The 56,775-nt window shown below is 71.0% G+C and carries 53 protein-coding genes (1 of these 53 only partly in view); 34 read left to right on the top strand and 19 right to left on the bottom strand.

The window, feature by feature from the left end; translation table 11 throughout:
* Nucleotides 1-309: the final stretch of a PLP-dependent cysteine synthase family protein gene (locus HHX30_RS28960; RefSeq protein WP_169985554.1), read on the top strand. 717 nt of this gene lie to the left of the window's left edge; the window shows 309 of its 1,026 coding nt (coding positions 718-1,026); its start codon lies beyond the left edge, outside the window; the stop codon is at nt 307-309.
* A gap of 99 nt (nt 310-408) precedes the next feature.
* Here HHX30_RS28960 and HHX30_RS28955 read toward each other — a convergent pair whose 3' ends face one another.
* The 3 genes from HHX30_RS28955 to xylA all read right to left on the bottom strand — a co-directional run bounded on the left by HHX30_RS28955 (nt 409) and on the right by xylA (nt 3,727).
* Nucleotides 409-1,056, bottom strand: coding sequence for a DUF998 domain-containing protein (locus HHX30_RS28955; RefSeq protein ID WP_249350561.1), 648 nt, complete (start codon nt 1,054-1,056; stop codon nt 409-411).
* A gap of 126 nt (nt 1,057-1,182) precedes the next feature.
* Complete coding sequence (xylB, locus tag HHX30_RS28950; RefSeq protein ID WP_169985552.1) at nt 1,183-2,553, bottom strand: xylulokinase; 1,371 nt, start codon at nt 2,551-2,553, stop codon at nt 1,183-1,185.
* Between the two features lie 28 nt (nt 2,554-2,581).
* Nucleotides 2,582-3,727 carry a xylose isomerase gene (xylA, locus tag HHX30_RS28945; RefSeq protein WP_169985550.1) on the bottom strand — a complete coding sequence of 382 codons (1,146 nt, stop codon included), beginning with the start codon at nt 3,725-3,727 and terminating at the stop codon, nt 2,582-2,584.
* A 202-nt stretch (nt 3,728-3,929) separates the two neighbouring features.
* On the opposite strand from xylA, the gene HHX30_RS28940 reads away from it, so the two are divergent.
* A complete protein-coding gene (locus tag HHX30_RS28940) occupies nt 3,930-5,507 on the top strand; it encodes an ROK family protein (protein ID WP_169985548.1) in 1,578 nt (525 codons plus the stop codon).
* Between the two features lie 180 nt (nt 5,508-5,687).
* Here the strand turns inward: HHX30_RS28940 and HHX30_RS28935 are convergent, their stop codons facing one another.
* Complete coding sequence (locus HHX30_RS28935; protein WP_169985546.1) at nt 5,688-5,900, bottom strand: hypothetical protein; 213 nt, start codon at nt 5,898-5,900, stop codon at nt 5,688-5,690.
* Between the two features lie 197 nt (nt 5,901-6,097).
* Here HHX30_RS28935 and HHX30_RS28930 point away from each other — a divergent pair, with 197 nt between their 5' ends.
* From HHX30_RS28930 to HHX30_RS28915, 4 genes are all read left to right on the top strand, one after another.
* Nucleotides 6,098-6,601, top strand: a complete 504-nt coding sequence (locus tag HHX30_RS28930) for a VOC family protein (protein WP_169985544.1) — start codon at nt 6,098-6,100, stop codon at nt 6,599-6,601.
* Between the two features lie 269 nt (nt 6,602-6,870).
* Nucleotides 6,871-7,728, top strand: coding sequence for an SAM-dependent methyltransferase (locus HHX30_RS28925; RefSeq protein WP_169985542.1), 858 nt, complete (start codon nt 6,871-6,873; stop codon nt 7,726-7,728).
* A gap of 200 nt (nt 7,729-7,928) precedes the next feature.
* Nucleotides 7,929-8,279 (top strand): STAS domain-containing protein, encoded by a 351-nt coding sequence (locus HHX30_RS28920; protein WP_169985540.1) that lies wholly within the window; start codon nt 7,929-7,931, stop codon nt 8,277-8,279.
* A gap of 231 nt (nt 8,280-8,510) precedes the next feature.
* A complete protein-coding gene (locus tag HHX30_RS28915) occupies nt 8,511-12,908 on the top strand; it encodes an HAD-IC family P-type ATPase (RefSeq protein ID WP_169985538.1) in 4,398 nt (1,465 codons plus the stop codon).
* 44 nt (nt 12,909-12,952) lie between these two features.
* Here the strand turns inward: HHX30_RS28915 and HHX30_RS28910 are convergent, their stop codons facing one another.
* On the bottom strand, nt 12,953-15,058 hold the full coding sequence (locus HHX30_RS28910) for an MMPL family transporter (protein ID WP_169985537.1): 2,106 nt from the start codon (nt 15,056-15,058) through the stop codon (nt 12,953-12,955).
* Between the two features lie 86 nt (nt 15,059-15,144).
* Between HHX30_RS28910 and HHX30_RS28905 the strand changes: the two genes are divergently transcribed.
* Nucleotides 15,145-15,621, top strand: coding sequence for a MarR family transcriptional regulator (locus HHX30_RS28905; RefSeq protein ID WP_211592709.1), 477 nt, complete (start codon nt 15,145-15,147; stop codon nt 15,619-15,621).
* A gap of 209 nt (nt 15,622-15,830) precedes the next feature.
* Entirely contained in the window at nt 15,831-16,505 is a 675-nt protein-coding gene (locus HHX30_RS28900; protein ID WP_169985535.1) for a carboxymuconolactone decarboxylase family protein, read from the top strand.
* 61 nt (nt 16,506-16,566) lie between these two features.
* Here HHX30_RS28900 and HHX30_RS28895 read toward each other — a convergent pair whose 3' ends face one another.
* Entirely contained in the window at nt 16,567-16,962 is a 396-nt protein-coding gene (locus tag HHX30_RS28895; RefSeq protein ID WP_169985533.1) for a nuclear transport factor 2 family protein, read from the bottom strand.
* A 332-nt stretch (nt 16,963-17,294) separates the two neighbouring features.
* Between HHX30_RS28895 and HHX30_RS28890 the strand changes: the two genes are divergently transcribed.
* Nucleotides 17,295-17,849: a carboxymuconolactone decarboxylase family protein gene (locus tag HHX30_RS28890; protein ID WP_169985531.1), complete on the top strand. Its 555-nt coding sequence runs from the start codon at nt 17,295-17,297 to the stop codon at nt 17,847-17,849.
* A complete protein-coding gene (locus tag HHX30_RS28885) occupies nt 17,849-19,402 on the top strand; it encodes an NAD(P)-binding domain-containing protein (RefSeq protein ID WP_169985529.1) in 1,554 nt (517 codons plus the stop codon). The genes HHX30_RS28890 and HHX30_RS28885 overlap by 1 nt, the downstream gene beginning before the upstream one ends.
* A gap of 9 nt (nt 19,403-19,411) precedes the next feature.
* Here HHX30_RS28885 and HHX30_RS28880 read toward each other — a convergent pair whose 3' ends face one another.
* The 5 genes from HHX30_RS28880 to HHX30_RS28860 all read right to left on the bottom strand — a co-directional run bounded on the left by HHX30_RS28880 (nt 19,412) and on the right by HHX30_RS28860 (nt 24,213).
* Nucleotides 19,412-20,551, bottom strand: a complete 1,140-nt coding sequence (locus HHX30_RS28880) for a glutamate--cysteine ligase (RefSeq protein ID WP_169985527.1) — start codon at nt 20,549-20,551, stop codon at nt 19,412-19,414.
* 105 nt (nt 20,552-20,656) lie between these two features.
* Nucleotides 20,657-21,223, bottom strand: coding sequence for a hypothetical protein (locus HHX30_RS28875; protein ID WP_169985525.1), 567 nt, complete (start codon nt 21,221-21,223; stop codon nt 20,657-20,659).
* A 152-nt stretch (nt 21,224-21,375) separates the two neighbouring features.
* A complete protein-coding gene (locus tag HHX30_RS28870) occupies nt 21,376-22,806 on the bottom strand; it encodes an aldehyde dehydrogenase (RefSeq protein ID WP_211592708.1) in 1,431 nt (476 codons plus the stop codon).
* Nucleotides 22,807-22,905: 99 nt separating this feature from the next.
* The gene (locus tag HHX30_RS28865) at nt 22,906-23,514 is read right to left on the bottom strand and encodes a cupin domain-containing protein (RefSeq protein WP_169985728.1); all 609 of its coding nucleotides are present in this window, start codon (nt 23,512-23,514) and stop codon (nt 22,906-22,908) included.
* A gap of 84 nt (nt 23,515-23,598) precedes the next feature.
* The gene (locus HHX30_RS28860; protein WP_169985523.1) at nt 23,599-24,213 is read right to left on the bottom strand and encodes a pentapeptide repeat-containing protein; all 615 of its coding nucleotides are present in this window, start codon (nt 24,211-24,213) and stop codon (nt 23,599-23,601) included.
* Between the two features lie 147 nt (nt 24,214-24,360).
* On the opposite strand from HHX30_RS28860, the gene HHX30_RS28855 reads away from it, so the two are divergent.
* Nucleotides 24,361-25,461: a L,D-transpeptidase gene (locus tag HHX30_RS28855; protein ID WP_169985521.1), complete on the top strand. Its 1,101-nt coding sequence runs from the start codon at nt 24,361-24,363 to the stop codon at nt 25,459-25,461.
* Nucleotides 25,462-25,527: 66 nt separating this feature from the next.
* Here HHX30_RS28855 and HHX30_RS28850 read toward each other — a convergent pair whose 3' ends face one another.
* Nucleotides 25,528-26,013 (bottom strand): DUF5946 family protein, encoded by a 486-nt coding sequence (locus HHX30_RS28850; RefSeq protein ID WP_169985519.1) that lies wholly within the window; start codon nt 26,011-26,013, stop codon nt 25,528-25,530.
* Nucleotides 26,014-26,198: 185 nt separating this feature from the next.
* Here HHX30_RS28850 and HHX30_RS28845 point away from each other — a divergent pair, with 185 nt between their 5' ends.
* From HHX30_RS28845 to HHX30_RS28835, 3 genes are all read left to right on the top strand, one after another.
* Nucleotides 26,199-26,684, top strand: coding sequence for an SRPBCC domain-containing protein (locus tag HHX30_RS28845; protein ID WP_169985517.1), 486 nt, complete (start codon nt 26,199-26,201; stop codon nt 26,682-26,684).
* Nucleotides 26,685-27,085: 401 nt separating this feature from the next.
* Nucleotides 27,086-27,925 carry a CDP-alcohol phosphatidyltransferase family protein gene (locus HHX30_RS28840; RefSeq protein ID WP_311922900.1) on the top strand — a complete coding sequence of 280 codons (840 nt, stop codon included), beginning with the start codon at nt 27,086-27,088 and terminating at the stop codon, nt 27,923-27,925.
* Between the two features lie 59 nt (nt 27,926-27,984).
* Nucleotides 27,985-28,431 (top strand): hypothetical protein, encoded by a 447-nt coding sequence (locus HHX30_RS28835; RefSeq protein ID WP_169985513.1) that lies wholly within the window; start codon nt 27,985-27,987, stop codon nt 28,429-28,431.
* Between the two features lie 69 nt (nt 28,432-28,500).
* Here the strand turns inward: HHX30_RS28835 and HHX30_RS28830 are convergent, their stop codons facing one another.
* Nucleotides 28,501-28,896 (bottom strand): helix-turn-helix domain-containing protein, encoded by a 396-nt coding sequence (locus tag HHX30_RS28830; RefSeq protein ID WP_169985511.1) that lies wholly within the window; start codon nt 28,894-28,896, stop codon nt 28,501-28,503.
* 97 nt (nt 28,897-28,993) lie between these two features.
* On the opposite strand from HHX30_RS28830, the gene HHX30_RS28825 reads away from it, so the two are divergent.
* The 7 genes from HHX30_RS28825 (at nt 28,994) to HHX30_RS28795 (ending at nt 35,649) form a co-directional block, all read left to right on the top strand.
* On the top strand, nt 28,994-29,866 hold the full coding sequence (locus HHX30_RS28825) for an NAD(P)-dependent oxidoreductase (protein WP_169985509.1): 873 nt from the start codon (nt 28,994-28,996) through the stop codon (nt 29,864-29,866).
* 132 nt (nt 29,867-29,998) lie between these two features.
* Nucleotides 29,999-30,481, top strand: coding sequence for a DUF1992 domain-containing protein (locus HHX30_RS28820; protein ID WP_169985507.1), 483 nt, complete (start codon nt 29,999-30,001; stop codon nt 30,479-30,481).
* A gap of 127 nt (nt 30,482-30,608) precedes the next feature.
* Nucleotides 30,609-32,117 (top strand): serine hydrolase, encoded by a 1,509-nt coding sequence (locus HHX30_RS28815; RefSeq protein WP_249350569.1) that lies wholly within the window; start codon nt 30,609-30,611, stop codon nt 32,115-32,117.
* Nucleotides 32,114-32,809, top strand: coding sequence for a response regulator transcription factor (locus HHX30_RS28810; protein WP_169985505.1), 696 nt, complete (start codon nt 32,114-32,116; stop codon nt 32,807-32,809). Before HHX30_RS28815 ends, HHX30_RS28810 begins: the two co-directional genes overlap by 4 nt.
* A gap of 4 nt (nt 32,810-32,813) precedes the next feature.
* A complete protein-coding gene (locus HHX30_RS42010; protein ID WP_169985504.1) occupies nt 32,814-34,406 on the top strand; it encodes a histidine kinase in 1,593 nt (530 codons plus the stop codon).
* 162 nt (nt 34,407-34,568) lie between these two features.
* On the top strand, nt 34,569-35,219 hold the full coding sequence (locus HHX30_RS28800) for a DUF6461 domain-containing protein (RefSeq protein ID WP_169985502.1): 651 nt from the start codon (nt 34,569-34,571) through the stop codon (nt 35,217-35,219).
* Between the two features lie 34 nt (nt 35,220-35,253).
* Nucleotides 35,254-35,649, top strand: a complete 396-nt coding sequence (locus HHX30_RS28795; RefSeq protein ID WP_169985501.1) for an ACT domain-containing protein — start codon at nt 35,254-35,256, stop codon at nt 35,647-35,649.
* Nucleotides 35,650-35,668: 19 nt separating this feature from the next.
* Here the strand turns inward: HHX30_RS28795 and HHX30_RS28790 are convergent, their stop codons facing one another.
* Nucleotides 35,669-36,154 carry a DUF2000 domain-containing protein gene (locus tag HHX30_RS28790; protein ID WP_169985499.1) on the bottom strand — a complete coding sequence of 162 codons (486 nt, stop codon included), beginning with the start codon at nt 36,152-36,154 and terminating at the stop codon, nt 35,669-35,671.
* 110 nt (nt 36,155-36,264) lie between these two features.
* Between HHX30_RS28790 and HHX30_RS28785 the strand changes: the two genes are divergently transcribed.
* The 3 genes from HHX30_RS28785 to HHX30_RS28775 all read left to right on the top strand — a co-directional run bounded on the left by HHX30_RS28785 (nt 36,265) and on the right by HHX30_RS28775 (nt 38,112).
* Nucleotides 36,265-36,723 (top strand): Lrp/AsnC family transcriptional regulator, encoded by a 459-nt coding sequence (locus HHX30_RS28785; protein WP_169985498.1) that lies wholly within the window; start codon nt 36,265-36,267, stop codon nt 36,721-36,723.
* A 166-nt stretch (nt 36,724-36,889) separates the two neighbouring features.
* The gene (locus HHX30_RS28780) at nt 36,890-37,405 is read left to right on the top strand and encodes a hypothetical protein (RefSeq protein WP_211592704.1); all 516 of its coding nucleotides are present in this window, start codon (nt 36,890-36,892) and stop codon (nt 37,403-37,405) included.
* A 5-nt stretch (nt 37,406-37,410) separates the two neighbouring features.
* Nucleotides 37,411-38,112, top strand: a complete 702-nt coding sequence (locus HHX30_RS28775; RefSeq protein ID WP_169985722.1) for a helix-turn-helix domain-containing protein — start codon at nt 37,411-37,413, stop codon at nt 38,110-38,112.
* Nucleotides 38,113-38,143: 31 nt separating this feature from the next.
* On the opposite strand, the gene HHX30_RS28770 is transcribed toward HHX30_RS28775, so the two are convergent.
* A complete protein-coding gene (locus tag HHX30_RS28770; protein ID WP_169985496.1) occupies nt 38,144-38,602 on the bottom strand; it encodes a nuclear transport factor 2 family protein in 459 nt (152 codons plus the stop codon).
* 366 nt (nt 38,603-38,968) lie between these two features.
* Here HHX30_RS28770 and HHX30_RS28765 point away from each other — a divergent pair, with 366 nt between their 5' ends.
* The 4 genes from HHX30_RS28765 (at nt 38,969) to HHX30_RS28750 (ending at nt 42,848) form a co-directional block, all read left to right on the top strand.
* Complete coding sequence (locus tag HHX30_RS28765) at nt 38,969-39,526, top strand: CDP-alcohol phosphatidyltransferase family protein (protein ID WP_211592701.1); 558 nt, start codon at nt 38,969-38,971, stop codon at nt 39,524-39,526.
* Nucleotides 39,519-40,127, top strand: coding sequence for a 1-acyl-sn-glycerol-3-phosphate acyltransferase (locus tag HHX30_RS28760; RefSeq protein ID WP_169985493.1), 609 nt, complete (start codon nt 39,519-39,521; stop codon nt 40,125-40,127). Before HHX30_RS28765 ends, HHX30_RS28760 begins: the two co-directional genes overlap by 8 nt.
* A gap of 1 nt (nt 40,128) precedes the next feature.
* Nucleotides 40,129-41,061 (top strand): phosphatidate cytidylyltransferase, encoded by a 933-nt coding sequence (locus HHX30_RS28755; RefSeq protein WP_169985491.1) that lies wholly within the window; start codon nt 40,129-40,131, stop codon nt 41,059-41,061.
* Between the two features lie 251 nt (nt 41,062-41,312).
* Nucleotides 41,313-42,848, top strand: coding sequence for a S8 family serine peptidase (locus tag HHX30_RS28750; RefSeq protein WP_169985490.1), 1,536 nt, complete (start codon nt 41,313-41,315; stop codon nt 42,846-42,848).
* A 49-nt stretch (nt 42,849-42,897) separates the two neighbouring features.
* On the opposite strand, the gene HHX30_RS28745 is transcribed toward HHX30_RS28750, so the two are convergent.
* Nucleotides 42,898-44,127, bottom strand: a complete 1,230-nt coding sequence (locus tag HHX30_RS28745) for a serine hydrolase (protein ID WP_249350559.1) — start codon at nt 44,125-44,127, stop codon at nt 42,898-42,900.
* 307 nt (nt 44,128-44,434) lie between these two features.
* Here HHX30_RS28745 and HHX30_RS28740 point away from each other — a divergent pair, with 307 nt between their 5' ends.
* From HHX30_RS28740 to HHX30_RS28720, 5 genes are all read left to right on the top strand, one after another.
* Complete coding sequence (locus tag HHX30_RS28740; protein ID WP_169985488.1) at nt 44,435-44,662, top strand: cinnamycin family lantibiotic; 228 nt, start codon at nt 44,435-44,437, stop codon at nt 44,660-44,662.
* 273 nt (nt 44,663-44,935) lie between these two features.
* Nucleotides 44,936-48,148 (top strand): type 2 lanthipeptide synthetase LanM family protein, encoded by a 3,213-nt coding sequence (locus HHX30_RS28735; protein ID WP_169985486.1) that lies wholly within the window; start codon nt 44,936-44,938, stop codon nt 48,146-48,148.
* Between the two features lie 60 nt (nt 48,149-48,208).
* Nucleotides 48,209-49,204, top strand: coding sequence for an ATP-binding cassette domain-containing protein (locus HHX30_RS28730; RefSeq protein WP_169985485.1), 996 nt, complete (start codon nt 48,209-48,211; stop codon nt 49,202-49,204).
* Nucleotides 49,204-50,058: an ABC transporter permease gene (locus HHX30_RS28725; protein ID WP_169985483.1), complete on the top strand. Its 855-nt coding sequence runs from the start codon at nt 49,204-49,206 to the stop codon at nt 50,056-50,058. The genes HHX30_RS28730 and HHX30_RS28725 overlap by 1 nt, the downstream gene beginning before the upstream one ends.
* Nucleotides 50,059-50,101: 43 nt before the next feature.
* Nucleotides 50,102-51,298, top strand: a complete 1,197-nt coding sequence (locus HHX30_RS28720) for a serine hydrolase (protein WP_169985482.1) — start codon at nt 50,102-50,104, stop codon at nt 51,296-51,298.
* A 114-nt stretch (nt 51,299-51,412) separates the two neighbouring features.
* Here HHX30_RS28720 and HHX30_RS28715 read toward each other — a convergent pair whose 3' ends face one another.
* The 3 genes from HHX30_RS28715 to HHX30_RS28705 form a co-directional block, all read right to left on the bottom strand.
* Nucleotides 51,413-52,858 carry a multicopper oxidase family protein gene (locus HHX30_RS28715; RefSeq protein ID WP_169985480.1) on the bottom strand — a complete coding sequence of 482 codons (1,446 nt, stop codon included), beginning with the start codon at nt 52,856-52,858 and terminating at the stop codon, nt 51,413-51,415.
* Nucleotides 52,859-52,936: 78 nt separating this feature from the next.
* Nucleotides 52,937-54,736 carry a sensor histidine kinase gene (locus HHX30_RS28710; RefSeq protein ID WP_169985478.1) on the bottom strand — a complete coding sequence of 600 codons (1,800 nt, stop codon included), beginning with the start codon at nt 54,734-54,736 and terminating at the stop codon, nt 52,937-52,939.
* A complete protein-coding gene (locus HHX30_RS28705) occupies nt 54,727-55,332 on the bottom strand; it encodes a response regulator transcription factor (protein WP_169985476.1) in 606 nt (201 codons plus the stop codon). Before HHX30_RS28705 ends, HHX30_RS28710 begins: the two co-directional genes overlap by 10 nt.
* An 871-nt stretch (nt 55,333-56,203) precedes the next feature.
* Between HHX30_RS28705 and HHX30_RS28700 the strand changes: the two genes are divergently transcribed.
* The gene (locus HHX30_RS28700) at nt 56,204-56,638 is read left to right on the top strand and encodes a VOC family protein (RefSeq protein ID WP_169985475.1); all 435 of its coding nucleotides are present in this window, start codon (nt 56,204-56,206) and stop codon (nt 56,636-56,638) included.
* Nucleotides 56,639-56,775 lie beyond the last annotated feature (137 nt).

The raw sequence follows: 56,775 nt of genomic DNA, 5'->3' as shown, positions 1-56,775 counted from the left end.
GCCTTCGACCCCGCGCTCGTCGACCTGGTCGTCCCCGTGCCCGACGCGGCGAGCGTGGCCGCCGCCCGCTACGTCCGGCAGGTGACCGGGCTCGCGGTCGGCCCCGCCACGGGGACGAACCTGTGGGCGGCCCTCGAACTGATCACCCGGATGCGCGACCGGGGCGAGCGCGGCGAGGTGGTCAGCGTGATCGGCGACGCGGGCGAGCGTCATCTCGCGACCTGCCACGACGACGCCTGGGCGGCGGGCAAGGGCCTCGGCTGGCGGCCGTACGCCGAGCGCCTGCGCGACCTGCTCGGCGAGCCCTGACCGCCCTGCTTCCACAACCCCGAGCCGCACCAGGCAGCACAACACCGGGCCGCGCGGCGCCCCCGCGCCCGCGCGGCCCGGTGTGTCCCTCCCCATCCGTCAGCGGTGGACGAGGAAGCCGGCGCGCCGACCGGCGGCACGCTCTCTCAGCCACGGTCCCCAGGCGAGCTGCGCGAGCCGTACGGCGAGCACTCCGAGGACGGCCACCTCGGCGGTCAGGAGCAGGCGCTCCACCAGGCCGATCATGACGCCGTGGCCGGGCAGCGCGACGTACGTGATGACCGCCAGGCCGAGGCCGGAGGCGAGCGCCAGCCACTCCAGCGGCCGGGCGGCGGCCTTCCACCGCTCGTCCTGTCCCAGGCGGCCCACCAACTGGATCGCGGCGGCGGGCACACTCACGAAGGCCACCGCCGACAGGACGCCGTGGACGTCCCCCTGCCAGGCCGTGCCCGACGGGACCACGGCGGCGCCGATGAGCGAGACGCTCCACAGGCCGATCAGGCGGGCGGGCCAGCCGTCCACCGGCGCGTCGAGCGCGCGCATCCCGGCCAGCAGTGCGAGCGAGGCCAGCCCGAGGACGGCCATGGCCGTCTCGATGGCGCCGCCCTCGTCACGGGCGGCGTACTGGCTGATCGTCATGGAGACGGGGTTCAGGGAGGCATCCCCGCCCACCTGCGCCGTCACCACGGTGACGACCGCGAGCAGGATGCCGCCGCCGGCGAGCAGGGGGTAAAGCCTCTTGACCATAAGGAGAGAATCCCGCGTACGGCCCGTTCCTAACATCCGGGACAACGCGTAGATCCCCCCGAGAAGGGGTCAGGGTCGTCTCAGGGTGGGGTCCCCGGGGTCTCCCCGGGGACCCCACCCAGGACGTCACTCCTGCGCGGCCTCGTGGTATCGCTCACGCAGGCCGGAGGTGGGGTCGGCCTCGTACCGCTCGGTGGCGCCGGTGTCCCACACCGGCGGTTCCGGTTCCCCGGACAGCAGCCAGGCGGCCTGCTTGGCCGCGCCGTCCGCGACGTACTCGCCGGGGGTGGGCACGAGCACCGGACGCCCGAAGACGGTCGGCGCGATGCGGCGCACGGCCTCCGAGCGGGCGCCGCCGCCGATGAGCAGCACGCGCCGCGGCTCGAGGCCGAGGGCGTCCAGCGCGTCGGCGAGCCCGCAGAGCATGCCCTCCACCGCGGCCCGGGCCAGGTGCTCCGGGGTGGAGTTGCCCAGGCGCAGGCCGTGCAGCGAACCGGTGGCGTCGGGCCGGTTCGGGGTGCGCTCCCCTTCCAGGTACGGCACGAGGACCAGCCCGTCCGCACCGGCAGGGGCCCGCAGAGCCAGGTCGCTCAGCTCCTGGGGCGTGACCCGGAGCATCCGGGCCGCCGCGTCCAGCACCCGCGCCGCGTTCAGCGTGCAGACCAGCGGAAGGTAGTGCCCGGTGGCGTCCGCGAACCCGGCGACCGCCCCGGAGGGGTCGGCGGACGGCGCCTCGGCGACGGCGAACGCCGTGCCCGAGGTGCCGATGGACACGACCACGTCACCGGGCCGCATGCCGACGCCGAGCGCCGCCGCCATGTTGTCGCCCGTGCCGGGCGCGAGCAGCGCGCCGCCCTGCTCGGCCGTCCCCGCCTGTTCGGCGGGACCGAGCACGCGGGGCAGTTCCGGCACCCTGCCCATGGCGAGTTCGAGCAGGTCCGTGCGGTACTCCCCGGTCGCGGGCGACCAGTAACCGGTGCCGGAGGCGTCGCCCCGGTCTGTCGTGATCGTGCCGGGCCGGCCGGCCAGCCGCCAGGTGAGCCAGTCGTGCGGCAGGCACACCGACCGCGTACGGCGCGCGTTGTCCGGCTCGTTCCGGGCGAGCCAGCGGAGCTTGGTCACCGTGAAGGACGCCACCGGGACGCTGCCGACGGCCTCGGCCCACACCTTCGGGCCGCCCAGCTCGGCGACCAGGTCGGCCGCCGCCCCGGCCGAGCGGGTGTCGTTCCACAGCAGTGCGGGCCGGACCACCTCGCCGTCCTCGTCGAGGCAGACCATGCCGTGCTGCTGCGCGCCCACGCTGACGGCGGCGACGTCCGCCAGGCCTCCCGCCTGCTCGATCGCGCTCTGCAGCGCGCTCCACCAGTGGTCAGGATGGACCTCCGTGCCGTCGGGGTGGGGAGCGCGGCCCTCGCGCACGAGGGCCCCGCTCTCCGCGTCCCGGATGACGACCTTGCAGCTCTGGGTCGACGAGTCGACCCCCGCGACCAGCGTCACAGTCGTTACTCCGCTCTCACTGAACCGCTCAGCCGCGGACGCCGAGGAGGTGCTCAATCGCGAGCTGGTTCAGCCGGGTGAAGTGGTAGCCGCGCTCCGCCACCGCGTCCACGTCGATCGACTCGGCGAGGATGTCCTCGTAGGTCTCGCCTGCGGCGAGGGTCGGCTGGGCCAGCTCGTTGCACTTGCTGGCCTCCAGCGCCGCCTGCACCTCGGGGTCGGCGCGGTAGGCCTTCGACTTCTCCTTGAAGATGAGGTAGGTCCGCATGTTGGCCGCGGCCGAGTCCCAGACGTCCTCCTTGTCCTCGGTGCGCAGCGGCTTGTAGTCGAAGTGGCGCGGGCCGTCGTAGCCGCCGTTCTCCAGCAGGTCGACGAGGAAGAACGCGTTCTTCACGTCGCCGTGGCCGAAGATGAGGTCCTGGTCGAACCGCGGGCCGTGCTGGCCGTTGAGGTCGATGTGGAACAGCTTGCCGTGCCACAGCGCCTGGGCGATGCCGTGCACGAAGTTCATCCCGGCCATCTGCTCGTGGCCGGTCTCGGGGTTGAGGCCCACCATCTCGGGGTGCTCCAGCGAGTTGATGAACGCCAGGGCGTGCCCGATCGTCGGGAGCAGGATGTCGCCGCGCGGCTCGTTCGGCTTGGGCTCGACGGCGAAGCGGATGTCGTAGCCCTTGTCGATCACGTACTGGCAGAGGAGGTCGAAGCCCTCCTTGTAGCGGTCGAGCGCGACCCGCACGTCCTTGGCGGCCTCGGACTCGGCGCCCTCACGGCCGCCCCAGCACACGTACGTCTTCGCGCCAAGCTCGGCGGCGAGGTCGATGTTGCGCATCACCTTGCGCAGCGCGTAGCGCCGGACCTCGCGGTCGTTGCTGGTGAACCCGCCGTCCTTGAAGATCGGGTGGGTGAACAGGTTGGTGGTGGCCATCGGCACCTTCATGCCGGTGTCGGCCAGCGCCTTCTTGAGGTTCTCGATCGCCTTGGCCCGGTCCGGCTCCACCGCGAGGAGGTCGTCGTCGTGGAAGGTCACACCGTACGCGCCGAGCTCGGCCAGGCGGTGGACGCTCTCGACCGGGTCCAGCGGGGCCCGGGACGCGTCGCCGAACTGGTCGCGCGCCTGCCAGCCGACGGTCCACAGCCCGAACGTGAATCGGTCCTCGGGAGTGGGGGTGTACATGAATCGCCTCCGAATTAGTCTATGTTGTGGACTAAATATCGGACGTGACAAGCCGTACGGTCAAGAGGGTGTGTCGGTGTTATCAACGTCCCGCAGTGGAGGATGTGATGGCGCGGGCCACAGGGTGTGAGACGGGACACACGTGATGGAGCGCGATGACACCCGCGTTGCGGGTGGGGCGGAACACGGGCGAGGAGGTGCGATGACGCAGGCCCTGCGGCATGACGCGATGCGCGCCCGGAACCTGGCGCTCGTCCTCGGCGCGGTCGGCGCCCGGGGGTCGGTGACGCGCGCCGCCCTGGCCGAGATCACCGGCCTGACCAAGACGACGGTGTCCAAGCTCGTCGGCGACCTCATCGAGGGCGGGCTCGTGGTGGAGACCGGGACCGTGCGCGACGGAGAGCGCGGCAGGCCCGGGGTCGAGATCCGGATCAGCGGGCAGCGCGTCGCCGCACTCGGGCTCGAGGTCAACGTCGACTACCTCGCGGTGTGCGTGGTCGATCTCGCCCGGACGGTACGGCTGCGCCGTACACAGGCTGTGGACAACCGGGCCGCGGCCCCTGTGGACGTGATCGCGCGACTTGGGGATTTGGCCGCCACGGTTGTGGACGAAGCTGTGGAGAAAGGCCTGCGGGTGGTCGGCGGCGTGCTGGCGGTCCCGGGTCCTGTGGACATGACCAGCGGGGTCGTCCACAACGCGCCGAACCTCGGCTGGCGCGACGTGCCGCTGGCCTCGCTCCTGCGGTTCCCCTTCCCCGTACGCGTGGAGAACGAGGCCAACCTGGCCGCGCTCGGCGAGCTGTGGTTCGGATCCGGGCTGCCCGATTTCCTGCACGTGTCGGGAGAGATCGGCATCGGAGCCGGTCTCGTGGTCCGCGGCCGGCTCTTCCGGGGGGCGCACGGCCTGGCCGGCGAGCTCGGGCACGTCGTCGTCTCCCCCGGCGGCCCGCCGTGCCGCTGCGGCGGCCGCGGCTGCCTCGAACAGTACGCCGGGCAGGACGCCCTCCTGACCGCCGTCCGCGGCGCCGCCGCGTCGATCGGTCCCGCCGCCGGCACGCGTCAGGCGGGGGCGTCCGGGGAGGTGCCGGCCGAAGAGCCGCGCGAAGTCACGGACCACGCGACCGGTGAGGAGCACGCACCGTCCCCCGCGCCGCCCGACGGTGAAGCCGGGGCAACGCCCGGCGTGCCGGACGACGCCGAAGCCGGGGCAATGCCCGATGTGCCGGACGATGCCAAAGCAGGTGCCCCGGTGGACGGCGAGGCAGGCGCGACCTCCGTCGTGCCCACCGACAGCGAACCCGGCGCGATGGGCGGCGTGCCGGACGGCGGCGGGGCAGGGGTCACGGACGACGACGGGCCGCCGGCGCACCTTGGCCGTACGACCTGGGCGGAGGCGGCGATGACGTCCGCGTCGCCCTCGCCGGAGATGCTCCTTCCCGCGCAGCAGGGCCTGTCATGGGTGCTTTCCCGGCTCCGGGAGGGCGACGAGAACGCGCGCGCCGCGTGCGAGCGGGCGGCGTGGGCGCTCGGCGTGGCCCTGTCGTCGGCGGTCAACCTGGTGGACCCCGACGCGATCGTCCTCGGCGGGATCTACGCACCGCTCTTCCCCTGGATCGGCCACACGGTCGCCGACACGCTGAAGGCCCACCTCGGGCAGATGCGCGGCGCCATACCGCCCGTGGTCGTCTCACGGCTCGGCGCCGAGGCCGCCGCCCTCGGCGCGGCCGGCCAGGTGATCGAGCAGGTCATGGCCGACCCCGCAGCCCTTCTGCAGGGCTAGTGAGCGCCACCGTCCCGCTGAGTGGCCCGCTGAGTGGCCCGCAGCGCGGCCTCGTACTGCCCGCGCTCGAAGACGCAGGGCCCGAGCGCGCTCAGATCCCACCGGCCGTCCCGACAGCCGTCGCGAAAACCGCTCCAGATGACGGTCGTACCGGTGACCTCCATCCGGGCGGTCGGAGGGTCACAGGCCCGAGGGGTCGCGGCCGAGGCTGATCTCCTCGGCGATGCGCCGCAGTTCGTCGGCGGCCAGCCGGGGCGTGCCGGGCAGATTGGAGGTCAGCGCCGCGATCACCTGGTGGTAGGGCGCACCGGCATGACGGACGGCTACCTCGTGCACCGCCCGGAACAGGACCAGGTTGTCCTCACGCTCCCGCGTCGCCCTGTCGACGATCATGACGCCCCCCTTCGCCGGCCTCGACGCCGGCACCGCTACCTGACCGCCCACTCCGGCGCCGTACGGAACGCCGGCGGGCGGCTCGCCACCCCCTGGCGGCTCTGCCCGCTCGCCACCGTACGACCTGGCACCGACAGTTTCCGGGAGACCCGGCGAGGTACAATTACTTGAGAGTTCAACTTTTTCGGGAGGGCGTCATGCCGGTCCAGCGACTCAACCACGCCGTGCTGTACGTGCGGGACGTTTCCCGCAGCGTGGCCTTCTACCAGGAAGCCCTCGGGTTCCGCGTCGTGCAGGCGTTCCCGGGGGCCGCGTTCCTGCAGGCCGAGGGGTCCACGAACGACCACGACCTCGGGCTGTTCCAGATCGGGACGCAGGCGGGGCCGTCGTCCGCCGGGCGCGCGACGGTCGGCCTCTACCACCTCGCGTGGGAGGTGGACACGCTCGCAGAGCTGCAGCGGATCGCGACCACGCTGACGGAGATGAACGCCCTGGTCGGCGCCTCCGACCACTCCACCACCAAGGCCCTCTACGCGAAGGACCCGGACGGGCTGGAGTTCGAGGTCTCCTGGCTGGTGCCCGCGCACCTGCTCACCGAGGAGACCCTGGCAGGGCGCACCCAGATCAGGCCGCTGGACCTGGCCAAGGAGCTGGAGCGGTACGGCGCGCAGACACGCGGCGGGGTCGGCGTCAGCGTCTGATCCGGCGATCGCGGGCGGCCGTCCTCTCGACGGCCGCCCGGCGGCCGACCCGGCCAACCCGGCCAACCCGGCCGACCCGGCCGACCCGGGCTGACCCACCCCTGCCGGTCCTTGCCGACCCTGCCGACACCCGGCCGGCCCGATGCGCCCGGCCTCGTCCGTTGACCGACCTGTTCATGCCAGTTATCGCAAACATCTCCCTCTCGGCCCTCGACAGCCTTACCATGATCGCGATCTGGGACCGGTACAGCGAGGGAGCAGGACGGATCATGGCTGACGACGACCAGCACGTGAGCGGTGCCCCGGCGGACAACGAGCAGGCGGGGACCAGGATCGACACGAGCAAACCGAGCATCGCCCGTGTCTACGACTTCTTCCTCGGCGGGAAGGACAACTTCGCCATCGACCGGCAGGTGGGCGAGGCGACATTGAAGATCGCGCCGGACGCTCCCGCGGCGGGCCGCGCGAACCGCGCCTTCCTCCGGCGCGTCGTCCACTATCTCGCGGCCGAGGCGGGCATCCGGCAGTTCCTCGACATCGGCTCGGGTCTGCCGACCCAGGGCAACGTCCACGAGGTGGCCCAGGAGGTCGCCCCGGAGGCGCGGGTCGTCTATGTCGACAACGACCCGATCGTGCTCGCGCACGGCCGGGCGCTGCTCGCCACGAACGGGAGCACCACGGTCGTCGAGGCCGACATCCGCGACCCGGAGTCGATCCTGAACCACCCCTCGGTCGGGGCGCTCATCGACTTCGACCAGCCGGTGGCCCTGCTGCTGTTCGCGATCCTGCATCACGTCAACGAACACGAGGACCCCCAGGGCATCGCCGCCCGCTTCCGCTCGGCCCTGCCCTCCGGCAGCTATCTGGCGCTGTCCCATTTCCACAACCCGGGGCCCGCGATGCCCGAGGTGTCGGCGCAGGCCACGTCGGCCGAGAAACTGTTCAACGAGCACCTCGGCACGGGCCGGTGGCGCACCCGCGACGAGATCCTCGCCTACTTCGGCGACCTGCCGCTCCTCGAACCCGGTCTGGTGCCCCTCGCCGAGTGGCGGCCGGATCCCGGCGAGTTCGTCGATCGCGGCATCACCTACCACACGTTCGTCGGTGCCGTCGCCCACAAGCCCTGAAATGTCGCCCGGGCGATAAACGTTAGATACGTCACTGCCCCGCCGTACGGCCCGACAGGCATCGGCGCAGGCCGCGGGCCGTGCGACGGCGGGCCGCTGATCGGCGGGGTAGGTGGGGGGACCCCGCTTCGGTTGACATGGGCGAGCAGCGACGGTGATGCTCGGAGGTGGCTGCCCCTCTACAGGAAGGCGGCTCCGACATGATGACCATCAATGGGTCGTTCGAATCCGCTCTACACAAGAAGAACCTGCTCTATCTCGACAAGCAACTGGTCGTACGCACCTCCGACGACGGCTCCGTACGGCTGATCGGGCAGATCGATCTCACCAACGGCGACGCGATCGCCGACACCCTCCACAGGCAGTGGACGAGGCCCGGAACGGGAACCGTGGACGTCGCCGAACTCCAGTTCATCGACCTCTACGGCCTGCGCGCCCTGGCCCTGCTGTCCGACATGCCCCTGGGCCGGCCGATCCGGCTGCACAACGCCACGCCGGCGCTGCGGAGGCTGCTCGCCCTCCTCGACTGGCCCGCCTTCACCATCGGCTGACCCCGCGGTCCACTCGGGCCCCTCGGCCGCGCCGATCGCGGGCGGCGCGTCCGCCGTTCTCCCGGTTTTCTCGTCCTCCGGGTTTCCCGTATCCCGCGTTTCTCCTGCTCCGTATGGAGGAAGGTATCCGACGACGGTCGCACGACCGTTATGACCAGCGCTTGAGCCTTTATCCAGGTTCAGGCGGGATTCATCCGTGAGTTCCCCCCGACTCTCGCGAGGAGGGGTGATGTGATCCTGAACCGGGTGCTCAACACGTCCGTGGCCCTGCTGCGCGGCGTGCTGTCCGAGCCGTTCCGAGATCTGCTTCCGTGCCCTCGTGAGGTGCGCGTCTCCCCCGGCGGGTTGCGCATCAACCTGCACGGGATCGGCCGGCCCGGCTCCGAAGCGGCGGCCGGCCGGCTGGAGGAGCGGCTGGAGACCGTCCCCGGCGTCGAGCGCGCCGAGGTCAACGGCCGCATCGGCGCCGTCTTCGTCGCCTGTGACCCGGACCAGGTCGATCAGGACAAGCTACTGGCCGTCGCCGCGGAGCTCGACGAGCAGGAGGAGCACGCTCACGAGAGCCCCGTCCACCTCGTGGAGGAGCACCTGCGGGCGACCGTGCGGCTGACGGCCGGCGTCACCGGAATCGGGCTGATCTTCCTCGGCAAGGTAATCCGGGCCCCCCAGCTCCCGGCGGTCGTCCCCGCGGTGGTGCAACTGGTCAACGCCACGCCCGCGATCCGCGAGCAGCTCGACCGCCGGCTGGGACGCCGTCCCACCGACGCTCTGTTCACCACCGCCAACCTCGTCACGCAGACCCTCACACTCCGCCCCACCGCGCTGTTCGTGCAGGCCGTCGCGAACGTGGGCCGCTACATCGAGACCAGGGCCAGCCGGTACGCCTGGGAGGGACTGGAGGAGCGGCTGGCCACCCGCCCGGGTGCCTATCACCACATCAGGGCCGAGGCCCGGCGGCGGCCGACCCACCTGCCGCACGGCCCGGTCGAGCGTTACGCGGACGTGGTCGCCCCGATCAGCGCCGCCGCGTACGCGGTGACCCGGGTGCTCACTCGGGGCGAACGGGCCGCGTCCGTCCTCATCTCCGCCACCCCCCGGGTCGCCGACCTCAGCCGGGAGGCGTTCGCGGGCGCGATCAGCCGCGCGCTCGGCAAGCACGACACGGTCGTCTTCGACGCCGACTGCCTGCGCACGATGGACCGCGTCGACACCGTCGTCCTGCACGCCGACGCGCTGACGACCGGCTCGTGGACGATCGACCGCGTCGAGCCGCTGCTCGAAGGGCAGGACACCGACGAGCTGTACTCGCGGCTCTACTCCCTCATCGACTTCTCCGACCCCGGGCGTGCCCGGACCCTGGAGGGCTGGTCGGCCCGGCCGCTGCCCGACCCCGAAGGACTGGTCGCGGACGCCGCCCTGTGGCGGTCGCGCGGGCTGCGGGCGGTGGAGGTGTCCAGGAACGGCACCCGGATCGCCGTCGCCGGGCTGGCCCGGGAGATCGACGCCCTGGCCGTGCCCGTCGTCGGCGCGGCCAAGGCGGCCGGCGCCGTCTTCCTCGCGGGCGGCGACGAGGGCCTGGCACAGCGCCTCGCGATCGGCCGGACGCTGCCCGGAGGCCCGGAGCTAGCCGAGCACGTGCACGACCTGCAGGCGGCGGGCCACTGTGTGGCCGTCGTGTCCAAGGGGGCCTGGCACTCGCTCGCCCAGGCCGACATCGGCCTCGGGGTGGTCGATCCCGAGGCCGTCGAGCCCGGACGCATGGTGCCGTGGGACGCCGACATCGCGGGCGAACTGCACGGCGTCCACCTGTTCCTGCGCTGCCTGCCCCGGGCGCGCGGCAACAGCGGGAACGGCGTGAAACTCGGCGCGGCGGGCGCGTGCGTCGGCACCCTGCTGGCCGCCGCGGGCCCGGCCGCCACCTCCCTGCGCCGGGCGCAGCTCGCCAGCGCCGCCGTCTCGCTGGCCGCCATCGTGCTCGGCGAATGGTCCGGGCAGAACGCGGGTCGCGTTCCCACCCCGCCTCGCGCCGACATCACCCCGTGGCACGCAATGTCCGCGCGGGAGGTGTTGTCCCGGCTCCGCTCCTCGACGCAGGGCATCGCCGAGCAGGAGGCGGGCAGGCGCCGAGCCGAGGCCGCGCCGGAGAAGGTGGAGGGCCCTCACTCGCTGGCGCGGGCCACGGTGGAGGAGCTCGCGAACCCGCTCACGCCCGCCCTCGCCACCGGCGCGGGGATATCGGCCCTCGTCGGCTCGGCCCTCGACGCCGTGCTCATCAGCGGCGTCATGGTCATCAACGCGTTCCTCGGGGGCGTGCAGCGGTTCAAGGCCGACCGGGCGCTGCACCGCCTGACCGAGTCGACCGAGATCCTCGTACGGCTGCGCCGCCCCGAGGGCGTCGTCGAGACGACGAGGGACGAACTCGCGCCCGGTGACGTCATCGAGCTGCGCGCCGGGGACGCCGTGCCCGCCGACGCCCGCGTCATCAACGCCGTCGGGCTGGAGGTGGACGAGTCCACGCTCACCGGAGAGTCCCAGCTCGTCGCCAAGACGGCCGCGCCGACCGTGGCGGCGGCCATCGCCGACCGCAGCTCGATGGTCTACCTGGGCACGTCGATCGCGGCGGGCAGCGGACGGGCGGTGGTCGTCGCGACGGGCGACATGACCGAGTCGGGGCGCAGCGCCAGGCTCGCCGGCGAGCCGAGCCCGCCCACCGGGGTGGAGCTGCGCCTGCGGGAGCTGAGCCGCCGCATCCTGCCGATCTCGATCGCCTCCGGGGTGGCGCTGCTCGTCATCGACCTCCTGCGCGGACGGCCGCTGGCCGCGGCGCTCACGCCGGCCGTGAGCCTGACGGTCGCCGCCGTGCCCGAGGGGCTCCCGTTCATCGCCACCGTGGCGGAGCTGGCCGCCGCGCGGCGGTTGTCCAGGCGTGCCGCACTGGTGCGCAACCCGTCCACGATCGAGGCCCTGGGCCGGGTCAACGTGCTGTGCTTCGACAAGACGGGCACGCTCACCGAGGGCCGCATCAGCCTGCGGCACGTGTCGGACGGGCGCGCGGGCCGTCCCGTCGAGGAGGCGGACGCCGGGCTGCGGCGCGTCCTCGCCGCGGCCGTACGGGCCAGCCCCAAGTCCGGCGTGGGACGGGTGATCGCTCACCCGACCGACCGCGCCGTGCTCGACGGCGCCCATCGGCTGGACGTCACGCCGGGCGAAGGGTTCGAGAGCTGGGAGCGCGTCGACGAGATGCCGTTCGAGCCGGGCCGGGGTTACCACGCGGTGCTCGGCCGCACCGAGCACGGGCACCTGCTCAGTGTGAAGGGCGCCCCCGAGATCGTGCTCACCCACTGCACCACCGTGCACCGCGACACCGGGCCGGTCCCCTGCGACGAGACCGTACGCGGGGAGCTGGAGCAGGAGGTGGAACGGCTGGCCCGGCAGGGGTACCGCGTGCTCGCCGTCGCGCAGCGGCCCGCCTCCGACCGGAGCGACCTCGACGAGTCACGCATCGAGGAGCTGTGCTTCCTCGGCTTCCTCGGCCTGGCCGACCCGGTCAGGTCCACGGCCGCGGAGAGCGTCAGGCGCCTCATGCGGGCCGGGGTGCGGATCGTCATGGTCACCGGCGACCACCCCAGCACCGCCGAGGCGATCGCGGTCGAGCTGAACGCGTTGAACGGCCAGCGCGTCATGACCGGCCCCGAGCTGGACGCACTGGACGACGAGACGCTGACCAAGGTGCTGCCCGACGTGGCGGTCTTCGCCAGGACCACACCCGCGCACAAGGCCAGGATCGTCACGTGCCTGCGCCGGGCGGGGGAGGTCGTCGCCGTCACAGGGGACGGCGCCAACGACGCGCCCGCCATCCGCACGGCCGACGTGGGCATCGCACTCGGCTCGCGGGCGACGCCCGCCGCACGGGCCGCCGCCGACCTCGTCGTCACCGACGACCGCATCGAGACGATCGTGGACGCCATAGTCGAGGGCAGGGCGATGTGGACCTCGGTGCGCGACGCGCTGAGCATCCTCCTCGGCGGCAACATCGGCGAGATCGCCTTCACCGTGGGGTCCAACCTGCTGGCGGGCGGCAGCGCGCTCAACGCCCGGCAGCTCCTGCTGGTCAACCTGCTCACCGACATGGTGCCGGCCATGGCGGTCGCCGTACGGCCGCCCGCCTCGACCGACCCGGACAAGCTCCTCGCCGAGGGCCCGGAGGCGTCGCTGGGCGAGTCGCTGACCCGCGACATCTACCTGCGCGCGGCGGTCACGACGGCGGCGGCGACGGCGGCCTGGATCCTGGGCCGCATGACCGGCACCCGTGTGCGCGCGAACACCATCGGCCTGGTCGCGCTCGTGTCCGCGCAACTGCTGCAGACGCTCGCGGGCGGCCGGGACAGGATCGTCGTGCTCGCGTCGCTGGCGTCGCTGGCCGTCCTGTGGCTCATCGTCACGGTGCCGGGAGTCAGCACGGTCTTCGGCTGCCGGCCGCTCGGCCCGGCGGGCTGGGTCATCGGGCTGGGCAGCGCGGCCGCCGCGACGCTGGTGGGGATTCTCGTGCGGCGCCCGGTCAGGGAGGCGACGACCCGCGCCGAGGCCGAGCGCCGCCGGAGCGCGGCCCACGTGCCCGTCCCCGCCTGACCGGGCCACCCGCCGGCCGCGCCGCCGGACCGTGCGTACGGCGGTCAGGGGCGGTCAGGGACGAGCCGCCTCCGCGGGCTGTGCGGACGCGTGAGCGACGCCCCGGCCGCGGGGTCGCCGGGCCACCAGAAACGGTCGCCCAGCAGCGTGACCAGCGCGGGGACGAGCACGCTGCGCACGAGGACCGTGTCGAGCAGCACGCCGAACCCGACGATCACCCCGATCTGGGTGAGTGTGATCAGCGGCAGCACGCCGAGCACGGAGAACACGGCGGCGAGCAGGACCCCGGCGCTCGTGATGACACCGCCGGTCACCGCGAGAGCGGTGACCACACCGTCGCGGGTGCCCTGTTCCGCCGCCTCCTCCCTGGCCCGGGTGGCGAGGAAGATGTTGTAGTCGATCCCCAGCGCCACGAGGAACAGGAAACTGAGCAGCGGGACGTCGAGGTCGAGCGCGGGGAAGCCGAGCAGGTGCCTGAAGGCGAACCACCCCGCGCCGACGCTCGCCCCGAAGCTCGCGATCACGGTCAGCACCAGCGTCACCGCCGCGACCACCGAGCGGAGCAGGGCGAGCAGGACGAGCAGGACCACTCCCAGCACGAGCGGCATGATCAGCTTCTGGTCGCGCGCGGCAGCGTCGCGTTCGTCCAGGTCGACGGCCGGCTGCCCGCCGACGACGGCCTGCGCTTCGGGCACGGCGTGCACCGCCGCGCGCAGCGCGCGGACCGCCGAGAACGCGGCCTCCGTGCCCGGTTCCGCCCGCAACACCACGTCGGCCCGGGCGTACTCGGCGGTCCGGTCGCCCGGCGTGACCCGCACGACCCCGGGAACCCGCGAGGCGGCGGCCTCGACCTGTTCGGCCGCGGAGGCGCGGGAGATCAGGATGAGCGGCTGCGAGCTCCCGGCCGGGAAGGCGCGGCTGAGCGTCTCCTGCCCCGCGATGGCCTCGACCCTCTCCCGGAACTGCTCCGTCTGCGACAGGCCGACCTTCAGCCCGGCGGCGCCCAGAGCCAGCACGGCCAGCACCGCCACGCTCACCACGGTCATCAGCGTGGGCCGCCGCGACACCGCGCCGCCCACGCGCGCCCACACGCCGCCGCGGGCCGGGTCCGGCTGCCCCGTCCTGGGGGCGAACGGCCAGAACAGCCCCCGGCCGAACAGCACGAGCGTGGCGGGAAGGACCAGCAGGGCGTAGCAGACGGCGGTCACGATGCCGATCGCCCCGGCCAGACCGATACCGCGTACCGCCGGCGAGTCCGCGAGGACCAGCGTCACCAGGGCGAGCGTGACCGTCGCCGAACTGGCCAGGATGGCCGGGGCCGCCGAGCGGACGGCCCGCGCCATGGCCCTGTGCCGGTCGTCGTGGACGCGAAGCTGCTCCCGGTAGCGGGCGATGAGCAGCAACGCGTAGTTGGTGCCCGCGCCGAACACCAGCACGGAGGTGATGCCGAGGGTCGAGTCGTCCACGGTCAGCCCAGCCGTGCGGGTGAGCAGCGCGACGATCTTGGCCGCGACCTGGTCGGCGACGCCGATGACGCCGAGGGGAACCAGCCACAGCCACGGGCTGCGATAGGTGATCAACAGCAGGAGCGCGACGACCGACGCGGTGACCGCCAGGAGGGTGAGGTTCGCGCCGTCGAACACCGCCGCGAGGTCGACCTTGAACCCGGCCGGGCCGGTGACCTGCGCCCGCGCCCCCGCGGGCAAGCCGGCCGCGGCTTCCTCGCGGATCTTCCGTACGGCGTCGGTGAGATCCGCGAGCGGCAGTGCGCCGCGCAGCGGCACGCTCAGCAGCGCCACGTCACCTTTCTCCGAGTAGACGGGCGGCGGCACCCGCCCGCCCGCCGCCAGGGCCGCCAGTTGCCGCGTGTCCGCGTCGATCGACGCCCGGTCCTGCGGCGACAGCCCGCCGTCACGGCTGTAGACGACCAGGGCCGGCGCGAGCTGGCCGCTCGGCAGCCGCTGCTGCAGCCGGGCCACCGTGGCCGACTCCGCGCCCCTGGGCAGCGCGGCGGCGGGGTCGCTGTTCACCTTCGACGCGCCCCCGAACGCCAGGGCCAGACCGGAGACGATGATCGCCAGGACGACCGCGACCCACTTGCCCCGGGGACCCGAGAGCGCGGCCGTTCCACTATGCTCTGCTCGCCTCATCCGCCAACTCTTTCCATGGTGGAATAGTTCTACCGTGGAAAGATTAGGTGCGCCGGAGGTGATTGGCAACGCGGGAGGTGGTGCGTGTGGCCGAGGAGACCGTGGATCCCTTCGAGCTGATGAACCTGATGCGACGCCTCAACGTCGAGGTGGACCGGTTCGCCGAGCAGTTCGCGGTCGGCCACGGGCTGCACCGCACGGACCTCGACGCGCTCACCGTGATCATGGACGCCTCGCGTGAGGGGCGGCCACTGACCCCGGGGGCCCTGGGCGCGGCGCTCAACCTGAGCGCGCCCGCCACCAGCGCCCTGATCAACCGGCTTGAGCAGGCCGGCCATCTCACGCGGCACCGGAGCACCGGCGACCGGCGGAAGGTGGAACTCGCCATGCACGAGCAGGCGGCGGCCCTCGCGAGCCGCTTCTTCGCGCCGCTCGGACGTCGGATGTCGGCGGCGCTCGACGAGTTCACCCCGGCGGAGCGCCGCGTCATCGGGCGTTTCCTCGCCCGGAGCATCGAGGCCACCATCGCGGCCGGACAGGAGACGACCGGCGAGGACGCGTGACGGCGTAGCGGTCATCGTGGCCATAGCCACCCGTGACCGGTCGCCGGGAATCGCCGGATTCGCGGCCACTCGACCCGCGTCAAGTTCGGGAATTGACAGAACAATGCCAGCGGCGGACATCTTGCTGAGCCGCGTCCGCCTGGTTGTCCCGCCTTTCTCTTCGCACTGTTGATGGTGGGAGAAAAAACCACGAGGAGAAAGTCAGGGAAATGACACACACAGTCACGCCCGCGGCACGCCCCAACGTCGCCACGGAACTGTCCATCGTGCCTTCTCCACGACAGGGCGGGCGGACCGGACCGCAGCACACCAATCACCGCGGGTCCACCCGGCCGTATATCGCACTCGCCACCGACGAGCCCGGAGTCCGCGGACTTTTCCGATTCCGTCCGGAGGCCGCGCTGCCGATGAACCAGCTGGTGGACGTCCTGTTACGCGGGGACGGCACGCTCGGCCGCGGAGAACGCGAATTGATCGCCACCTACGTTTCCGCGCTGAACCGCTGCCGATTCTGTTTCCACACCCATGCCGCGTTCGCCGCCGTACGACTGCCCGAGGGGATGGACCTGGTCGAGCAGGTGCGCGCCGACCTCGACACCGCGCCGGTGACGCCCAAGATGCGGGCGCTGCTGCGCATCGCGGCCTCCGTACAGCGCGGTGGCAGGGAGGTGACCGAGGAACAGGTCGCCGCCGCCCGCACCGAGGGCGCCACGGACCTGGAAATCCACGACACCGTCCTCATCGCCGCCGCCTTCTGCATGTTCAACCGGTACGTCGACGGCCTCGGCACAGTGGCCTCCGACGACCCGGAGCACTATCTCGAACGGGCCAGGCTCACGCAGGGATACGTGGCGGTGCTGGCCGAGGCCCTGGCGGCGGGATGAGGGTGGGGCGGCAGGGCCGGGCGGATTCCACCCGGCCCGGCCGTTCCATCACGAGCCGGCGTCAGGCGGAGAACTCGTCGAAGAGGTAGGGGTCGTAGGGGTAGCTCCAGCGCTCGGTGATCTTCCCGTCGGCCACGCGGAACACCTGGACGCCGTGGTCGTCGAGGCGGCGGTCGCCGCGCTCGCCCCGGACACGGACCATCGCGGCGACCCTGTCGTCTCCGACGAGGAATGATTCCGGCTCGTATCCCAGCGTGTTTCCAGACAATTCACCGAGCCGGGCGAGATAGTTCACCACCTCGTCCTTTCCGCGATACGCCCCGGCCAGGGCGCCGCGGCCCGGGACGTGGAATACCACGTCGTCGGCGAGCAGGGTACCCCTGAGGTAATCGAGGTCTCCCTTGGCCAGGGCGTCGTAGCTCTCCCGCACCACGATCACATTGGGGTGTTCCGACATTACGCACCCTCCGTATTGGGGTTGTCCTATTCGGGTGATTGTGCCGGCGCCGTGCCTCGATCAGTGTCAGCGAACATCGCGGTGAGAACGGACTTACCACAAGGCCAGATTGCGCTAACCCCATCAGGAAAACGGCCCGGACCTGGCGATTCATCGACACACCCGAATCGGCCGTTGACATCGAAGCGGAGGAGTAAGGATCATGAGCATTCGGCGGGCCGTTTCATCGCGCAAGACCGCCGGAAATCGCTATTCGACCGGCCCGGAATCATCCCGATCCCCGCCGTCCCTGTCCGTCGCTTCCCGCCCGTCCGCCAGTCCGAGGAGTGAGGATGCCCCACATCACCCTGCCCACCGAGGAGCCCGGCATCATCGGCCTGTTCGGTTACCGGCCCGAGACCGCGACGCCGATGAACGCGCTGGCGGAGGTGCTGCTGCGCGCGGCCAACACGCTGACCAGGGGAGAGCGCGAGCTGATCGCCGCGTACGTCTCGTCGCTCAACCAGTGCCGGTTCTGCGCCTCCTCCCACGCCGCCTTCGCCGCCGCGCAGCTCCCCGAGGGGATGGACCTGGTCGAGCAGGTGCGCGCCGACCTCGACACCGCGCCGGTGACGCCCAAGATGCGGGCGCTGCTGCGCATCGCGGCCTCCGTACAGCGCGGCGGCAGGGAGGTGACCGAGGAACAGGTCGCCGCCGCCCGCACCGAGGGCGCCACCGACCTCGAAATCCACGACACCGTCCTCATCGCCGCCGCCTTCTGCATGTTCAACCGGTACGTCGACGGCCTCGGCACGGTCGCTCCCGAGGACCCGGCGGCGTATGCGGCGATGGCGGAGAAGATCGTCGCGGCCGGCTACACCGACGGCGCGGCGGAGTCCCGCAACTGATGGCGGACACAGGCCCGGACGGACGGGCGCACCGTTACCTGATCGTCGGCGCGGGTCCCGGGGGCCTGCAACTCGCCTACTTCCTGCACCGCGCGGGCGCCGACTACCTCGTGCTGGAGCGCGAGGCGGCGCCGGCGGCCTTCTTCCGGCGCTACCCCCGCCACCGCCGGCTGATCTCGCTCAACAAGGTGCACATCAGCGAGAAGGACCCCGAGATCGCGCTGCGCTGGGACTGGAACTCCCTGCTCAACGACTCCCCGGACCTGCAGTTCCCCCGCTATTCGCAGGAGTACTTCCCGCACGCCGACGACCTCGTGCGCTATCTCACCGACTTCCAGCGCGAGCACGGCCTCAACGTGCGGTTCTCCACACCCGTGGAACGGATCGAGAAGGCGGACGGGCTGTTCGCCGTGCACACGGCCGGCGAGGTGCTCCACGCCGAGTGCGTCATCGTGGCGGCCGGCTGGGGCGGGCCGTACGTGCCGGACATCCCCGGCATCGAGCTGGCCCAGGGCTACGAGGACATGCCGGTCCGGGGGGAGGAGTTCACCGACCAGCGGGTGCTGATCATCGGCAAGGGCAACTCGGCGTTCGAGACCGCCCAGGCCATGCTCGGCCACGCCGCCGTGATCCACCTCGCCAGTCCCAGCCCCGTACAGCTCGCCTGGACGAGCAAGCACCCGGGCCACGTGCGCGGCCAGTACGGCGCGCTGCTGGACAGCTACTGGTTCAAGACCCTGCACGGCGTGCTGGAGTGCCGGGTCGACCGGCTGTGGCGCGAGGGCGAGCGGATCAAGGCGGCGATCACCTACACGCTGGCCGAGGACGAGCGTACGGTGCTCGAATACGACACCGTCCTGCGCTGCACCGGCTTCACCATGGACCGGTCGATCTTCGGGCCGTCCTGCCTGCCCGATCTCGTGCCGAGCGGGCGGATGCCCGCCATCCGGCCGGACTTCCAGTCGGCGAACGTCGACGGGCTCTACTTCGCCGGCACGCTCATGCAGGCGCGCGACTTCAAACGCGCCTCGTCGGCGTTCGTCGACGGGTTCCGCTACAACCTGCGCACGCTCGCGGCCCTGCTGGCCGAGCGGTACGAGGGCGCGGAGCTGGAGCACCGGATGCTGCCGGTGGACGCCGGCCAGCTCACCTCGGCGATGCTGGAGCGGGTCAACTACAGCTCGGCGCTGTGGACCCAGTTCGAGTACCTGTGCGACGTCTACGTCGTGGCGGACGGCCGGGTCACGCACTACGCCGACCTGCCCGAGGACTACGCCGTCGACCGCTTCGGGGACGCTCCGCTCGCCTTCACCGTCACCCTGCGCTGGGGCCCCAGGGACGCCCACGCCGACGTGTTCGCCATCAAGCGGCATCCGGTGCCCGAGCGGGCGCACGAGAGCGCCTTCCTGCACCCGGTCGTACGGGCGTGGCGGGGACGCGAGCAGATCGCCGAGCGCCACCTGCTGGAGGACCTCCTGGCCCAGTGGCGCGATCCCGTCCGCCACGTGGAGCCGCTGCGCGCGTTCCTGGCATCGCTGCTTCCCGGCGCTTAGGCACCTCCGTCAGGCCAGCAGCTGCGCGACGAGGTGGTCCACCACGTCCTCGGTGCGGCCCCGCCGGGCGTGGGCGGCCCACTGCCGGGCCGCCCCCGTGCCGGCCGCGTACAGGACCTTCAGCCGCGCGGTCACCTCGGCGAGGTCGCCGGTCTCCTCCAGGGCCGGGGTGACGTGCCGCAGCAGCGCGTCGGCGAGGTCGCGGGCCGGCCGGCGCACGCCGGTGAGCGGGTCGATGCCGTGGCCGTCGAGGCCGTCCCTGGCCGACTGCCAGTACGCGGCGCGCAGCAGTTCGGCCGACGGCTCGGGTCCGGGGTCGCCGCGCTCCACCCGTTCCAGCGCGGTCACCACCAGTCCCCGTACGACCATCGCGAGCAGCGCGGTCTCGGCCGCGGTGGCGGGCACGTCGGTCACCCTGACCTCGATCGTCGGCAGCCTGGCCGAGGGGCGGACGTCCCAGAAGATCGTCCCGGGGTCCACGAGCACCCCCGCCTCGGCCAGCGCGCCGGTCAGCCGCTCGTACTCCTCGAGAGAGGCGAAGTAGGGCGGAGGGCCCGCCACCGGCCACTTGGTCCAGCACAGCGTGCGCCAGCTCGCGTACCCGGTGTCCCGCCCCGCCCAGAACGGCGAGTTGGCCATCAGGGCGATCAGCACCGGCAGCCACGGCCGCAGGTGGTTGCCCACCAGCACGGCGCGTTCCCGGTCCGGCAGGTGGACGTGGACGTGACCGGCGCAGATGCTCTGCTCGTCGTGCAGAGCGCGGTAGTTCTCGATGCCCACCCGGTACCGGGCACCGTCGATGATCGGCGGCGGGACGACGTCGCCCAGCACCGGCGTGCCCGACGCCACCACGGCCAGCCCCTCCTCGTGGGCGGCCGCCGCCACCGCCTCACGCATGCGGCGCAGGTCCTCCTCCAGCCCGGCCACCCCGGCATGCGGGTCGGTCTTGGCCTCCACCTGGAACAGGGTGATCTCGGTGTTCGTCCGCTCACCCAGCGCCCCCGCGGCCCGTCTGACCACCTCCCTCGCCCGCGGCGCCGCCGCCCGGGTGGCGGGATCGACGACGACGTACTCCTCTTCCACACCCATCAGCGGACGGGCCGGGTCGAACGGCGCCGTCCCGGTCGTCACGGTCGTCACGGCCGTCATCCGCGCTCTCCGGAGACTCGGCTGTCCAGTACGGCGATCATGAGGAAACCGTACCGAGCGGATCCCGCTCCGTGGGGCAAGCGGCCTTTCCCGATGAGGCGCCCGTCAGCGGTGACGGAGAGGACGGCGGTGGTGGGCCTTGCCGCCGTGGCGGTGCTTCTTCACCCGATGCTGCTTCCCCCAGTGCTGCTTCCCCCGGTGCTGCTTCGCCTTGGGGTTGTACGGCTTGTCCGTCACCTTGAACTTCTGGAACCCGAAGTCGGGCAGCGCGATCGGCTTGGAGGGGTCGTCCGAGATCGGGACGACCACCACGTCGTGCCGCACGCCGTCCTTGCCCTTCAGGTGGTAGACGGCCTGCTTCGGCTCGCCGGCCGGCCGCACGAGGGGAGCGGGACCGGCGGCGACGGGCATGGCCGCGGGACCGGCGGCGATGGGCATGGCCACGGCCGCGTACCGGGGCCCGTCGTCGGGCCCGTCTTCGGACCCGTCATCCGGGCCGTCGCCAGGGCCGGTGGGGCCGTCAGCGGGGTTCCGGACCACCGTGTCGGGCGGCGCCGCGATCGGCGGCGCACCGCCCCCGGACGGGCCGGCGGGCGGCGCGGGGTCGGCGGACGCGGCCGGTCCGGCGATCAGGGCCGCGGCGAGGGCCGCGGCGGCCAAGCAGGTGATCATGAGTCTCCCCCGAGGTCACGGATCGTACGAGGAAGACGCTAGGCAGCCGAACAGCGCCGATCACGCGGGCGGCGCCCAATGTCGGGTCAAAGCTGGAACTCGTCCACTCACGGTCGTCGGCGGGCCGGGGCGACGAGTCCCGGCACGGCACGTCAGGGCAGCGGGCTCAGGTGGACGACCTTGGTGTGCGTCATCTCGTCGAGCAGCTCGGGGCCGTACCCGAAGCCGTGCCCGCTGGCGCGCACCGGCTGCGCCGCGCCGCCGGGCGCCCCGCCGAAGACGGCGTTGATCTTCACCGTGCCCACCGGAAGCTCACGCCACGCGCGCTGGGCGTTGGCCATCGACGGGGTGAGCACGGTGGCGGCCAGGCCGTACCGCGACTCACGGGCCAGCTCCAGCGCCTCGTCGAACGACTCGGCCACCCGCACCGCCGCGACCGGCCCGAACGTCTCCTCGCGCATGACGTCCATGTTCTCCGTACAGTCGGCCAGCACGGTCGGCGGATAGAAGGCTCCCGGCCCCTCGGGCACGTATCCGCCGGTCAGCAGCCGCGCCCCCGCCTCGATCGCGCCGCGCACGTGCCGGTCCACGACGTCGCGCTGCGCCCGGTCCACCAGCGGCCCGAGCGTGGTCTCCTCGTCCGTGCCGGGCCCCATGCGCAGCTCCTCCGCCCGCTGGACGAGCGCGGCGAGGAACCCCTCGGCCACGTCGCGGTGGACGTAGACGCGCTCGGCCGAGGTGCAGATCTGCCCGGCGTTGGCGAAGCAGCCGGTCGCGGCCTGGCCCGCGGCCCACTTCACGTCCACCCCGGCGTCCACGATCAGCGGGTCCTTGCCGCCGTTCTCCAGCAGGGTCCTGGCGCCGGTGCGCGCGGCCACGGCGGCGATGGCCCGGCCGGCCGCGGTCGAGCCGACGTGCGCGACGAGATCCACGCCCGGATGCGCGGCCATAGCCTCACCCGGATGCCGGTCGCCCGGCACCATGGTCAGCACGCCCGGCGGCAGCTCCGCGGCCATCAGCTCCGCGAGCAGCGCCCCGGTGTGCGGCGTACGCTCCGACGGCTTGTGCACGACCGTGTTGCCGGTCACCACGGCCGCGCCGACGAGCCCGCAGGCGATGGCCACCGGGTCGTTCCACGGCGTGATCACCGCGACGACCCCGCGCGGCTCGTGCACCATCAGGTCGGTGGCGTCCCAGCCGCCCTGCAGGCTCCGTCCTCGGTGCAGCGGCCCCAGCTCGGCGTACTGCCGGAGCGTGCCGATCCCCGCCGCCACGCCGCCGCGGCTGTCGCCGATCGGCTTGCCCATCTCCCTGGTCACCAGCGCGGCCAGCTCGTCCGCGCGGGCCTCGATCCGGTCGGCCATGCGGTGCAGGCGGGCCGCCCGCTCGGCGGGAGCCGTACGGGCCCAGGCGGGCTGGGCGCGGCGGGCCGAGCCGACCGCCCGTTCGACGTCCTCGACGCACCCCGCGGGGAAGTCGCCCACCGGCTCCCCCGTCGCCGGATCGGCGACCGTGCGGTCCCGCTCGCTCGCGCTCGCCGTCCACTCCCCGTCGGTCAGCACCCAGCGATCCCTGTCCCGCACCCCGGTCTCCTCCCGCACGCGTCCGGCCCTGATGCGCTCTACCCCCCGGCGCGTACGGTTATCACCTCGTTCCTTACACTCCCGGTATCCGACGGCTGTTCAGAGGGCGGTGAAGTCGGCGAAGTCGAAGCCGGGGGACACGACGCAGCTCACCAGCACGCCCTCCGTTCCCGCCGGACGGGCCGCCTGCCAGGTGCCCGCGGGCACCACGGCCTGAGGAACCTGCCCGTTCTCCACATCCGGCCCCAGGACGACCACGTCCTTGTGGCCGGGCCGCTCACCGGCGCCGCCGAGCACGAGCGTCAGCGGCCCGCCCCGGTGCCACAGCCACACCTCGTCCGACCGCACGGCGTGCCAGACGGACTCCTCGCCCGGCTCCAGCAGGAAGTAGATGCCCGTCGCGGTCGCCCGCGCGCCGCCGTACCCGGGAGGTTCGACGGAGGCCGCCGCCCGCCATGTCTCGCGATACCACCCGCCCTCGGGGTGCGGCAGCAGTCCGAGCGCCTCGGCGACCGGGGGACGCGCCTGGACCGCCACGAACGCCCCGGTGACGTCCCTGCGCAGGAACCGGAGGGGCGCGCCGGGGTTCTCCTCGTCCACCGCCACGACGGGATCCGCGCCGGGGAAGGCCGCGGCGGCGAGCCGCAGCGCCTCCTCCTCGTCCCGCGCGGAAAGTCCCGGTCCGCCGGGGTAGGCGTCCAGCGTCATCAGCAGCACGCGGCCGATCGTACGGCAGGGGCGCCGCGGCGAGTCCCGAAGGCAGGCGCCGAGGGCCCGTCGGCACAGCGCCGGCTACCGGACGTCGAGGCCGAGCGCGGTGGCGATCGTGACGGCCTGCGGCACGTCGATGACCGCGCCCGCGACCTCGGCCGTACGCGGGTCGAGCGAGGACAGGTCGCTGCCGCGCAGGTCGCAGCGGGAGAAGTCGGCCCGGTGCAGCCAGGCGCCGGACAGGTCGGTCCCGCGGATCGTCGCTCCCGCGCACCGCGCGCCGGTCAGGTCGGCCTCCCGCATGCGCACGTCCACGAACGAGGCGCGGCGCAGGTCGGCCCCCGGCAGGCCGGTGAACGACCAGTCGCCGCCCTCCACCTTGAGCAGGTCGTAGGTGCAGCCGTCGAACATGCTGCCGACGAGCTTGCACCCGGTGAAGACGGCGTCGAAGAACGAGCACCTGACGAACGTGCAGTTCACGAACGCGGAGTCGGTGTGCTCCGAGACGTTGAACCGGACGTCGCGGAAGGTGCACTCGAAGAACTCCGCGCCCCGGCCCGACGCCTCGGTCATGTCCACCTGGACGAAGGCGACGTTGCGGTGGCTTTCCCCCGACAGGTCGCGGCCGTCCCAGTCCTCGGAGTCGATCGTGCTGTCGGTCGGCGCGGCGGGCCTCGCGTGCGGACGGTCAGCCACGGCTGCCTCGATGAGAACGCATGCGCCGACAGTATCGCTCACCCCGGCGTTACTTGATCGTTACGGAATCGGTCGCACAAAACAGCGGTTTCACACGTTCCAAGTCAGTGCAAACCGCTGTGAAACACCCCCTATGAGGAGTAGACCGTGAATACCCTCCGGCGGGCGGCCCACGTCACACTCTCCGTCGCCGCCATCGCCGTCGCTACGGCCTGCTCGGCGGGAGGCACAACCACTCCCGCCGCATCAGTCACTGGTGCGGCCGGTACGGCCACTCAGGCTCCGGCCACTCAGGCCCGGGACGCGTCCAAGGCGACGGCGGCGAGCGCCCCGCACGCCGCGTCCAGGACGGCACGCAAGGCGGGAAAGCCGAAGCTCGGCATCGCCGACATCACCCCCATGGGCGAGAAGGTCGAGCGGGTCGGCGTCGGTTTCCCGATCATCGTCACCTTCGACCGGACGGTCCGCGACCGGGCGGCCGCCGAAGCGGTGCTGCAGGTCCAGGCCGAGAAGCCGGCCGAGGGCGCGTGGCGCTGGGTCTCCGACCGCAAGGTCATCTATCGCACCAAGACCTACTGGAAGCCGCACCAGAAGGTCCTGTTCACCGCCAGGCTGAGCCAGATCCCCGGCAACGAGGCCGCCAAGGACGTCTCGCGCCGGTTCGCCGTCGGCACCGCCAACATCTCCGTGGTCGACACCAAGAGGCACGTGATGAAGGTGCGCCGCGACGGGAAGCTGACCAAGACCATCCCGATCAGCGCGGGCCGCGGCGGCCTGCGGCGGGGCGGCGTCGACGTCTACCTCACGACCACCGGTGTGCACCTCGCGATGGGCAAGAAGCGGGTCGAGACGATGACCTCGTCCTGGCTCGGCGTCACCGACCCCAAGGACCCGCTCTACTACAAGCTGGAGATCCCCTGGGCGGTCCGGATCTCCGACAGCGGCGAGTACGTCCACCAGAGCGCGGGCGACTACCAGTTCCTGGGCAGGTCGAACCAGAGCCACGGTTGCGTGCGCGCCACCCCCGCGGGGGCCAAGTGGTTCTACGGCATCAGCCAGCGCGGTGACGTCATCGAGGTCACCGGCACCAAGCGCAAGCTCGACTGGCGCAACGGCTGGAGCTACTGGCAGCTGAGCTGGAACCAGTGGAAGCGCGGCAGCGCGCTGCCCGCCGGCTCGGCGTCGGCCTCCGCTTCGCCCTCGCCCTCGGCCTCCCCGTCCGCCGACGAGGACGCCCTGCAGGGATAACCGTCCGTTCTTCACGGCGCTCCCACCCCCGGTCCGTACGACCCCGGGTGGGAGCGCCGCGTGCTTTCAGGCTGTGCGGGTTCTCCAGGACTCCACGGTCGCTTCGGCGATGGTCTGTATGCGCCGGCCGTACGCCGCGTGCCCGTCGGTCACGAAGCTGCCGTCGCCGAACGGCATTCCGGAGAAGCCCGCGCGGAAGGGCCCGGGGGACCCGGACGGGAGCGGGTCGTACTCCGCGAGGGGCGCCATGTCGTAGCCCGACCGCACCCCGTGCCTGTTGCGCGCCACCTGATGCGCCGCCACGCGCAGCAGCGCGTCGAGGCCCTTGTCCAGATAGAGCTGCAGCAGGCGGAACTGCGTGTCGAGGTACTTCTCGTGGGCCCGGGCAGGATGCTGCAGGAGATACGCGCAGACCACGGTCGTGTGCCACCTGTACATCTGAGGATCGGTCTGCTCCTCGGCAAGGATCGCGTAGTAGTAGTCCACGCACTCGCCCAGCGGACCCGCGGCCGCGCCGCAGTCACACCGGCCCGTACCGGGGCTGTCCGTCATGGCCGCACCATAGGCGGCCGGCGACGGCCACGTCGACGGCATTTCCTCCGGAGCTCCGCCGGCGACGGCTCCGAGGCCCGCGTCCTCCCCGCGTCACGTCCCAGAGAGCACTGCTCTTGACATGCCCACACAGTGGAGAGAGCATTGCTCTCGATAAAGAGCACCTATCTCGATTGGAGGCGTTCGTGTCGCTGCTCTATTCGGGCCCATCCCTGGCCGTCCTGCACGAGGAGTACGCCGCACAGGGACGAGTCGACCCCGGCGCACAGCTGATCTCCTCCTCCCATCTGGTCGTGGACGCGGCCGCGGACCGCGTCTGGGAGGTCATGGCCGACCTGCGGACATGGCCGTCATGGGCCTCCCGCATCCGGATGACCGAACTGGGCGAGGTGCGTCCCGGCGCGTCCTTCCGGTGGAGGCTGAACGGCGTGCCCCTGCGGTCGCGGTTCGCCGTGGTCGAACCGGCCCGGGAACTCACGTGGACGGGCACCTTCCTCGGTCGCTACAGGGCGGTGGACCGGCACGTCCTGGAACCGATGGAGGGCGGGGGCACCAGGATCACCGTGGAGGAGTCGCTCGCCGGTCCGCTGCTGCCGCTCTTCTACCGGGAGCCCATGCTCAGGGCCAACCACGAGCGGTGGCTCTCGGATCTCGCCCGCGCCGTCGCCTGAGCCGTACGGCGAACGTAGATATACCGAAAAAGCCGGAATTTGATTTTTCGGGCTACTTCCACAGGTGCCGATGGCCTGTGGAAAAAGTCGACGGGCGATGCCGGGCGATGCTTTGATGAGCAGTGGAACAACAAACGCCGGGCAAAGGGCATACAAATGCTTAAGATGCTTCTCCAGCACATGGCGACGCTGCTCGACGCCGATGATCTGCATCTGGGCGACGACTCACATGCGCTCGACCAGGATGACGACTCGGACGAAACGGAAGATCTGGATGACGACTTCTGACGTTTTCCCGCAAATCTTCCACAAATGAGAAAGCCCCCCAAATGACGTTCACACTGCATGACGTACGCTCTCGGACATATAAGGCACGCGACGCCTGGTGGACCGTTTTCCTGGTGGATCCCCTGGCGGGCAGGCTGGTGGTGACGACCGCCAACCGCACGTCCGTCACCCCGAACCAGATCACCTGGGGCGCCTTCGTGCTCGGTCTGGGCTCGGCCTGGTGCTTCCTGCGGGCCGAGTGGCCGTGGCTGGTCGCCGGGGCCGTCCTCTATCACGTGAGCTTCGTTCTCGACTGCATGGACGGGAAGGTCGCGCGACTCAAGGGGACGGGGACGGTCCTCGGCGGCTGGCTCGACTACGTCTTCGACCGCATCCGCGTGCTCGCCTGCACCGCCGCCCTGATGTGGGGGCAGTACGACGCGACGGAGCAGGACGTCTACCTGGTCCTCGGCATCGCCGTGGTGTTCCTCGACATGCTGCGTTACGTCGACGCCCTGCAGATCGCGAAAGTGCGCCGCCAGATGCGCCGGGCGCTGCGACAGGCCTACGAGGAGTCGGCGGGCGGCGGTCCGGTCGCACTGCCGGCGTCCCTGTCGCGCGACGACCTCGACAACGACCCCGACGAGATCAGGATCCGCCTGACGGACGCCGTGGACCTGCAGAAGGAGTTCCGCGCCCGCTTCTCCTGGTACCCGAGTCTGCGCGAGTGGCTGCGTGAGCACCGGATCCGCACACACCTGGTCAGCGGCATCGAGTTCCAGATGGCCGTGTTCATCATCGGCCCGCTGACCGGCGCGGTCATCCCGGTCACGGTCGGCGCGGCCACCCTGCTGCTCCTCTTCGAGGCCGCCATCATGTACAAGCTCGTGCTGTCGTCGCGGGACCTCAACCGCGCACTGGCCACGATCCGCTCGTCCGCCGAACCGTCCGTCTCGGGCAGCCCCGCCGGTTGAGCGTCCCCAGCGGTGTCCGCGCCGGTAGAGGTGCCCTCGCCCGGGGTAGCGGTGGGGACATGACCGAACGCGAGGAATCCGCGGGCCTGCCCGATCCCGATCACCGCCGTCCCGAAGGGCTGGACGACGTCACCGTCGACGCGCTGGGCAGGCTCAGCAAGGCGCTGGAGACCATCCACCGGGTCAGAGGTCATCTGTACGCCTTCCACCAGCTCACCGGGACGGCGGACTTCGAGCTGGACAACGCCGTACGGCTGCTGCGGCAGGCCGGCCACGACAAGTGGGCCGACCGGATCGAGCGCGAACTGATCGGCCGCAACGTCATCCAGGGCCGCTGGACCTTCCAGATCGTCGAGGAGTACGACGACGGCTACTACGCGACCTTCCAGGAGCTGGAACGTCAGGCCTGCAACGAGCTCGCCGGGGGGCGCCGCCACCTCTACGAGGCCGAGCTGAAGCAACAGCGGCGCACGCCCGGACAGCCCGGCCACGAGACCGGGCCCTGAGACCCGGGGCCGCTCATCGGGACATACGCCGCGGGGACGGCTCCGAGAGCGCGGCCCGGCCGTGACCCCTCACCTCGGGGCGGTGGGACTCATCCCGGAGACCCGGTCTCCGGTGGCGGCGACGTGGTGATCGTCCTGTCCGCCGAGGAGGTGCTCCCGTCCCCACTCGCCGAGCGGCGCCAGCGCCTCGTTCAGCGTGACTCCGAGCGGCGTCAGCGAGTATTCGACGCGCGGCGGCACCTCGTCGTACACCTCGCGGTGCACGATGCCGTCGGCCTCCATCTCCCGCAGGTGCGAGGCGAGCACCTTCTCGGTCACGCCGGGGAGCATCCTGCGCAGCTCGCCGAAACGGCACGCGCGCTCGTTCAGCGCCCAGAGGATCGAGCTCTTCCACTTCCCGCCGATCACCTCCATCGCGGCGTCGATCCCGCATCCGGACGCTCCGGGACGCCGTGCGGTCCGCATGCCCCACCCCCTCCTGGCTGCTCGCTCACCCCGGGGTAAGCACCCACTTGGAAGTGCGTACTTGATCGACTCGGGGCTCGTGACCAGCCTAATCGGCATGACCCACAACGCTGAGAAGTCTCCGCTGTCCCTCCTCGGGCTGGGCGCGATGGGCGGCGCGCTCGCCCGCGCCTGGCTCGCCGCCGGGCATCCCCTGACCGTCTGGAACCGCACCCCGGGGATGGCCGAGGCCCTGGAGGGCGCCCGCGTCGCCGCGACCGCCGCCGAGGCCGTGGCGGCGAGCGATCTCGTGGTCGTCTGCCTGCTCGACCACACCTCGGTCGGCGAGGCCCTCGCCGACGCCGACCTGGCCGGCAAGGACCTGGTCGACCTGACCACCGGCACCCCGGAGGAGGCCCGGGCCCGCGCGCGGTGGGCCGAGGCGCGCGGCGCCCGCTTCCTGGACGGCGGTGTCATGGCGGTTCCGCCCATGATCGGCGTGGCCGGCTCCGGCGCCTACGTCTTCTACAGCGGCTCCCGGGCGGTGTTCGAGGCCCACGCGGGCACGCTGGCCGTACCCGCAGGCACCGTCTACACCGGCGAGGACCCCGGGCTCGCCGCCCTCCACGACGTGGCACTGCTGAGCGCGATGACGGGCATGTTCGCGGGGGTGGCGCACGCCTTCGCGCTCGTCCGCGAGGAGATCCCCCCGAAGGGCTTCGCCGACCTCGTCGTGGGCTGGCTGAGGGCGATGGCCCCGTACGCGTACGGCGTCGCCGACCAGCTGGACAGCGGCGACTACACGAAGAACGTCACGTCCAACCTGGCGATGATGGTCCGGGGCAACGCGACCCTGTTGCGGACGGCCGAGGAGCAGAAGGTCAGCCCCGAACTGCTCACGCCGTTCATGACCCTGATGGAGCGGCGGCTCGCGGACGGCCATGCCGACGAGGGCACCACGGGGGTGGTCGACCTGCTGCGGGCGCCCTGAACTCTCCCCAAGCCCTGAGCTGTCCCCCAGCCAGCTGTCCCCTCGCCCTGGCCTGTCCCGTCACCCTGGCCGCCCACGCCGGAAAGTTATCCTCGCAGGAGGATGCCGATCGCGTCGTTGCGAGGTGAGGCCGTGACCGAACGCAAGCCCCTTGGCGTGAGCTTCGAGTCGTGGATCGACCGGCAGATCCGCGAGGCCACCGAGCGTGGCGAGTTCGACGATCTGCCGGGCGCCGGCAAGCCCATCCCCGGCCAGGGCAAGCCGCACGACGACATGTGGTGGATCAAGCAGAAGCTGCGCGCGGAAAACCTGTCGTTCCCGCTGCCGGGGACGCTGGCGCTGCGCAAGGAGGCCGAGGAGGCGAGGGCGGAGGCGCTCGGCGCGCGTACCGAGGCCGAGGCGCGCCGGATCGCCGAGGAGATGAACGGCAGGATCCGCGACAGCCACCGCAGGCCCCTGTCCGGTCCGCCCGTCGTGCAGCCGCTCATCGACGTGGACGAGATCGCCGCCGAGTGGCGGGCCCTGCATCCGGTCGCCGAGAGGAAGCCCGCCCCCGCGGCCGCTCCCGAGAAGCGTCCGAGGCGCTCGTTCCTCAGGTGGTTCGGCCGCCGCTGATCCGCCCGGTCCCCGACCTGACGAAAGTCAGATGAGGACCTCCCGATCGCCCGCTGTGCCGCCCCTCCGGCCGCTCCTACCGTACGTGACCTGCGAACGGAAAGCTCGGAGGGGAAACACGGTGCGGATGCGCAGGATCGCCGCGACCGCCGGCCTGGCCGGTGCGCTGCTGCTCATGACGGGGACGACGGCGAACGTCGCGACGGGGACGACGGCGGCGGGCGCCGCGACGCGGACGACAGGCGCGGCCGGGCAGGCCGGTCTGACCGCGGAGTCCGTCGACCGGTACGTACGCGACTACATCCGCCGCACGGACCTGCCCGGCGCCGTGGTGACGGTCGTCAAGGGCGACCGGATCGTGTACGCCGCCGGTCACGGCCACACGGCCGGCGGCGAGGCGATCACCGCGGACACCCCGATGCCGCTCGCCTCGCTGTCCAAGTCGTTCACGGCCCTCGCGGTGCTGCGCCTGGCCGACGAGGGCAGGATCGACCTCGACGCCCCGGTCCTCCGGTATCTGCCGGAGTTCACCATGGCCGATCCCCGGGCTCGGCGGATCACCGTACGGCAGCTGCTCCAGCAGACCTCGGGCATGAGCGACCGGACCTTCCCCGATATGACGCTCCCCGCGCCGGACGACCTCAAGGGCGCCGTCGCGATGCTCGGGACGGCTCCGCTGGCGGCGGCGCCGGGCACCCGGATGGCGTACCACAACCCCAACTACGCGGTCGCGGCTCGGCTGGCCGAGGTGGTGTCGGGCCTGCCGTTCGCCGATCTCATGACCGCCACGGTGTTCACTCCGCTCGGCATGGCGTCCACCCGCACGGTGGACACCACCGAGGACCTGCCCGGCGCGGGCGCCGGCTACATCCGCGCGTACGGCCGGGTGATCGAGCGCGCGCACCCGAAGTGGTTCGTCAACGGCTCCTATGGCGTCGTCAGCACGGCGGACGACCTGGCCAAGTGGCTCGTCACGCAGACCGGCGCCGGCCACGTCATCCCCCGGGGCCTCGTCGAGGCCACCCAGACCCCGTCCGGTGTGGGCGGCAGCACGTACGGCATGGGCTGGTCGGCCCAGCGGACCCCCGGAGGAGCACCGATGCTGCGGCACACCGGCTGGCTGCTCACGCACAACTCCGCGCAGACCGTCCTGCCCGGCAGCGGGTACGGCATCGCGGTCGTCACCAACACGGGGATGATCTCGGGTGACGACGCACTGATCATCAGCGACGGCCTGGTCGACCTGATCGAGGGACGGCCCGGCGCGGGCGCCGCGCCCTTCACGACGTCGGTGGACCCCTGGCTGGGCGCGCTGTCGCTGCTCAACCTGGGCCTCGGCCTGGCCGGGGTCGTACGCGCCCCCCGCTGGACCCGGCGTCGCGCCCGCCGGCCCGCGTGGCGGATTATCGCGCGGCTGGCGCCGTACGCGCTGCCCGTCGCCTTCTACCTCGGGCTGCCGGCGCTGGCCGCGGTGGTGCTCAACCGGGTGGGCACGCTGGACCAGCTCACCTACGTCTGGCTCGCGCTGTACGTCTGGGCCGCCACCGGAGCGCTGGCCGCCGTCGCCGTCGTGGCCGCCCGTCTCGCCCACGCCGTACGCTCCCGGCGGCGGGCCGTTGGTAACGTCCCGGCATGAGCAGCGGTGAGCCGGGAACGATCCGCGTCCTGCTGGCGGACGACGAGGCGCTGATCCGGGCCGGTATCGCGGGCATCCTGGCGACGGCCGGCGACATCGAGGTCGTCGCCGAGGCGGGCGACGGGCACGAGGCCGTCGACCTCGCCCTGCGCCACCGTCCCGCCATCTGCCTGCTCGACGTCCGGATGCCGCGCCTCGACGGGCTGGCGGCCGCCGCCGAGCTGCGCCGCGTCCTGCCCGAGGTCGCCGTCGTGATGCTCACGACGTTCAACGAGGACGACTACGTGACGAGCGCGCTCGGCTCCGGCGCGGCCGGTTTCCTCCTCAAGTCGGGCGATCCACGGGAACTGATCGCGGGGGTCCGCGCGGTCGCCGCCGGCGGCGCCTATCTCTCCCCCGCCGTCACGCGGCGGGTCATCACCCGTCTCCGTGCGCGCCCGCTCGGCACGGAGGCCGCCGCCCGCGCCCTGGTGGCCGAGCTCGGCGAGCGGGAGCGGGAGGTGCTCGCGCTGGTCGGGGCCGCCCTGTCCAACGCCGAGATCGCCCGGCGCCTGCACCTCGTCGAGGGCACGGTCAAGGGGTACGTCAGCCAGATCCTCGCCCGTCTCGGCCTCCGCAACCGCGTCCAGGCCGCGATCCTCGCGTACGAGGCGGGTCTCGTGCCCGAGGCTCCGCTCGACCGGAGGGCGTGAGGCGGTGCGGACGTACCGTCTCCTCGACCTCGGTGTCTGGCTGGCCGTGTCCGCGCCGCCGGTCGCGTCGGTCGCCGACGGCATCCTCGACGGCATCGGCGACGGCGTCCTTGGGGACGTCGACGCGCGGCGGGTGGCGGCGGCCGTGGCCGTTCCGCTGTTCGCGGCCGCGACGGCGGTGAGCCGCAGGTGGCCGCTGGCGGCGCTGGCCGTACCGGTGGCGGTGAGCCTGGCCCTGGACGTGCAGATGGTCGGCCCCCTGTCCTGGACGTGGGCGGCGCTGGTGGTCTTCGGCTACCTGGCCGGGCACCGGATGGCGAGCGCCCGCCCGGCGCTGTGCTTCTTCGCCGTCGTCGCCCTCGCCGGGCTGCCGCTGTCCGCGCTCGTCCTGCGCGACCTGTGGGGCTGGCCCGCACAGCTCGCCACGCTGCTGCTCGCGGTCGTCTCACCCTGGCTGCTCGGCCGGTGGCGTCGCCAGCACACCGAACTGGTCCGCACGGGCTGGCGGCTCGCCGACCGGCTGGAGCGTGAGCAGCAGGCCGTCGCCGACCGCGCCCGCCTGCGGGAGAGGGCGCGCATCGCGGGCGACATGCACGACTCGCTCGGCCACGATCTGACGCTGCTCGCGGTGCGCGCCGGCGCGCTGGAACTCGACCCCGGTCTCGACCCCCGGCAGCAGGCGACCGTACGCGAACTGCGCGAGGCCGCCGCGGCCGCCACCGAGCGGCTCCGCGAGATCATCGGCGTGCTGCGCGCGGACGACGAGGGCGCCCCGCCCTTCGACGCGATGCCACCGCGTGAGGAGAGCGTGGAGACGCTCGTCGAGCGCGCCCGAGACTCCGGCGTGCCGATCGTCGTCGAGCACCTGGGCGGCACCGGCGACCTGCCTCCGATGACCTCGCTCGCCGTGCGCCGCGTGCTCCAGGAGGCCCTGACCAACGCCGCCAAGCACGCTCCCGGCGCGACCGTACGCGTCGCTCTCGCGTCCGATGACGGCGTCGTCACGCTCCGCGTGGTCAGCGACGCCGCCCCGGTGGCCGCCCCGCCGGACCTCGCCTCGGGTGGTTCGGGGCTCGTCGGGCTGGCGGAACGCGTGCGGCTGGCCGGCGGCGTCCTGCGGGCGGGCCCGGCCCCCGGCGGGGGTTTCGAGGTCGCCGCCCAACTGCCCGTCGACGGCGTGCGCGCGGACGACGGACCCCCGCGGGCGGCGGGCCCCGGCATGCCCGTGACCACGTCGGCCCGGGAGCTCGACCTCGCCCGCCGGCGGGTGCGGCGGCGGCTGGCTCAGGCGGTCGTGGTCCCCGTGGCCGTGCTGGCCGGGATCTTCGCGCTCCTGATCCCCCTCCACTTCGTCAGCTCGTCGTTCTCCGTCCTCGATTCCGCGGCCTACGATCGGCTGATGGTGGGCGAACCACGCGACGACGTGCGGTCCCGGCTCCCCGCGTTCACCAGGGACGGCCCGCCGGACGGCGCCCCCGCTCCGCCACAGGGCCAGGACTGCGCCTATTACACCGTGGAGGCCGATCCCGCCCGCGCCTACCGTCTGTGCTTCGCCCGCGGCCGGCTCGTCTCGAAGGCGGTCGTCCCCGGGCCGTGACATGGCGTTAAGCAAGATCCAAGCCGGTTCCAGGACCGTGCCGCCATCCTCTTGACGCAGACGGCGTCCGCCGTCGGCGGACAGGAACGCGACGAACGGCCTCGGCCCCGGTTCTGCGGGCGGTGGTCGCCACGACGTCGCGAGATGACCAAGGGGGCTCACGTGCCCGATGCTCTCGCCCGTTTCCGGTGGCTGGCGGCCCCGCCCGGAGCCGCGGACAACCCGCTGGGCGACGTCTTCTGCGTGTCGTTCTTCCACGGGCTGGAGCCCGCCGAGGTCGCGGCCCGTATCGATCCCGCCGGAGCACCGGTGCGTTCGATGACTCTCGGCGAACTCGACGACGCGGTCACGGAGTTCATCGAGGGGACCGACGGCGGCTACGGCGGCGGATACGTCGGCGTCACCCGGATCGCCGAGTGGAGCGTGATGGTCGAGTTGTGCGGCTGGCACACCACCCTGGGCGAGAACCTGGCACGCCTCTCGCAGGGCTGCGAGGCGGTGGCCGTCGGACGCCACGACTACGCCGAGCACAGCTTCCTGTACGCCGTGGACGGCGAGATCGTCACCGCGTTCACGCCGCACGCGTCGGTCAACCGCCGGGGCAGCGACCCCGATCGGCTGAAGGAGCCGATGCGCAGGGTCGGGCTGCCGCTGACCGCCACGGCCGGTAAGGCGGCCTGGGACGTGCGGTGGGACGACGCGCTCCCGAAGGCGTTCGCGCTCGCCGCCAGGATCACCGGGGTGACCCTCGCCGCGGACTCCTTCGCCGGGCCGCTGCTGGTCGCCTCCGTCACCGAGTGGTCCCAGGTCTAGGCGTGTTGTCGGAGGGCTCTGCTACACACGCCTTATGACCTCACCCGCCGCCCAGCGGCTCGGCATCGTGCCGTCCGTGTTCGCCGTCCAGCACCTGCCGCAGGCGACGTTCCCCGAGGACGACGACTGGATCGCGCTCGTACGCGCCCCGGAGGGCCTCACCGTGATCCGCGAGGCCTGGCCGACGGGGTCCGGCGACCGCTGGATCGGCCTGTACGGCGGGGAAACGGGACACCACCTGGACGTCCCGGGCATGCTGGCGGCCATCGTGGGCCCCCTGGCCGATGCGGCCGTCCCGGTGTTCGTCGCCTCGACGTTCCACGCCGACCTGGTCCTCGTGCCCGAGCCGAGGATCAATGAGGCGGTCGCCGTCCTGGAGGAGGCGGGGCACCGGGTGGACACCCGCCACCTGCGCTCGCCCGGCTCCTGACCGTCGCCGGGATGCCGGGTCACGGCATCAGGGGCAGTTTTCCCACGATCTTGTCCACCCGGTTGCGCGGCCCGACCACGCTGACCGCGTAATACTCGACGTCGTCGGCCGCGGTCTCCTTCATCGTGGCGAGATAGTCGGCGTAGACCCGCGTCCGCTGGGCCGCGGCGGGCATGTCCGCCACGAAGCAGCCGGCGGACGCCGCGGCCTTGGCACGGATGGCACGGAGCGTGGCGGCGTCCGCGGCCAGCACCGAACACCCCGCCCAGGGCAGGCCCGGGTGCGCACCGCCGTCGGCGTCCACCGCGTCGTCACCGAGGAGCCCGGTCACCGCCGTAGAGGTCGCCGCGGCCACGCAGACGGCGGCGTTCACGGCACGGCCCGCGGGAAGGTCGCCGTCGACCACGATCACCCACTTGAGGCGGGCCGCCCGGGTCGGGAGGGCCGGGTCGATCTCTTCGGGGGCGAACCCGACACCCGTGGTCGCACCTTCATCGGCCGTCATCCCGGCCTCCTATTCATCCATCCGGCAGTACGTCGAAAATGCTAGGCACCCGTACGATTGCACTGCAAGGAATCCGTACTTATATCGGAGGAAGGGGTGCAGAGGCGGGCATGGACGAACTTGATAAGGCGATCCTGGCGGAACTGCAGTCGGATGCACGGAAGACCAACCGTGACGTCGCCGCCGCGGTCGGGGTCTCGCCGACCACGGCACTCGACCGTACGCGGGCGCTCCGGCAGCGCGGCGTCATCCGGGGAGCGATCCTCGACGTCGACCTCGCGGCGATCGGGCGTCCGGTCCAGGCCCTCATCGCCATCCGTGTACGTCCCCCCTCGCGGCGCAACATCGAGGGCTTCCGCAACTGGGTCAGCGCGCTCCCCGACACCCTGGGCGTCTACGTGACGACCGGCACGGAGGACTTCATCGTGCACGTCGCGGTGCCGGACAATGCCAGCCTGTACGCGTTCGTGATCGACAGGCTCACCGAACGGCCCGAAGTCGCCGACGTCCGCACGTCGATCGTCTACGAGCACCTCCGCAACACCCGGATCGGCCCGAGCGGTCCGTGATCCGTTCCTCAGCGGCGCCGGTGACGGTGTGGGTCCCGGCGGGTGCCCTCTGACTCCGGTCCGATCTGTCACCCGTCCGGAAATCCGGTTGCCAGTCACCTCGGGGGCTGCGAATACTCCTGTTGGTCATCCGTACGGCGATATCCGATGAAATCGACGAGGTGGGGTGAGCACCGTGCGGACGAGGTTGCGGAGGCTGCACGCAGGCGGCCGGGAGTTCGCGTGGACGGCGCAGATCAACCACGTGGCAGGCGAGCGTGACTGTCACCGATGCGTCCGCCTTCGCGTCTGGGGTGCCGGGAAGAACGGCCGCGTGCTCCAGGCGGATCTGTTGTCCACGGCCGTGCTGCCGTGGGGGTGCGCGACCGACTGCGCCTACCCGACTCCGAAGGATGTGCGGAGAGTCGTCGACTACGCCTTGACGCATGGCTGGGATCCCGACCTCGCCGGCGGGACCTTCTTCCTGAGCGAGAGCGAACACGCCGACGAGTTCGGACTGGACGACTTCCTTCTCACCGATCGCCTTCGGGACGACGGGGCACCGGACCCCACCGAACGGGTGTTCCGTGCCCGCGGCGACCGTGAGACCGGTGAGGTCGCGCCCGTGCCCGGCTCGGGGAAAATGATCTGGGCCGGTCTTCCGCGAGGTTCGGCGCGCACGGGCGATCGAGGGGGGGTGTGACCCGGATGGGCCTGGACATCGAGAGCCGGTCGTCCGACTCGCCGTACATCGAGCGGGTGTGGCGGAGCAGCAGCCGCGACGTCGAGCAGATGACGGCGGTCGCGACGACGCATTGGGATCTGGTCTTCTGGGAGCATCGCGGCCAGGTCAGCGCGTCCGTCCAGGGGCCGGAGTCGAAGGCGAGCTCGGCCCCCGTTCCCGAGGAGGCCGCGTTCTTCGGGATCAGCTTCTCTCTCGGCACGTCGATGCCCCACCTTCCGGTCAGCCGGCTCGTGGACGGTTCGGCGGAGATTCCCGATGTGACGCGCGGGTCCTTCTGGCTGAAGGGTTCCACGTGGCACCTGCCCGACTACGACAACGCCGAGGCCTTCGTCGAGCGGCTGGTGCGCGAGGGTGTCGTGGAGCGCGACCCGCTCGTCGCCGCGGTGCTCGGCGGCGCGTTGCCGGACGTGTCCGAACGCACCGTGCAGCGGCGCTTCGTGACGGCGACCGGGCTCACCCGCGGCACCGTGCGGCAGATCGACCGCGCCCGGCGGGCCGCGGTCCTGATCCAGGAGGGCGTGCCGGTCCACGACGTGATCCACCGTCTCGGCTACTTCGACCAGCCGCACCTGGCACGGTCCCTGAGCCGATACATCGGGCGCACCGCCACCCAGTTGAGCGAGCGGAATCCGGCGCAGCCGCTGTCACTCCTCTACACGCCCTGACCGCTCGCCCGCCGGGCCACAGCACCGGAATTCACGGCGCGGACTCGGCCCGCACCTGCTCGAAGAGCTGAGTCAGACGCCCGAGCCCTGCCGCGGTCCGCAGCACGTCGGAGTAGTCGCGCAGGTGGACGATACGGCCGTCGCGGGCTCGCAGGACGAGCACGAACCGGGAAGAGAACAGCTGCCCGGTCGCCGGGTTGACGCCGTCCATCTCGCCCTCGGAGATGACCACGCCGGCGTCGGACGTCTCGTGAACGCGCATCTCGCGAAATCCGGTCAGCGGCGGCTCGGACACCGACCCCCAGGCCGCCCTGAAGCCTGCACGGATCTCCTCGCGCCCGTCGTACCGCTGCGACGGGCCGCGATGCGGCGTCCAGAACACGAACTCATAGGTCGCCTCGTCGGCGAACAGATCGGCAAGCGAGTCGGGCGAGAAGTCCAGCATCGCCTGATGGAAACGGTCGAGCAGCTGCCGTGGAGTCGCGAGCACGCTGTCCCCTTCATCGCCGCGAATGTCGCTCAACAAACGTAGACCGACGGAGAATTCACGGTCAACAAGTGTGGAGCCGAGATGGATCCGAGACGCCGCCATTCCTTCGGTTACCCGCGGTAACCAGGATTCAAGCAGTCGTCAAGCGCCGGGAACTACTAATGATCACCGAGTTCACGGGTCTTGTTCGGCAGGGCGATGAGCCGCCCTCCATCAGTGCACGGATACGGCTGGCCCAGTGACGAAAGAGTTGTCCGGCGATGCGCTCGCCGGTTCCGAACGAATCAGCGGAGGACGGATATGACGCTGCAACGCCGGCCTGTCAGATCCCGGTCCAATGGCGCTGTCCGGGGTGTCGCCTCATGGATGTCCGGCACCTCCGTCACGCCGAACCAGATCTCCTGCGCCAGTGTGGTGTTCGCGGGTCTGGCGGGATGGGTGCTGTCCGGGGCTCCGGGATGGGCCGGATGCCTCGCCGCGGCGGTGCTCATCCAGTTGAGGCTGCTGTGCAACGTGCTGGACGGCCTCGTCGCGGTCGAAGGAGGGAAGAAGTCCCCGACCGGCGCGCTGTACAACGAGTTCCCGGATCGCGTCGCCGACTCGCTCGTCATCATCGGGGCGGGATACGGCGCGGGGCTGCCGGAGGTCGGGTGGCTCGCCGCGCTTCTCGCCGTGACCACCGCGTATGTCCGGGTGTTCGGGGGCGCGCTCGGCTTCGAGCAGGAGTTCCTCGGCCCGATGGCGAAGCAGCACCGGATGGCCGTCCTGTCGGCCGGCTGCCTGATGGGCGCGGTCGAGTCCCTCCTGACCGCGACGCAGTACTCGCTCAAGGCGGCGACAGTGGTCGTGGCCGTCGGCTCGGCCGTCACGTGCTGGACCCGCGGTCGCGCCATCGCCAGGAGATTGCGGGCTGCCGATGTCTAGCCTCCTCAGGGTGGCGCTGGTCTGGCTGGTCCGGATCGTCGTCGGCGCCCACCCCCGATACCTGTCCGCCCTGGCGACCGGCCGCCAGCGGATCTATTTCTCGAACCACACCAGCCACGTCGACACGATGGCGATCCTCGCCGCGCTTCCCGCACGGCTCCGCGAAAGCGTCCGGCCGGTGGCGGCGCGCGACTACTGGGACTCCTCCCCGCTCAGAAGCTTCGTCGCGCGGCGCGTGCTCGACGTCGTCTTCGTCGAACGACAGCGGCAGGGGACGGGTGACCCGCTCGATCCGCTGCGGGAGGCGCTGCGCGAGGGGGCCTCTCTGGTGATCTTCCCTGAGGGGACCCGGGGCGCGGGGCCGGAGCCCGGGCCGTTCCGGAGCGGCATATTCCGGCTCTCACGGGAATTCCCCGACGTCGAGCTCGTCCCCGTGAGTCTGTCCAACCTCAATCGCGTCATGCCCAAGGGAAAGGTGATCCCCGTTCCCCTCCTGTGCCGGGTGGGGTTCGGCGCGCCACTCGAGCGGGTGCCCGGCGAGGAGAAGGACGCTTTCCTGGAACGCGCTCGGGGCGCGGTGATCACGATCGGAAAAACCTGACATGCCGCACGTCTTCTGGATGACGATCGCCGGAATGGTGACAGTGCTCACCGCGGCGACAACGGTGGGAACGGTCCTGGCGCGTCGCGCCGGCCCGGGGAACACGACGGTGCTGAACCTCAACCAGCGGATCAACGCCTGGTGGGTCATGATCGCGGTCGCCGGCACCGCGATCGTCGCGGGGAGTCACGCGACGATCGTGCTGTTCGCGCTGTGCTCGTTCTTCGCGCTCCGCGAGTTCGTCACGCTGACCCCGACCAAGGACGGCGACTACTGGTCGCTGCTGCTGGCGTTCTACGTCGCGCTTCCGGTCCAGTTCGCGCTGCTCGGGTTCCGCTGGTACGGGCTTTTCTCGATTTTCATTCCGGTCTACGTGTTCTTCGTCGTCTCGGCCGCCGCCGCGCTGTCGCAGGACACCTCCGACTTCCTCGAACGCAATGCCAAGATCCAGTGGGCGCTGATGGTGTGCGTCTACGGCCTGAGCCACGCCCCCGCGCTGCTGATGCTGGAGATTCCCGGCTACTACTCCGGAAACGGCCCGCTTCTGCTGTTCTTCCTGCTGGTCGTGCAGTCGAGCGACGTCTTCCAGTACGTGTGCGGCAAGCTCTGGGGCCGCACGCCGCTGTCGCCGAAGGTGAGCCCCTCCAAGACCGTCGAAGGGCTCGTCGGGGGCGGCCTGGCGGCGGTGCTGCTCGGCGTCCTGCTGCACGGGCTGACGCCGTTCACCCCCTGGCAGGCCGCGCTGATGTCGCTCGCGATCGTGGCGGCCGGAGTGATCGGCGGTCTCGTGCTGTCGGCGGTGAAGCGCTCGCTCGGCGCCAAGGACTGGGGCGAGATGCTGGCCGGGCACGGCGGAATGCTCGACCGGGTGGACTCACTGTGCTTCGCCGCACCGCTGTTCTTCCACCTGACCCGGTACTTCTTCGTCCCGTGACCCGCGCCGGCCCCCGCGCTCCGGACGGCGTCGCCGTACGTGCCGCTGTGCAGCGGCGTGCCCGGATGGGCCGCGGCCGGGCCCGGCAGGTGCCATTACGCTCTGGTGAACTCTTGAACAATTCACGATCGAGCTGTTACCGTCACCAACCAACTCTAAAAGCTGGTTTCAGGACTATTTCGGACTTTCGGCGCCGAAGCCAGCCAGACCACGGCGATGGTGCCGTGGTCTCACCGTTCTAGGAGCAACCCATGCAGCATGCCCTGCCCAAGCGACGCCTCGCGGCCACCGCCGCGGCGTTCGCCATGGTGGGTGCCGCCTTCCTCGGAGGCGCGACCGGCTCGGCCAGCGCGGCCACCACCGACGAGCCGACGTCTACACCGGTCAACGTGGACATCCCCGACGGGATGCTCATGAGCTACGTCGTCAACGCCCGGATCGCCAACCCCGGCCAGACTCGTCTCGTCGAGCGCGCCGTCGAGGCCGCCGGAGGTGTCGTCGTCCAGTCCTGGCCCGAGATCGGCGTGGTCGTCGCCCACTCCGACCGTGCGGCCTTCCGCGTGAACGTGACCGCCAAGGGTGGCAACGCGGTCGCCTCCGTCGGCGCCACCCGCACGGCCGGGGTCTCCGAGGGGACGCCTGCCGACCTGGCCGCGCCGTGGGGCCCCGGCGCCAACGGGTACAAGAAGGGTGCCAAGAAGCCGGACAACGGCGACATCCCGTCCGACCCACAGCCCGGCGAGAGCCTCGACCCCAACGAGGGGGTCCAGTGGGACATGCAGATGATCAAGGCCCCGCAGGCGCAGGCGATCTCCGACGGCAACCGCAACGTCCTCGTCGGGGTGCTCGACAGCGGCATCTCGCCGACACACCCGGACCTCAAGGCCAACATCGACGTCGCAAACTCGGTCAACTGCAGCAACGTCGGCCGTCCGGACCAGACGCCGCTGGCTTGGCGTCCGACGACGAGCGACCACGGTACGCACGTCGCCGGCACCATCGCCGCCGCCCGCAACAACATCGGCATCGTCGGTGTCGCGCCGAACGTGCGCATGGCGTCCGTCAAGGTCGTCAACGACGACGGCTTCATCTACCCGGAGTACGCCGTCTGCGGCTTCATGTGGGCGGGCCTGAAGCACATGGACGTCACGAACAACTCCTACTACGTCGACCCGTTCGAGTTCTGGTGTGACGACCAGCCCGACCAGGCCGCCAGCAAGGAGGCCGTCCGGCGCGCCGTGCGGTGGGCCACCGAGCAGGGCGTCGTCAACGTCGCCGCGGCGGGCAACTCCAACTACGACATGGCCAACAAGACCGTGGACAAGGGCAGCCCCAACGACGCGCCGCAGCCGACCGTGCGCACGATCAACAGCGGCTGCAACGACCTCCCGGCCGAGCTCGACGGCGTCGTGACGGTCGCGTCCCTGCAGCGCGTGGGCACCACGCTGGACAGCGTCCGGTCGTCCTTCTCCAACTACGGCCTCGGCAAGATCGACGTCGCGGCTCCCGGCTCGTCGATCTACTCGACGACGTGGAACACCCGGACGGGGGTGGATGGCTACGGCACCAAGAGCGGTACGTCGATGGCGAGCCCGCACGTCGCCGGCGTCATGGCGCAGATGAAGTCGGCGCACCCGTCCTGGTCGCCGGCCGAGATGATCAACGAGCTCAAGGCGCGGGCCGTGCCCAAGCCGTGCCCGCAGAACACCGCGGCCTGCACCGGCACCGTCGACGACAACAGCTTCTTCGGCGCCGGTGTCGTCGACACCCTCGCGGTCGTCCAGTGAACTGACCCCGGTGTCACCTGAGTGAGACCACCAGGCTGGGCCCGCACCGTCACGACGGTGCGGGCCCAGTGCCGTACGGCGACGAGGAATGTCCTCCCGACGCCCGGCGCGGCGGCTGACGGCTGCCGCAGAACTCGGCGATGTAGGCCTTGTCCATCAGCGCGATCTGGTTCTCCACTCCCCAACTGCCATTGATCACCCAGGCGAGCGTGTGGGTACCGCCCGACCGCCCGGTCACGCCGGTGAGATAACCATCGAGGGTTCCGCCGTGGCCGTACACGGTGATCCCACAGGGGAGCTTCGTGATGATCACGCCGAGGCCGTATTCGTCGATGTCCGAGCCCGCGCGGGATCCGGGAACCGGCGTCAGCATCTGACGCAGGACAGGCTGTGGTAGCAGACGCCCCGCCAGCAGGGCCGAGGCGAAACGGTTCAGATCTCCGACGGTCGAGATCAGGTCGCCGGATCCGGGCGCGAAGCTCGTGTTGAGCACGGTCGCGTCCTTGACGGCGCCGGAGTCCGACATCTTGTAGCCGTGCAGGTAGGGAGGGGCGATGGACGAGGATCCGCCGGGGAAGTAGGTCGAGCGCAGGCCCAGAGGCCGGATGATCCGCCGCGTGATCTCTTCCGTGTACGGCCGGCCGGTGACCCGCTGAATGACCATCCCGAGCAGGACGTAGTCGGTGTCGGAGTAGTTCCAGGCCGCCCCGGGCGGGAACAGCGGGGGATGTGAGACCGCGACGCGGACCAACGCGCGCGGCACAAGCCGGCGGGACGGGTCACGCTCATAGGCCTGGCCCAGTTCCTTGTCGGTGGTGTAGTCGAAAAGGCCGCTCGTGTGGTTCAACAGCATCCGCAGGGTGATCCGCCGGCCGTCGTTGCCCTTGCCGTCGACCAGGCCCGGCAACCAGTGCTCGACGGTGTCGTCCAGTCGGAGCCGATCCTCGGCGACCAGTTGCAGGACCGCGGTGGCGACGAAGGTCTTCGTGATGCTCCCGGCCCTGAATCGCGCATCAGGCCGCGGCGCCGTGCCGTTCCGGACGTCGCCGACCCCGATCGCCACGTCGGAGGTCCGCTCCCGACTCCATGCCTGCGCCAACGCCCCCGGATAGTGGTTCTGGCGCACGGCCTCGGCCAGCACCGCGCGCAGGGCGGAGTCTCCGTCCTTATCCGGCACCGGGAGGGGAGACGCCGGGGGGCCGAGAAGGGTCACGGCGAGGGCCGCCACCGCCATGACCGCCCGGCGAGAGGCCTGCGCGCGAAGCGGTGTGCGCTTCATCCGCCCTCCCTGACCCCGTGCCGGCCCGGCTTATCCGCCCGTCACCGCGGAGCGAACCTCGCCCGGCACCTGCACGCGACCATTCAATACCGCCACGATTGCCAATCAAACAAGAAACGCGTAAACAAAGTTAAAGGCCTCGGAACAAAGAGCCGAACACCGCCGCCATCTTGCCGACAAGTTTACGTCCCGCTTGCAACACATGCAGCACCGGAGGTGATACTGAAAATACGAGAGGGCAAGCCGGATGCGAATATTCGACCCAGCCCGGACGATCATTTCTCCGAAGCTCGATCAAGGAGATGCAATGGACAGGATGATGGCACTTCAGGCCACCGTCGACGATGAGTTCCGCGCCGAACTCATGACGGATCCAATCGCCTTCGATACTGAGGTCTCCGCGTTACCCGACCCGATCGAGCAGCCCGACCAGGAGTCGCTGAGATCCTGGACGACGGGCGCCGCCAGCGAAATCTACGCCTGTCCGGCCACCCATCATTGCATCCACACCCACGTCTGCCGTAAGACCTATTAGGCGCCGGGCAAGAGGACGCCGACATCGGCGCGGCCGGCCACCGTCGTCCGCGCCGCCGCCGATCGGCAGCCATCCCATGCCGAATGAACACGGGATGTAAGTGGCCGTCGCGGACCGAGATCTGTTCATCAAGAACAAACGCCTGCCCCTACGGCATGGCCTTCATATTCGCGTCATGTCGCAGTAGGTGCGAACGGGAAAACACGGCAAGTCGCACAGTTAACCGGCCACGGCCGGCCAGCCGTCCGTCGCGTACCAAAAGGAGTCCGACCGTTGGGCGACCACCACTCCTTTGTCGACATCGCCGCCGCTGCCGCGAACCTCGCCGAACGTCTGCGAATCCTGGCCGGACTGGAGGCCACCGGACCGGCGACGTTCGCTGACCCGCTTCCCCGATTCGACGCCTGGAAGATCGACCGGATCTCCCAGCGGCTGGCCGTGAAGACGGACGTCAGGGCACCGGACCCGTCCGCGCCGGCGGCCCCCGGCCGGGACGACCTCCGGCGGGCGCTTACCGCCTTCCGGCATCACGAGCTCGGCCTGCGCGATGCCGACGACGACACCAAGGCGGTGTTCGCCGAGGTGCAGCGCTCCTGGCTGCCGACCTACCAGGCCGCACTCGGCGCGTTCGACCGCTCCGCCCAGGATGCGCAGGACGCGAGTTGGCGGCGCCCCGAGATCTACTACGGTCGGCTCGCCATCGCCTGCGAGCCGTTCCTCCTCGAACTCGGCCGCCGGATGGACGCCGCCCGGGCCCGCCATCCGGGCCGATTCGGCCGTCGCATGACCGACGATCTGCAGCGGCATCTTTTCGAGCGTTTCGAGCTGTCACTCGCGTGGGCCGTGGAGGCCGACGCGAAGGTTCACTGCGCCGAGGCGGGCATCGACAGGGCACGGGCGACCCGTGAGGACTTCCGGGCGTACCTCGACGCCACATTCGCCGAGGCGGCCGACCACCACCGCTTCCATCTCGGGTTCCCGGTCCTGGGACGCTGGCTGGCGCACATCACCGCCTTGCTGGCGGACTTCGGATGCGAGCTCGTCGAGCGCCTCGAGGCGGATGCCGCGGCGATCGGCCAGACGATCTTCGGGGAGGACATCTCATCGTTCCTGTCACTGCGGCCGGGTATCTCCGATCACCACGCCGGAGCCCGCACCGTCGCCCTTGTCGAGGCTCAGCTGGTGGGCGGGGCGACCGGTTCGTTCGTCTACAAGCCGCGCTCGATCGCCGCCGAGGCGACGATGCAGAAACTGCTCGCGCGGCTACGCGACGACGGAGTGCTCGATTTCGCGCCGTATGCCGTCCTGCCACGGCCGGGGTACGGCTATGAGGAGCGGATCCCCCCGGGCCGTAACCATGTGACGACCCGTGAGGAGGTCGAGCGGCTTTACCGGGAACTCGGCGGTCACCTGGGGATCTTCTACGTACTGGGCGGAGACGACCTGCATTTGGAGAATGTTCTGGTCGCCGACGGTCACGCCCACGTCTGCGACTGCGAGACCGCCCTCAGCGTGCTCTTACGTGGTCAGGCACGACCGCCGGGCACCCTCCTGGACTCGGTGTTCAGAACCGGACTGCTCGAGTGGCCGCGCGGGGCGGGCTCCGGTGACCTGATGCGGGCCAGCGGCTACTCCGGAGGCGAGGCGTACGAGCTGCCGATGCCCGTGCCCTGCCTCGAAGAGCGGCGCGACAGCTTCCGGACGTCGGTGACGCACATGACCGGCGTGCGCGTCGAGCCGGGGACTCATAACCGGGTGTTGGTCGGCGACACGGTCGTACGACCGGAGGACTTCACCGAAGCGATCATGGAGGGGTTCGGCCGGGTGCACGAATGGTTCGAGCGCCGGCCTGACGCGGCGGTACGCGCGGTGACGGAGATGTTCGGCGGCGGCTCCGTCCGGTTCGTCAACTGGGCCACCCAGCTCTACGTCAACCTGCTGCAGCACGCCCGGCATCCCAGGTGCCTGGTCGACCCCCTGGAGGTCGACCTGACCCTCGGCACGGTTCGTACCTTCCTGCAGAGCTGGGACCGGGACGGCCGGCTCGCGGAGCGGGAGGTCGAGTCGATGTGGCGGCTCGACATACCGATCTTCACCATGGACGCCCGCGGCGGGCCGCTCGTCCACGACCACACGACGCCGCTGGCGATCGACCTCGACACCTCTCCGCTCGGCTGCGCCGCGCAGCGGATCCGGTCGCTGTCCGTGGACAACCGCGAACGGCAACGCCGCTACATCGCGGCCGGCCTGCGCACGAGTGAGGTCGCCAGCCCGGCCTTCGTGTCCGCCGCCGCCGAACAGGCGAGCCGGGTCGGCGAGCGCCTGTGCGCCATGCTCCGCGAGCCGTCGGAGCCCGCACCGTGGACGTCGTACGAGATCAGCCCGGACGGGCCCGTACGGGTCGACATCGGCGGCGACCTGTACGACGGGGCGGCGGGCATCGCGCTGTTCCTCGCCTACCTCGACCAGATCGTTCCGCGACCGGAGTTCCGGCGGGCGGCCGAACGGGCCCTGTCCCACGCCGTCGCGGCCACCGATCGCCGGCAGATCGGCGCTTTCACGGGCATCGGTGGCCTGATCTACCTGCTCACTCACCTGCACCGCCTCTGGCAGGACCGCGAACTGCTCGGGCTCGCCGTGCGCCTGAGCGAGGACCTCAGATCCCGGATCGAGGCCGACACGGCACTGGACGTCTTCAGCGGTGCCGCCGGCCTCATCCCGGTGCTGCTCGGGCTCGCCTCCGAGGCGGACGGCGAGGGCGTCGACCAGGCGCATCTGTGCGCGAGAGCGTTGCTGCGCCGCGCCGTCGCGGACGCCGGCACGCTGAGCTGGCCGCCGCCCGATCCTCGCATCGCCCCGGCCAATCTGACGGGCTTCGCCCACGGAGCGGCCGGTATCGGATGGGCGCTGATCCGGCTCGGGCGGCTGACGGACCGGACGGAGTACGTGATCGCCGGACGCCGTGCCCTGGCCTATGAGGCGCGGCACTTCGACGAGACCACGAACGACTGGTACGACCTGCGCACCAGCCCCGGCGGCGTACTGCAGGACGGCCGCTACTACGCCAACGCCTGGTGCAACGGCGCCGCCGGCATCGGCCTGAGCCGCATCGCGAGCTGGGCGCTCCTCGACGGCGACGACGAGTCGCTGCTGCGGGACACGCACCACGCCCTCACGGCGACGCTACGGAACTTCCCCCGGCTGCGGAACGACACGCTCTGCCACGGCCGGTCGGGGAACGCCGAACTGTTCCTGCGTTTCGCCAGGCTGCACGACGAGCCCACCTTCCAGTTGGAGGCGAACGTCCAGGCGCACGAGCAATGGCGGCACTTCGATGACACCCAGAACGGTCTCATCCAGGACACAGCGGGTTTCTTCCCCGGACTCATGATCGGGAGATCCGGCCTCGGCATGCACTTCCTGCGCCTGGCCCACCCCGACCGGGTCCCGTCCCCCCTGCTCCTCGATCCAGTACCCGGCGGATGAAAGAAGTGGGCACGACGCCGTCATCGCACCGCATGCGGAGGAAGGCCTGAGGGAGGAACCGTGTTCGGAACCGGCCATCGGAGCGCCCAGGCGCCGCCCACCGCACGCCGGTGCCAGGGCGTTCCCGCGATACGGGCGACCGGCCTCCACAAGTCCTATCCGGACGTGGACGCCGTGCGTGGCGTCGACCTCACGGTCGAGCAGGGCGAGACGTTCGGCCTCCTCGGCCCGAACGGCGCGGGCAAGAGCACGATCATCGCGATGCTGTGCACACTTGCCGTGCCCACCGCGGGCCGCATCGAGGTGGCCGGTCACGACACCCGGACCGCGCCCGGCCCGGTGCGGCGAAGTCTCGGAATCGTCTTCCAGGAGAGCACGCTCGACGGGGAGCTCACCGCCGCAGAGAACCTCCGCTTCCACGCCGACCTGTATGCCATGCCCAAGGCCGGGCTGGCCGCCCGGATCGACGCGATGCTCGACCTGGCCGGGCTCACGGCACGACGTGACCACCTCGTACGGACCTTCTCCGGCGGGATGCGCCGCCGTCTGGAGATCGCCCGTGGCCTGCTGCACCGGCCACGGGTGCTGTTCCTGGACGAACCCACCATCGGTTTGGACCCGCAGGCACGCGACCGGCTCTGGGCACACCTGTGCGAGGTGCGTGAACGTGAGACGATCACGATCTTCCTCACGACGCACTACCTCGACGAGGCCGAGCGGTGCGACCGCATCGCCATCGTCGACGACGGACGGATCGTCGCCCAGGGCACGCCCGCCGAGTTGAAGTCGACGCTCGCCGCCGACCGCATCGACCTGCGCACCGGTGACGACGTGGCGGCGGCCGCGGCGCTGCGCGAACGCTTCGGGATCGAGGCCGTCGCCGGACCGCGAGGCCTGCGTGTCCAGGCGGAGAACGGAGCCCGCCTCGTACCCCGGCTGTGCGCGGGCCTGGACGTCCCGGTCCACGAGCTGACAGTCACGAGACCCAGCCTCGACGACGTCTTCCTCCATCACACCGGGCACCACTTCCGGGACGAGCCCGGGGGAGGCCGCTGATGGCCGGCGGCACTGTGCCACGCGCCGCGTACGGCCGCGGCCTCGCCGCCGAACTCGGCGCCGCACGCATGATGTGGCGGCGGGAGATGCTGCACTTCCTCCGCGATCGGGTCGGCACGCTGGTGTCCCTGGTGGAGTCCCTGATGTTCCTCTTCATCCTCGGCATCGGTCTGGGCGGGCTCTTCGCCGCCTCCGGCGCGGGGTCCGCGTCGGACTATCTGACGTTCTTCTTCCCCGGTGTGCTGGTGATGGCGGCGCAACCCGCCGCGATGTCCGTGGGCGCGTCGATCGTCTGGGAGCGGGAGGACGGTTTCCTCCGTGAGATGCTCGTCGCCCCTGTGTCGCGGAGCACCCTGCTGATCGGCAAATGCCTCGGCGGCATGACGGTCGCGACCTGCCACGGCATGGTGATCCTGGCCAGTGCCGGGCTGCTCCACGTCCCGTACCGGCCCGCGGCGTTCGCGATGCTCGCCGCCGAACTGGCGCTGACGTCGTTCGCGCTGACGGTCCTGGCCGCGGCGGTCGCGGTTTTCGTCCGGCGACCCCGCACGCTGACCACTGTGCTCAGTGTCCTGATGGCCCCCCTGATGTTCCTGTCCGGGACGATGTTCCCGATCAGCGCGCTGCCGGGCTGGCTGGCGTGGCTGTCCCGCCTCGACCCGCTGACCTATGCCGTGGACGCCATGCGCCACACCGCCGGAATCGTTCGGTTCCCGCGCGGACGGGCGATGCTGTCCCAGCCGCTCAGCTGGGGCGACCTGCGTCTGTCGCCGCCTGTCGAAATGGCCGTCGTCGCCGCTCTCACCGCGATCACACTGGTCGTGGCCGCCCGGCGTTTCTCCCGGCTCGGCTGACAGGTCACACATGGATCCCACGGTCAGGGGGACATCACGGTACGTGAGAGCGCCGAAGCCGCGTGGGCCCCGGGCGCGCCTGGTGGCGTCGGTCACGGTCCTGGCGAGTGTGCTCGGGGCGGCGGCATGCGGGCCGGCCGCGACGCGTACGGCCGCGCCACAGCCGTCCGACCAGAGCCGGTTGCAGCGCGACGCCGATGCGATCATCGCGACCGGGGCGACAGGGGTCCAGGCGCGTGCGACCCGTGACGGCCACAACCTGATGGCCACCAGTGGTTTCGGCGACACCGGCACCCGGCGCCCGGTCAAGCCGGACGATCATTTCCGGATCGGAAGTTCCACCAAGACGTTCGTGGCGACGGTCGTCCTGCAGTTGGCGGGGGAAGGGAAGCTGTCGTTGGACGACACGGTCGAACGTCGGCTGCCCGGCGTGGTGCACGGCAACGGCAACGACGGCAGCAAGATCACTGTTCGTCAGCTGCTCCAGCACACGAGTGGTATCCATGAGGGCGACGAAGGACAGGAGACACCGGCCGACTACTACCGGCACCGGTTCGACATCGTCCCGCCGGACGCGTTGGTGAAAGAGGCCATGCGGCACCGGCCCGACTTCGCGCCCGGGACGTCATGGAGGTATTGCAACGCCGGGTACGTCCTGCTCGGAATGATCATCAAACGGGTGACCGGCCGCCCGTGGTCCGAGGAGGTCGACCGGCGCATCCTTCGTCCGCTCGGTCTGCGGAACACCAGTGTGCCAGGCCTTTCCCCGGACGTTCCGGACCCGCATTCCGAGGGTTACGACCGGTACCCTGACGGCACGCTCATCGACGTCACCCGAACCCGTGCGCCCTACACCGCCGACGCCGCCGGAGCCATCATCTCGACCACCGCCGACCTCGACCGGTTCTATCGCGCTCTCTTCGGCGGCAGGCTGCTGCGCCCGGCGGAGCTCGACCAGATGAAGCGGACCGTCGCCACCGACGCGAAGGTGCGACAGGCCTTTCCCGGAGCGCGGTACGGCCTCGGGTTGTTCTCCATCCCGCTGTCGTGCGGCGGAAATTACTGGGGCCATGGCGGAGACATCGTCGGATTCATGACGAGGAACGGCTTCAGCGAGGATGGCCGGCGGGGCGTCGTCGTCTCGGTGTCCACCGAGAACGCGGACTCCGAGGACCGCTCCCTGCGTCAAATGAGAGCGGCCTCCACGCTGATCGACCACGCACTCTGCGGAACCGGCTGAGAAGGAGATCCCACAGCCGGCGGTGCCCTCGATCGCGCCGTGCCCGAACTCCTGCTGCCGCTTCGAGATCCGCTTCTCGACGGCGTACGAGGTGAATACTCACGCCTGATGGTGCTACACGTGGTGGGCGCTGATCGTGCGGAGCACCTGGTTCTCGGTGCCGGGCTCCACGATCACGAACTGCCCCATCATCCCGGAGTCCTCATGCCGCAGGATGTGGCAGTGATACATGTACGGGGTCCCCGGGTCCGTGAACCGCCCGAACTGGACGGCCAGCCGCACGGTGCTCTTCGGCGGCACGTACACCGTGTCCTTGTGCCCACTCGCATACCCCGCCGGCTTCTCCCCATCCACGTCGAGCACCTGAAACGCCACCTCGTGAATATGAAAGTTATGGGCGTAAACGGTGTTCTCAACCTCCCAAATCTCAACAGCCCCGGCCGGAATCACCTCGTCAATGCGCGACATATCCATCTCCTTGCCGTTGATCGCATCGTGCCCGTTGAGCCGGAACCGCCGTACCGTGGCATTCGACGGCACCACGATCGGCGCGCGCGCGCCGGCAAGGCGGTCAGGCAGCCGGGGAGAGAAGGCCAGCCGCGGTGCCGCGACAATCTTCAAAAGGTCGAAGTCGCCCTCGTCGATGCCGTCGGACCCCGAAACCGTACGCAGCAGCACCTGCTCCCCAGCCGTGAAAGCCACAACGACCTCCACCCGCTCACCCGGCGTGAGCGAGACCTGCTCCACCTCGACTGGAGCGGCCAGCAGCCCGGCATCGCCGCCGACCACGTGAAACGAGCGACCGTCGGCGAACGTCAGGTGATACATCCGCGCGTTCGACCCGTTGAGGATCCGGAACCGCACCCGCTCGGTCCGCACGTTCAGAAAACCCCTGTATATCCCGTTGACCAGCATGTGGTCGCCCAGGATGCCAAAGGTCCCCTTCAACGGGTCACCGGTCGGCGAGCCGTCCTCCGCGAGGTTCTTGTCCTGCAGGATAAGAGGAATGTCGTCGACCCCATACCGCCCGGGAAGCCCCGCCTCGCCCCGATCGTCATCGACGATGAACATGCCGGCGAGACCCCGGTAGACGTGTCTGGCGGTCTGTCCGTGCGGGTGCGGGTGATACCAGGACGTGGCGGCGGGCTGGTCGATGGTCCAGTGCGGGCTCCATGTCGCGCCCGGTTCGATCGGCTGGTGCGGACCGCCGTCCATTTTCGCGGGCAGCCGCATCCCGTGCCAGTGCACGGTGCTGACTTCATCCAGCCGGTTGGTGACCGTCATCCGGATCTTGTCGCCGCGGGCCGCCCGGATCGTCGGCCCGAGGTGCGGGCCGTTGAACCCCCAGGTCTCGACCGGCTTGCCGGGCAGGATCTCACTCCGGCCGCGCTGCATCGTCAGCGCGAATCTCCGCGTCCCGTCCTTGTCCACTTCGGGTTCGAGCAGGGGTGGAACGCGCAGCTCGGTGCGGAAGGCGGTCGGATCGCTCGCGGAGGCGGAGCCACAGGCCGAGGCGAGGCCCGAGAGCGCGGCGGCCGCGAGGAACTGTCGACGGTTCATGGTCCCCGGTTGGTCTGTCGTGTCCGTGTGGCGTGCCAACTGTGCTGCACCGGGCGCTTGCCTGCACAGTCGCCGGGGTCACCTCGTGGGCGTGAGATCCTCATGATCTACGGGGGTGCGGGCGAGGAGCTCGAAGCGGTCGCCGGTCCGGGTGGTGGTGAGCTCGCCGCCGATGGCGGCCAGGCGGGCGCGCAGGCTGCTCAGGCCCGTGCCGGGCTCGTCGGACGCGGGGGTGGCGCCGTCGTTGGCCACGCGCAGCCGTACGCGACCGTCCTCGATGGCGATCTCGATGACGCACTCGTACTGGGTGCTGTGCCGGAGCACGTTGGTGACCGCCTCGCGCAGCACCACCGCGAGCACGGGCTCGGCTGGCCCGGTCACGGGTACGGCGTCGATCCGTACGGTCGCTCCCGCCGACTCCAGCACGGCTCTGGCGGAGCCGATCTCCGCGGCCAGCGACAGGCGTCGGTCCGGTGCGCTCAGCCGGGCGGTGTCCGAGAGCGCGGCCCGCGCCGACTCCGTCACCCGTTTGAGCTGTTCCGCCGCACGGCCGGGGTCCGTGCCGAGCAGCCGCAGCGCTAGCTCACCATGCAGGACGATCGTGGTGAGGCCGCGGCCGAGCAGGTCGTGGACGTCTCTACCCACCTGTAGCCGTTCGCGCAGGGCGGCCACCTCGACGAGCTCGGCCCGGGTCTTCCTGAGCTCGGTGACGAGGGCGGCCAGCCGGGTCAGTCCGTAGACCGTCAGTGCGGTGGCGAAGGCGCTGCAGAGCTGGTACGCGGCCACGCCCGGCCCCCGGGGCCAGGCTTCGACGGCGGCGACGGCGCAGATCGCCGCGCACAGCGGCCATGACACCGGCGCCCGCACGTAGAGCAGGACGACCCCGGCGAAGAACCCCGACACGACCAACCCGGCCGCGTCCCCTTGCAGGAGTGGCGCGTAGATGGTGAGCGCCTGGGCGACCATCGTCCAGGCAAGGCTCCTGGGCCGGGTGCCCGCACGCAGGGCGGCCAGGTGCCAGAACTGCAGGCCGAAGGTCACGGGCAGCAGGGCCAGGTGGGCGAGGTGCTCGGAATCGTCGGCGACGAAGTTGAAGAGCGACTGCCCGATGAACAGCACGTGCGTGACGACGAGGATCGGCGTGGCCAGCCGGAGGATCCGCGTGTCGTCATCGCGGGACGGGACCGGGATCGCCTCTTCGGCGGCGGGCAGGGACCGGACCCGCTCCAGGGCCTCCCGTGCGACGGCGACGGCCCGGCGGATCGCTTGTCGCGCCGCCTCCGCGTCATGCTCGCGCCGGGCCCGGCGGGCCAGCCGCTCGACGGCGGACACGCTGCTCACGACCAGGCCGCGAACGTGCTCCCACAGCCGTAGCCGCTCGACCTCCCCGGCCCTGGCGGCCAGCTCGGACCGCTCCCGCCGGACCCGGTCCAGCAGGCCGGCGAGGCGGCTGAGACCGTACAGCATCAGTCCGACGTTGAGGGGGGCGACGACCGCGTAGTAGATCTGCACGGGCGCCAGGTCCAGCGCGACCGCCATGGCGGCCTCGACGAGCGCGATCAACCCGAAGAGCGACCATGCCCAGGGACCGCTCACCACGAGCAGCACCGAGGCGGCGACGAACCCCGAGCCGCCGACCCGCCAGCTCTCAGCCTCGGCCAGCAGGGGCAGGTAGTTCAGCACGGCCTGCGCCGGCAGGAGCACGGAGGCCGGACGCCGCCCGCCCCGGAGCGAGATCGGCAGCTGGAGCGCGGCGACGGCGATGACGCTCGCCACAGTCAGCGGGCCGGACGTGGTCTCGCCGAGGTGGAAGGTCACTCGCAGCAGGCACAGCAGGCAGATGAACCCGGCGAGCAGGCGGGCCGGGCTCAGAGCCAACCGGCGCCCTGGGCGATCCGTACGGCGTGCAGCCGGTTGCGGGCGTGCAGCGTGGCGACGATTGCGGTGAGGTGATTACGTACGGTGCCGGCGGACAGGAACAGCGCCTCGGCGATCTGCTCCACGTCCTCGCCGTCGGAGAACCTCCGCAGCACCTGCAGCTCGCGCGGCTTGAGCGGGCTCTCGGCCACCTCCAGCGCGGCCACGGCGAGCTGGGGATCGACCACCCGCTCGCCCGCCGCGACCTTTCTGATCGCGCCGGCCAGCTGGTCCGGCGGGGCGTCCTTGACCATGAACCCGGACGCCTGTGCGGCGAACGCTCTGCGGACGCTCGCCGGGCGGCCGAAACTGGTGACGATCAGCACCCGGCATCGCGGTAGCCTTCTGCGCAGCTCGGCCGCGGCGGTGAGCCCGTCGACGCCGGGAAGCTCGACATCGATCACCGCCACGTCCGGCTCGTGCTCCAGCGCCATGGGCACGATCTCGTCGCCGGTGGCGGCCTCCGCGACGACCTGGATGTCGGGCTCAAGCCGGAGCAGTGCGACCAGTGCCCCGCGGACCATGTGCATGTCCTCGGCGAGCAGAACCCGGATCATCCATCGCCCCTACCGTCAGGACTCCACTTGCGCCCCATTTCTACCATCTCGTGCGATTTTCGCTGGCGATCATGAAGATTTCACGAGGACGGGGATCGGCATGCAGGGTCAGGACAGGCGGAGGAGCCACCCTGCCAGCAAGGGTGTTGGCAAACAGCACAGTTGATCTAGAAAACAAACAGACCCGTTTCCAGGTTTTCCCTGGTCACGGGCCTTGTTCGAGGTGCGCGGCCGAGAGGACTCGAACCCCTGACCTTCTGATCCGTAGATCCCCAAACGATCTCCAGGGCCGTTCGGACCTGTTCGCCATGCAGGCAAGATGAGGACCGGTGGTCCGGATCCGTCCGAATCGGTTCGGAGCCGTTCACCCCGGTGGCTCCCAAGGTGGCTCCCAGCCTGCGGATCACAAGTGGATTGCTGCTTCTCTGCTTGGCAGTGCGCTGACCTGCTGGGGAGTCGGGTGATCTTATTGAGGGAGAGGAGGTGGATCCGTTTATATTCTGGATCTTGAAGTGTGTCCGGTCTCCGTCTCCGGTACCCATGCGAGGGTCACGCCTTGCCCGCGTGATGTCGTACGCCGCCGCTACAAGTCCTGGTCGGCTGCTGGTCACAATCCGCACATGTTCCGGATCTTGCTCACCTGGACGACCGCCTTCAGCGCGCACCCGACCCTGATGGAACTGCCCATACGTCATCGTCCTTGACGGGCACCCCACCCCCTGGGCGCTGAGACGTTCGGGACCCGGCGCGGGGGCTCGGCGGGCGAGGCGTTCAGGCTGGAGCTGTGGATCTTTTCAGGACTTCGCCAATCCGGCTGGGGTGCACGGTGGGCGATTACGGTATATATGGTGATCTATGGAAGGATTTTTCCATGGCATCCGTTAAGCAGATTCAAGTCGCCTTCGATTGCGCTTCACCTGAGCGTGTCGGTCGCTTCTGGTGCGAGGTGTTGGGGTATGTCGCGCCGGCACCGCCTGAGGGGTTCGCCAGTTGGGACGACTTCAATCGCACGCTGCCGCCCGAGCAGCGGGACTCATGGTTCGCATGCAGCGACCCCTCGGGTGTCGGTCCGCGGCTGTACTTCCAGCGCGTTCCCGAAGGCAAGGTCGCCAAGAATCGGCTGCACCTTGACGTGCGGGTCGGCACCGGACTCGTCGGTGCAGAGCGCCTGGCAACCCTCGAGGCCGAATGCGCACGATTGATCCCTCTCGGCGCGAAACGCGTGCGGCTCCTGCCCGCCGATGAAGAAAACGAGTCGTGCCTCGTGATGCAGGACATCGAGGGCAACGAGTTCTGCCTGAGCTGACGAACGTCTAGGTGATGTCCCGCCGGGTGGTGTAACTCGCAGCTGATCGTGTGGGGTCGGCGAGTTGTGGGTTGGTGTGACTATGACGCGGCCAAGGCGGTGTGCGCCAGGGGTTCGGCCGGATCGTCTGCGGGCGG

Source organism: Microbispora sp. H10836 (assembly GCF_012999525.1).
In the GTDB taxonomy this organism is placed as follows: domain Bacteria; phylum Actinomycetota; class Actinomycetes; order Streptosporangiales; family Streptosporangiaceae; genus Microbispora.
Note: the sequence above shows the minus strand (reverse complement) of the source record. Positions and strands in the feature narration are given on the sequence as shown.

Bases quoted from the DNA above. Each gene is read 5' to 3' on its own strand.
- HHX30_RS28790 (WP_169985499.1), bottom strand. From the start codon at position 36,154: ATGACGGCCGATGAAGGTGCGACCACGGGTGTCGGGTTCGCCCCCGAA.
- HHX30_RS28705 (WP_169985476.1), bottom strand. From the start codon at position 55,332: ATGATCCGGGTTCTGCTCGCCGAGGACATGCACATGGTCCGCGGGGCA.
- HHX30_RS28785 (WP_169985498.1), top strand. From the start codon at position 36,265: ATGGACGAACTTGATAAGGCGATCCTGGCGGAACTGCAGTCGGATGCA.
- HHX30_RS28900 (WP_169985535.1), top strand. From the start codon at position 15,831: ATGACACACACAGTCACGCCCGCGGCACGCCCCAACGTCGCCACGGAA.
- HHX30_RS28815 (WP_249350569.1), top strand. From the start codon at position 30,609: ATGCGCAGGATCGCCGCGACCGCCGGCCTGGCCGGTGCGCTGCTGCTC.
- HHX30_RS28750 (WP_169985490.1), top strand. From the start codon at position 41,313: ATGCAGCATGCCCTGCCCAAGCGACGCCTCGCGGCCACCGCCGCGGCG.
- HHX30_RS28880 (WP_169985527.1), bottom strand. From the start codon at position 20,551: ATGACGGCCGTGACGACCGTGACGACCGGGACGGCGCCGTTCGACCCG.
- HHX30_RS28865 (WP_169985728.1), bottom strand. From the start codon at position 23,514: ATGACGCTGGACGCCTACCCCGGCGGACCGGGACTTTCCGCGCGGGAC.
- HHX30_RS28765 (WP_211592701.1), top strand. From the start codon at position 38,969: ATGTCCGGCACCTCCGTCACGCCGAACCAGATCTCCTGCGCCAGTGTG.
- HHX30_RS28930 (WP_169985544.1), top strand. From the start codon at position 6,098: ATGCCGGTCCAGCGACTCAACCACGCCGTGCTGTACGTGCGGGACGTT.
- HHX30_RS28895 (WP_169985533.1), bottom strand. From the start codon at position 16,962: ATGTCGGAACACCCCAATGTGATCGTGGTGCGGGAGAGCTACGACGCC.
- xylA (WP_169985550.1), bottom strand. From the start codon at position 3,727: ATGTACACCCCCACTCCCGAGGACCGATTCACGTTCGGGCTGTGGACC.
- HHX30_RS28940 (WP_169985548.1), top strand. From the start codon at position 3,930: ATGACGCAGGCCCTGCGGCATGACGCGATGCGCGCCCGGAACCTGGCG.
- HHX30_RS28835 (WP_169985513.1), top strand. From the start codon at position 27,985: ATGACCGAACGCGAGGAATCCGCGGGCCTGCCCGATCCCGATCACCGC.
- HHX30_RS28935 (WP_169985546.1), bottom strand. From the start codon at position 5,900: ATGATCGTCGACAGGGCGACGCGGGAGCGTGAGGACAACCTGGTCCTG.
- HHX30_RS28830 (WP_169985511.1), bottom strand. From the start codon at position 28,896: ATGCGGACCGCACGGCGTCCCGGAGCGTCCGGATGCGGGATCGACGCC.
- HHX30_RS28925 (WP_169985542.1), top strand. From the start codon at position 6,871: ATGGCTGACGACGACCAGCACGTGAGCGGTGCCCCGGCGGACAACGAG.
- HHX30_RS28885 (WP_169985529.1), top strand. From the start codon at position 17,849: ATGGCGGACACAGGCCCGGACGGACGGGCGCACCGTTACCTGATCGTC.
- HHX30_RS28910 (WP_169985537.1), bottom strand. From the start codon at position 15,058: ATGAGGCGAGCAGAGCATAGTGGAACGGCCGCGCTCTCGGGTCCCCGG.
- HHX30_RS28775 (WP_169985722.1), top strand. From the start codon at position 37,411: ATGGGCCTGGACATCGAGAGCCGGTCGTCCGACTCGCCGTACATCGAG.
- HHX30_RS28875 (WP_169985525.1), bottom strand. From the start codon at position 21,223: ATGATCACCTGCTTGGCCGCCGCGGCCCTCGCCGCGGCCCTGATCGCC.
- HHX30_RS28810 (WP_169985505.1), top strand. From the start codon at position 32,114: ATGAGCAGCGGTGAGCCGGGAACGATCCGCGTCCTGCTGGCGGACGAC.
- HHX30_RS28700 (WP_169985475.1), top strand. From the start codon at position 56,204: ATGGCATCCGTTAAGCAGATTCAAGTCGCCTTCGATTGCGCTTCACCT.
- HHX30_RS28760 (WP_169985493.1), top strand. From the start codon at position 39,519: ATGTCTAGCCTCCTCAGGGTGGCGCTGGTCTGGCTGGTCCGGATCGTC.
- HHX30_RS28795 (WP_169985501.1), top strand. From the start codon at position 35,254: ATGACCTCACCCGCCGCCCAGCGGCTCGGCATCGTGCCGTCCGTGTTC.
- HHX30_RS28725 (WP_169985483.1), top strand. From the start codon at position 49,204: ATGGCCGGCGGCACTGTGCCACGCGCCGCGTACGGCCGCGGCCTCGCC.
- HHX30_RS28955 (WP_249350561.1), bottom strand. From the start codon at position 1,056: ATGGTCAAGAGGCTTTACCCCCTGCTCGCCGGCGGCGGCATCCTGCTC.
- HHX30_RS28755 (WP_169985491.1), top strand. From the start codon at position 40,129: ATGCCGCACGTCTTCTGGATGACGATCGCCGGAATGGTGACAGTGCTC.
- HHX30_RS28715 (WP_169985480.1), bottom strand. From the start codon at position 52,858: ATGAACCGTCGACAGTTCCTCGCGGCCGCCGCGCTCTCGGGCCTCGCC.
- HHX30_RS28890 (WP_169985531.1), top strand. From the start codon at position 17,295: ATGCCCCACATCACCCTGCCCACCGAGGAGCCCGGCATCATCGGCCTG.
- HHX30_RS28740 (WP_169985488.1), top strand. From the start codon at position 44,435: ATGGACAGGATGATGGCACTTCAGGCCACCGTCGACGATGAGTTCCGC.
- HHX30_RS28745 (WP_249350559.1), bottom strand. From the start codon at position 44,127: ATGAAGCGCACACCGCTTCGCGCGCAGGCCTCTCGCCGGGCGGTCATG.
- HHX30_RS28850 (WP_169985519.1), bottom strand. From the start codon at position 26,013: ATGACGGACAGCCCCGGTACGGGCCGGTGTGACTGCGGCGCGGCCGCG.
- HHX30_RS28920 (WP_169985540.1), top strand. From the start codon at position 7,929: ATGATGACCATCAATGGGTCGTTCGAATCCGCTCTACACAAGAAGAAC.
- HHX30_RS28825 (WP_169985509.1), top strand. From the start codon at position 28,994: ATGACCCACAACGCTGAGAAGTCTCCGCTGTCCCTCCTCGGGCTGGGC.